Source organism: Lysobacter yananisis (assembly GCF_031199375.1).
Classification (GTDB): domain Bacteria; phylum Pseudomonadota; class Gammaproteobacteria; order Xanthomonadales; family Xanthomonadaceae; genus Lysobacter; species Lysobacter yananisis.
This window is the reverse complement of the sequence record NZ_CP133568.1, coordinates 449,903-500,000: the sequence shown is the minus strand read 5'-3', so window position 1 is coordinate 500,000 and position 50,098 is coordinate 449,903. Positions and strand designations below refer to the sequence as shown.

41 protein-coding genes, 2 rRNA genes and 1 other RNA gene (2 of these 44 cut by a window edge) are annotated in these 50,098 nt (G+C 69.6%); 17 read left to right on the top strand and 27 right to left on the bottom strand.

Going from position 1 to position 50,098, the window contains the following annotated elements:
- From RDV84_RS02170 to RDV84_RS02160, 3 genes are all read left to right on the top strand, one after another.
- Positions 1–1,610, top strand: a 23S ribosomal RNA gene (locus RDV84_RS02170) (it extends 1,254 nt beyond the left edge of the window).
- 168 nt (positions 1,611–1,778) lie between these two features.
- Positions 1,779–1,893: ribosomal RNA gene (gene rrf / locus RDV84_RS02165) — 5S ribosomal RNA — on the top strand.
- A 711-nt stretch (positions 1,894–2,604) separates the two neighbouring features.
- Positions 2,605–4,437, top strand: a complete 1,833-nt coding sequence (locus tag RDV84_RS02160) for an ABC transporter ATP-binding protein (protein ID WP_309153667.1) — start codon at positions 2,605–2,607, stop codon at positions 4,435–4,437.
- Between the two features lie 310 nt (positions 4,438–4,747).
- On the opposite strand, the gene RDV84_RS02155 is transcribed toward RDV84_RS02160, so the two are convergent.
- From RDV84_RS02155 to RDV84_RS02090, 14 genes are all read right to left on the bottom strand, one after another.
- Positions 4,748–6,253, bottom strand: coding sequence for a DNA polymerase Y family protein (locus RDV84_RS02155; protein ID WP_309152311.1), 1,506 nt, complete (start codon positions 6,251–6,253; stop codon positions 4,748–4,750).
- Between the two features lie 300 nt (positions 6,254–6,553).
- The gene (locus RDV84_RS02150) at positions 6,554–7,576 is read right to left on the bottom strand and encodes an ATP-binding protein (RefSeq protein WP_309152310.1); all 1,023 of its coding nucleotides are present in this window, start codon (positions 7,574–7,576) and stop codon (positions 6,554–6,556) included.
- Positions 7,577–7,962: 386 nt separating this feature from the next.
- Positions 7,963–8,625 carry a ribose-5-phosphate isomerase RpiA gene (gene rpiA, locus RDV84_RS02145; protein ID WP_057946366.1) on the bottom strand — a complete coding sequence of 221 codons (663 nt, stop codon included), beginning with the start codon at positions 8,623–8,625 and terminating at the stop codon, positions 7,963–7,965.
- 122 nt (positions 8,626–8,747) lie between these two features.
- Positions 8,748–9,218 carry an EVE domain-containing protein gene (locus RDV84_RS02140; RefSeq protein WP_057946367.1) on the bottom strand — a complete coding sequence of 157 codons (471 nt, stop codon included), beginning with the start codon at positions 9,216–9,218 and terminating at the stop codon, positions 8,748–8,750.
- Positions 9,219–9,273: 55 nt separating this feature from the next.
- Positions 9,274–9,867 (bottom strand): 5-formyltetrahydrofolate cyclo-ligase, encoded by a 594-nt coding sequence (locus RDV84_RS02135; RefSeq protein ID WP_250445162.1) that lies wholly within the window; start codon positions 9,865–9,867, stop codon positions 9,274–9,276.
- A 108-nt stretch (positions 9,868–9,975) separates the two neighbouring features.
- Positions 9,976–10,162: non-coding RNA, 6S RNA (gene ssrS / locus RDV84_RS02130), on the bottom strand.
- A 245-nt stretch (positions 10,163–10,407) separates the two neighbouring features.
- Entirely contained in the window at positions 10,408–10,713 is a 306-nt protein-coding gene (locus RDV84_RS02125; RefSeq protein ID WP_057946369.1) for a cell division protein ZapA, read from the bottom strand.
- Positions 10,714–10,766: 53 nt separating this feature from the next.
- Positions 10,767–10,988, bottom strand: a complete 222-nt coding sequence (locus RDV84_RS02120; protein ID WP_057946370.1) for a TIGR02449 family protein — start codon at positions 10,986–10,988, stop codon at positions 10,767–10,769.
- A 387-nt stretch (positions 10,989–11,375) separates the two neighbouring features.
- Complete coding sequence (locus RDV84_RS02115) at positions 11,376–12,449, bottom strand: class I SAM-dependent methyltransferase (protein ID WP_057946371.1); 1,074 nt, start codon at positions 12,447–12,449, stop codon at positions 11,376–11,378.
- Positions 12,450–12,506: 57 nt separating this feature from the next.
- On the bottom strand, positions 12,507–13,970 hold the full coding sequence (locus RDV84_RS02110) for a class-II fumarase/aspartase family protein (RefSeq protein WP_309152309.1): 1,464 nt from the start codon (positions 13,968–13,970) through the stop codon (positions 12,507–12,509).
- A 57-nt stretch (positions 13,971–14,027) separates the two neighbouring features.
- Entirely contained in the window at positions 14,028–15,410 is a 1,383-nt protein-coding gene (gene purB, locus RDV84_RS02105; RefSeq protein WP_309152308.1) for an adenylosuccinate lyase, read from the bottom strand.
- Between the two features lie 82 nt (positions 15,411–15,492).
- Entirely contained in the window at positions 15,493–16,512 is a 1,020-nt protein-coding gene (locus RDV84_RS02100) for an HOASN domain-containing protein (protein WP_309152307.1), read from the bottom strand.
- Between the two features lie 9 nt (positions 16,513–16,521).
- Positions 16,522–17,547, bottom strand: a complete 1,026-nt coding sequence (locus RDV84_RS02095) for an HOASN domain-containing protein (RefSeq protein ID WP_101943975.1) — start codon at positions 17,545–17,547, stop codon at positions 16,522–16,524.
- 249 nt (positions 17,548–17,796) lie between these two features.
- Positions 17,797–18,438, bottom strand: coding sequence for a MerR family DNA-binding protein (locus tag RDV84_RS02090; RefSeq protein ID WP_309152306.1), 642 nt, complete (start codon positions 18,436–18,438; stop codon positions 17,797–17,799).
- Between the two features lie 253 nt (positions 18,439–18,691).
- On the opposite strand from RDV84_RS02090, the gene RDV84_RS25740 reads away from it, so the two are divergent.
- The gene (locus RDV84_RS25740) at positions 18,692–18,901 is read left to right on the top strand and encodes a DUF6053 domain-containing protein (RefSeq protein ID WP_425606324.1); all 210 of its coding nucleotides are present in this window, start codon (positions 18,692–18,694) and stop codon (positions 18,899–18,901) included.
- On the opposite strand, the gene RDV84_RS02085 is transcribed toward RDV84_RS25740, so the two are convergent.
- A complete protein-coding gene (locus RDV84_RS02085) occupies positions 18,858–23,429 on the bottom strand; it encodes an EAL domain-containing protein (RefSeq protein WP_309152305.1) in 4,572 nt (1,523 codons plus the stop codon). The genes RDV84_RS25740 and RDV84_RS02085 overlap by 44 nt on opposite strands.
- 244 nt (positions 23,430–23,673) lie before the next feature.
- Here RDV84_RS02085 and RDV84_RS02080 point away from each other — a divergent pair, with 244 nt between their 5' ends.
- Together RDV84_RS02080 and RDV84_RS02075 are read left to right on the top strand one after the other, a co-directional pair.
- A complete protein-coding gene (locus tag RDV84_RS02080) occupies positions 23,674–24,222 on the top strand; it encodes a UPF0149 family protein (RefSeq protein ID WP_078998390.1) in 549 nt (182 codons plus the stop codon).
- 1 nt (position 24,223) lies between these two features.
- Positions 24,224–25,558, top strand: coding sequence for an aminopeptidase P N-terminal domain-containing protein (locus tag RDV84_RS02075; protein ID WP_309152304.1), 1,335 nt, complete (start codon positions 24,224–24,226; stop codon positions 25,556–25,558).
- Between the two features lie 266 nt (positions 25,559–25,824).
- Here RDV84_RS02075 and RDV84_RS02070 read toward each other — a convergent pair whose 3' ends face one another.
- Positions 25,825–26,721 (bottom strand): LysR family transcriptional regulator, encoded by an 897-nt coding sequence (locus RDV84_RS02070; RefSeq protein WP_309152303.1) that lies wholly within the window; start codon positions 26,719–26,721, stop codon positions 25,825–25,827.
- Positions 26,722–26,821: 100 nt separating this feature from the next.
- Here RDV84_RS02070 and RDV84_RS02065 point away from each other — a divergent pair, with 100 nt between their 5' ends.
- Positions 26,822–27,418, top strand: a complete 597-nt coding sequence (locus tag RDV84_RS02065; protein WP_078998393.1) for a short chain dehydrogenase — start codon at positions 26,822–26,824, stop codon at positions 27,416–27,418.
- Positions 27,419–27,509: 91 nt separating this feature from the next.
- Here the strand turns inward: RDV84_RS02065 and RDV84_RS02060 are convergent, their stop codons facing one another.
- Positions 27,510–27,950: a YybH family protein gene (locus tag RDV84_RS02060; protein ID WP_078998395.1), complete on the bottom strand. Its 441-nt coding sequence runs from the start codon at positions 27,948–27,950 to the stop codon at positions 27,510–27,512.
- Between the two features lie 25 nt (positions 27,951–27,975).
- Entirely contained in the window at positions 27,976–29,310 is a 1,335-nt protein-coding gene (gene pepQ, locus RDV84_RS02055; protein WP_250445106.1) for a Xaa-Pro dipeptidase, read from the bottom strand.
- Here pepQ and RDV84_RS25735 point away from each other — a divergent pair.
- Positions 29,309–29,647 (top strand): DUF6053 domain-containing protein, encoded by a 339-nt coding sequence (locus RDV84_RS25735; RefSeq protein ID WP_425606325.1) that lies wholly within the window; start codon positions 29,309–29,311, stop codon positions 29,645–29,647. The two genes, pepQ and RDV84_RS25735, sit on opposite strands and share 2 nt — an antisense overlap.
- On the opposite strand, the gene RDV84_RS02050 is transcribed toward RDV84_RS25735, so the two are convergent.
- The 7 genes from RDV84_RS02050 to rph form a co-directional block, all read right to left on the bottom strand.
- Complete coding sequence (locus RDV84_RS02050; protein WP_250445105.1) at positions 29,574–29,921, bottom strand: PilZ domain-containing protein; 348 nt, start codon at positions 29,919–29,921, stop codon at positions 29,574–29,576. The genes RDV84_RS25735 and RDV84_RS02050 overlap by 74 nt on opposite strands.
- Positions 29,918–32,251, bottom strand: a complete 2,334-nt coding sequence (locus tag RDV84_RS02045) for a DUF1631 family protein (RefSeq protein WP_309152302.1) — start codon at positions 32,249–32,251, stop codon at positions 29,918–29,920. Before RDV84_RS02045 ends, RDV84_RS02050 begins: the two co-directional genes overlap by 4 nt.
- A gap of 361 nt (positions 32,252–32,612) precedes the next feature.
- A complete protein-coding gene (gene hemW / locus RDV84_RS02040) occupies positions 32,613–33,815 on the bottom strand; it encodes a radical SAM family heme chaperone HemW (protein WP_078998407.1) in 1,203 nt (400 codons plus the stop codon).
- A 173-nt stretch (positions 33,816–33,988) separates the two neighbouring features.
- Positions 33,989–34,567 carry a hypothetical protein gene (locus RDV84_RS02035; RefSeq protein ID WP_139382037.1) on the bottom strand — a complete coding sequence of 193 codons (579 nt, stop codon included), beginning with the start codon at positions 34,565–34,567 and terminating at the stop codon, positions 33,989–33,991.
- Positions 34,564–35,160: an RdgB/HAM1 family non-canonical purine NTP pyrophosphatase gene (rdgB, locus tag RDV84_RS02030; RefSeq protein ID WP_057946384.1), complete on the bottom strand. Its 597-nt coding sequence runs from the start codon at positions 35,158–35,160 to the stop codon at positions 34,564–34,566. The genes RDV84_RS02035 and rdgB overlap by 4 nt, the downstream gene beginning before the upstream one ends.
- Positions 35,157–35,549, bottom strand: a complete 393-nt coding sequence (locus RDV84_RS02025) for a VOC family protein (RefSeq protein ID WP_057946385.1) — start codon at positions 35,547–35,549, stop codon at positions 35,157–35,159. The genes rdgB and RDV84_RS02025 overlap by 4 nt, the downstream gene beginning before the upstream one ends.
- A 395-nt stretch (positions 35,550–35,944) precedes the next feature.
- Positions 35,945–36,721 carry a ribonuclease PH gene (gene rph / locus RDV84_RS02020; RefSeq protein ID WP_078998412.1) on the bottom strand — a complete coding sequence of 259 codons (777 nt, stop codon included), beginning with the start codon at positions 36,719–36,721 and terminating at the stop codon, positions 35,945–35,947.
- A gap of 70 nt (positions 36,722–36,791) precedes the next feature.
- Here rph and RDV84_RS02015 point away from each other — a divergent pair, with 70 nt between their 5' ends.
- The 3 genes from RDV84_RS02015 to rpoZ all read left to right on the top strand — a co-directional run bounded on the left by RDV84_RS02015 (position 36,792) and on the right by rpoZ (position 38,925).
- Positions 36,792–37,652 (top strand): YicC/YloC family endoribonuclease, encoded by an 861-nt coding sequence (locus RDV84_RS02015; RefSeq protein ID WP_309152301.1) that lies wholly within the window; start codon positions 36,792–36,794, stop codon positions 37,650–37,652.
- Positions 37,653–37,761: 109 nt separating this feature from the next.
- On the top strand, positions 37,762–38,382 hold the full coding sequence (gene gmk / locus RDV84_RS02010; RefSeq protein ID WP_057946388.1) for a guanylate kinase: 621 nt from the start codon (positions 37,762–37,764) through the stop codon (positions 38,380–38,382).
- Between the two features lie 243 nt (positions 38,383–38,625).
- Positions 38,626–38,925, top strand: coding sequence for a DNA-directed RNA polymerase subunit omega (rpoZ, locus tag RDV84_RS02005; RefSeq protein ID WP_057946389.1), 300 nt, complete (start codon positions 38,626–38,628; stop codon positions 38,923–38,925).
- Here rpoZ and RDV84_RS25730 read toward each other — a convergent pair.
- Positions 38,814–39,194, bottom strand: a complete 381-nt coding sequence (locus RDV84_RS25730) for a DUF6053 domain-containing protein (RefSeq protein ID WP_425606326.1) — start codon at positions 39,192–39,194, stop codon at positions 38,814–38,816. The two genes, rpoZ and RDV84_RS25730, sit on opposite strands and share 112 nt — an antisense overlap.
- Before the next feature lie 159 nt (positions 39,195–39,353).
- Between RDV84_RS25730 and RDV84_RS02000 the strand changes: the two genes are divergently transcribed.
- The 3 genes from RDV84_RS02000 to RDV84_RS01990 all read left to right on the top strand — a co-directional run bounded on the left by RDV84_RS02000 (position 39,354) and on the right by RDV84_RS01990 (position 44,128).
- The gene (locus tag RDV84_RS02000; protein ID WP_057946390.1) at positions 39,354–41,534 is read left to right on the top strand and encodes a RelA/SpoT family protein; all 2,181 of its coding nucleotides are present in this window, start codon (positions 39,354–39,356) and stop codon (positions 41,532–41,534) included.
- A gap of 231 nt (positions 41,535–41,765) precedes the next feature.
- Complete coding sequence (locus RDV84_RS01995; protein ID WP_057946391.1) at positions 41,766–42,149, top strand: RidA family protein; 384 nt, start codon at positions 41,766–41,768, stop codon at positions 42,147–42,149.
- 917 nt (positions 42,150–43,066) lie between these two features.
- Positions 43,067–44,128 (top strand): IS30 family transposase, encoded by a 1,062-nt coding sequence (locus RDV84_RS01990; protein WP_309152300.1) that lies wholly within the window; start codon positions 43,067–43,069, stop codon positions 44,126–44,128.
- A gap of 331 nt (positions 44,129–44,459) precedes the next feature.
- Here RDV84_RS01990 and RDV84_RS01985 read toward each other — a convergent pair whose 3' ends face one another.
- A complete protein-coding gene (locus RDV84_RS01985) occupies positions 44,460–45,536 on the bottom strand; it encodes an AraC family transcriptional regulator (protein ID WP_309152299.1) in 1,077 nt (358 codons plus the stop codon).
- Between the two features lie 181 nt (positions 45,537–45,717).
- Here RDV84_RS01985 and RDV84_RS01980 point away from each other — a divergent pair, with 181 nt between their 5' ends.
- The 3 genes from RDV84_RS01980 to RDV84_RS01970 form a co-directional block, all read left to right on the top strand.
- Positions 45,718–46,956 (top strand): parallel beta-helix domain-containing protein, encoded by a 1,239-nt coding sequence (locus RDV84_RS01980; protein WP_101944112.1) that lies wholly within the window; start codon positions 45,718–45,720, stop codon positions 46,954–46,956.
- An 18-nt stretch (positions 46,957–46,974) separates the two neighbouring features.
- Positions 46,975–48,156, top strand: a complete 1,182-nt coding sequence (locus tag RDV84_RS01975) for an SO2930 family diheme c-type cytochrome (RefSeq protein ID WP_309152298.1) — start codon at positions 46,975–46,977, stop codon at positions 48,154–48,156.
- A 114-nt stretch (positions 48,157–48,270) separates the two neighbouring features.
- Positions 48,271–50,098 carry the 5' portion of a TonB-dependent receptor gene (locus tag RDV84_RS01970; RefSeq protein ID WP_309152297.1) on the top strand. The gene runs 602 nt beyond the window's last position, so the window shows 1,828 of its 2,430 coding nt (coding positions 1–1,828); it begins with the start codon at positions 48,271–48,273; its stop codon lies off the right edge, out of view.

The window sequence follows — 50,098 nt, the reverse complement described above, 5'->3', positions numbered from 1 at the left end:
TGCGGGTGAAAAGCCCGCACGCCGAAAGCCCAAGGTTTCCTTGCGCAACGTTAATCGACGCAGGGTGAGTCGGCCCCTAAGGCGAGGCAGAAATGCGTAGTCGATGGGAAGCAGGTTAATATTCCTGCACCTCGCGTAAGTGCGATGGAGGGACGGAGAAGGTTAGGCAGGCCAGGCGTTGGTTGTCCTGGTGAGAGAGTTGAGGCGGTCCCCTTAGGCAAATCCGGGGGGGCAACGTTGAGACTAAGGACCGGCCCATTAGGGCTAGGCTGCTGATATCACGCTTCCAGGAAAAGCTCCTAAGCTTCAGCTTACGCAGACCGTACCGTAAACCGACACAGGTGGGCAGGATGAGAATTCTCAGGCGCTTGAGAGAACTCGGGTGAAGGAACTAGGCAAAATAGCACCGTAACTTCGGGAGAAGGTGCGCCCTCCATGGTTAATAGCTGAGGGGGGCCGCAGTGACCAGGCCGCTGCGACTGTTTATCAAAAACACAGCACTCTGCAAACACGAAAGTGGACGTATAGGGTGTGACGCCTGCCCGGTGCTGGAAGGTTAATTGATGGGGTTAGCCGCAAGGCGAAGCTCTTGATCGAAGCCCCAGTAAACGGCGGCCGTAACTATAACGGTCCTAAGGTAGCGAAATTCCTTGTCGGGTAAGTTCCGACCTGCACGAATGGCGTAACGACAGCGGCGCTGTCTCCACCCGAGACTCAGTGAAATTGAAATCGCTGTGAAGATGCAGCGTTCCCGCGGCAAGACGGAAAGACCCCGTGAACCTTTACTATAGCTTTACATTGAACGTTGAGTTCGTCTGTGTAGGATAGGTGGGAGGCTATGAAACTGTGGCGCTAGCTGCAGTGGAGCCATCCTTGAAATACCACCCTGTCGTGCTTGACGTTCTAACCTGGGCCCGTTATCCGGGTCGGGGACCATGTATGGTGGGTAGTTTGACTGGGGCGGTCTCCTCCCAAAGTGTAACGGAGGAGCACGAAGGTACGCTCAGCGCGGTCGGACATCGCGCACTGTGTGCAAAGGCATAAGCGTGCTTGACTGCAAGATCGACGGATCAAGCAGGTACGAAAGTAGTCTTAGTGATCCGGTGGTTCTGTATGGAAGGGCCATCGCTCAACGGATAAAAGGTACTCCGGGGATAACAGGCTGATACCGCCCAAGAGTTCATATCGACGGCGGTGTTTGGCACCTCGATGTCGGCTCATCACATCCTGGGGCTGTAGTCGGTCCCAAGGGTATGGCTGTTCGCCATTTAAAGTGGTACGCGAGCTGGGTTCAGAACGTCGTGAGACAGTTCGGTCCCTATCTGTCGTGGGCGTTGGAGATTTGAGAGGGGCTGCTCCTAGTACGAGAGGACCGGAGTGGACGAACCTCTGGTGTTCCGGTTGTCACGCCAGTGGCACTGCCGGGTAGCTATGTTCGGAAGCGATAACCGCTGAAAGCATCTAAGCGGGAAGCGCGCCTCAAGATGAGATCTCCCGGGAGCTCGACTCCCCTAAAGGAACCATCAAGACTAGGTGGTTGATAGGCAGGGTGTGTAAGTGCGGCAACGCATTGAGCTAACCTGTACTAATGATCCGTGTGGCTTGACCATATAACCTCAAGTGGCCTTGGACTCGACGACGCGTCGACACTCCAAACCAACACTGACTCGCTACATTCCAATCTATTCGCCGACAACGGGCACCAGTCCGTTGAAAGCAAACCAACGTGAGCGTGAGCGCAACTCAATCGATCGAGACCTGCGACCCTCCACCCTCTCCCTGGTGATAATAGCTGTGTGGAACCACCCGATCCCATCCCGAACTCGGAAGTGAAACGCACATGCGCCGATGGTAGTGTGGCTTAAGCCATGCAAGAGTAGGTCATCGCCAGGGGCTTTTCCCAGAAGGCCGGATCCCAAGGATCCGGCCTTCTTCTTTTGCACGTCGAAAATAGAATCGACGGCATCGCCGCGAGAGCTTCTGCAGTACCAGCGCCTATATCCGACCACGGGGCCGTAGACCGCGTCGCACGTCGACTGCTACCGCAAGCGCTCGATCGCTACAAAAAGAAACGCGGACATTCAGCCGTGCTGCACACTCGGGCCGCCGACTGCGGTTAAACTCGCCGGGCTGCAGGTTACCGGCATCGCGCCGGTCGCAGCTTGCCGGCCATATCGCCCCCGACGGGGCTTGGCCGTGCCGCCGACGCCCGCCGCGCGATGACGCTCCGGGATCGGCTCCGTCGAAAGGAGAGGCGAAAGATGAAGTTCACAATTACCGGCAAGGTCCGTCACCGTTAAGTCGGTGTAACCAGCCCGGGATCCGCTCGTTCCGGATCCGCGCCGGGCTGCGTTTGGCTGACCGCTGTTCGTTCCAGGCCGCTGTGGCCCTGGATCGCGCGCGCCCGTCCGCCTCCCCCCACTCCCGTTACTCGTCCGGCGCCCATCGGGCGCCAAGTCGCTCGCATGCGTCGCGCGTACGCGCCGGTTCCGGCGCGTCGCGGTGTCGGCGCTGCGGCGGGAGTCGTTCCAGTTCCAGCACAGGCCGGGCCCGATCGGGCGCGCCTCGCATGGACAAGTTCAAACAAGGCACAACGCCATGATGATTTTTCGTTGGTTCGAATCGTTGATCGACCCGTTCCGTCCGGCGCCGGCCCAGATGCCGCCGCGTTCGGTCGCGGGGTTCTATTGGCACTTCATCCGCCAGGCCTGGCCGATCTTCGTGATCCTGACCGTGGTCGGTTTCTTCGTCGCCATCGTCGAGGTGGTGATGTTCGACTATCTCGGCAAAGTGGTCGACCTGGTCAACACCACGCCGGCTACGGAGCTGTTCGTCCGCCACGGCGACGAGCTGCTGTGGATGGCGCTGGTGATGCTGGTCGCGCGGCCGGTCTGCCTGGGGCTGCACGACCTGTTGCTCAACCAGACCGTGCATCCGAGCATGACCAATCTGGTGCGCTGGCAAACCCATCGCTACATGCTGCGGCAGAGCCTGAGCTTCTTCCAGAACGACTTCGCCGGCCGCGTGGCCAACCGGATCATGCAGACCGGTCCGTCGCTGCGCGAATCCACCACCCAAGCCTTCGATGCGATCTGGTACGTGGTCGTGTACTCGGCGTCGGCGATCTACCTGTTCGCCCAGGCCGACGTCTGGCTGGTGGCGCCGCTGGCGGTGTGGATCGTGTTGTTCATCGGTTTGATGCGCTACTTCGTGCCGCGGGTGAAGCTGCGTTCGTGGCGGGCCTCGGACGCGCGTTCCAAGCTGATGGGGCGCATCGTCGACGGCTACACCAACATCGCCACGCTGAAGCTGTTCGCGCACTCGCGGCGCGAGGAGGAATACGTGGCCGAAGCGATGGTCGAGCAGACCCAGCGCTCGCGCGACATGACCCGCATGACCACGTTGATGGGCGTCAGCATCACCATCCTCAACGGCTTGTTGATCGTCGGCACCACCGGCCTCGCGCTGTGGCTGTGGCACAAGGGCTCGATCACGGTCGGCGCGATCGCGCTGGCCACCGGCCTGGTGATCCGCATCCACAACATGTCGGGCTGGATCATGTGGACCGTGAACGGCATCTTCGAGGACATCGGCACGGTGCAGGACGGCATCGAGACGATCTCCAAGCCGTTGACCGTGGTCGATCGCGACGGCGCCAAGCCGCTGCAGGTGACCCAGGGCGAGGTGCGCTTCGAGAACGTGCACTTCCACTACGGCAAGGATGCCGGCCTGATCGCCGATCTCGACTTGCAGGTCAAGCCGGGCGAGAAGATCGGCCTGGTGGGTCCGTCGGGCGCGGGCAAGTCGACGCTGATGAACATCCTGCTGCGCCTGTACGACCTGGAGGGCGGCCGCATCGCGGTCGACGGCCAGGACATCGCAGGCGTCACCCAGGAAAGCCTGCGTTCGCAGATCGGCGTGGTCACCCAGGACACCTCGCTGTTGCATCGCTCGATCCGCGACAACCTGCTGTACGGACGGCCGGGCGCGAGCGACGAGGAGATGTTCGAAGCGGTGCGCAAGGCGCGTGCGGACGAGTTCATTCCGGAACTGGTCGACGGCGAGGGCCGAGTGGGCTACGAAGCCCTGGTCGGCGAGCGCGGGGTGAAACTGTCGGGCGGCCAGCGCCAGCGCGTGGCGATCGCGCGGGTGCTGTTGAAGAACGCGCCGATCCTGATCCTCGACGAGGCGACCTCGGCGCTGGACTCGGAGGCCGAGGCGGCGATCCAGGAAAGCCTGGAAACCCTGATGGCCGGCAAGACGGTGATCGCGATCGCGCACCGGCTCTCGACCATCGCGCGCATGGACCGGCTGGTGGTGATGGACAAGGGCCGCATCATCGAGACCGGGACGCACGAGCAGCTGATCGCGCGTGACGGGCTGTATGCGCGGCTGTGGAAGCGGCAGACCGGCGGCTTCGTCGGGGTGGAGGCGTAAGCCTCCACTGCGCCTGCGCGAAGCGGGTGCGCTGATCGGCCGCAAGCCCTCCTTCCCTTGTGGGAGGAGGGCTTTTTGTTTTGAGCGAGGCGAGCCGCGAGCGCGGCCTCCGGCTTGCGTCGTATGTGCGAGGTCGCGGTCGCGGCTTGCGCCGCTCCTACAGGAGGGCGCCGGTCGGAACGCGGAGCCGGTTGGAACAAGGCTCGGGCGGAATTAAGCCATCGGTCAGGGCGCGGAGTCCGTCAGAGCGGCGAGCGCGTCAGAACGCGGAGCCCATCGGAGCAACCAGTCCATCGGAACCAGCGGCCCGTCAGAACAAGGAGCCGGTAGTACCGCGGCCGCCATCGTCGGGCGAGCCCTGGCGCTTGCGCACCCAACCGCCGACGCCGGAAGGCTGGTGCGCCGGCGCCGGCGCCGGCGCCGGCGCCGCCGGCCGCGCGGCGCTGCGTTCGCGTTCCTGCCGGTGCGCGTTTTCGGCCATCGCCTTGAACTGGCGCTCGCGCTGCAGCCAGAGCTCGTCCAGGCTCGGATCGGCGACCAGGGCGGCGGCGCCGAGGTCGGCTTCGCTGGCTTCGTCGGGAATGTGCTGGAACGGGATGCGCATCGGCGCGGCGCCCTGGGCCAGCGCGTCCTGCATCGCGCCGAAGTACAGGCGGTTGTTGCCGTAGCGCCGGTTGACCTGGTCGAGCACGCGGGTGAGCGCATGGTTGCGCTCGCGTTCGGGAAACAGCGCGGCGCTGTCGCCGGCGTTGGGCAGCAGGTCGATCAGCGACACCGCCACCGACAGCGGCGGGAACCGTTCCACCCGCCAGCGCCCGCGGGCGGCGGCGCGCAGCAGCGGTTCCAGCGCATCGGCCATGAGCTTGAGCAAGGTCGGCGAGTCGTCCAGCGGCGCGAACGACAGGTCGCGGCTGTAGCGCTGTTCGCGGCCGACGAAGCGCACGTGCAGGCTCAGCCCGCGCGCCTTGCAGCCTTCCTGGCGCAGCCGCATCGCCGCTTTCGCCAGCAGCTTGAACAGCACCGAGCGTATGCCCTCGGCGCTGCGCATCTGCGGGTCGAGCACGTGCGAGTGGCCGACCGAGGCGACCGCGGCGCGTTGCCGCGTCGGCGGTTCGATGCCGCGCAATTGCGCCCAGAAGCGTTCGCCCTCGATACCGCCCCAGATCGCCTTGAGCCGTTCGCGCGGCGCGGCGGTGAGCTGCGCGACCGTGTCGATGCCGGCGCCGTTGAGCCGCTGCAGCATCGACGGGCCGATGCCGCACAGGTCCTGCAACTGCAGTCCATGCAGCGCCTGCGGCAGGTCGGTCGATTCGATCACGGTGAGGCCGTCGACCTTGTCGAGGTCGGACGCGGTCTTGGCCAGGAAGGTGTTCGGCGCGATGCCGACCGAACAGCGGATCGGGTCCAGCCCGCGCTCGATCAGCGTGCGCTTGATCCTGCGCGCGATCGCCACGGCGTTGTCGCGCTCGCGTTCGCGGCCGATCAGGCGGCAGGCGACTTCGTCGATCGACAGCGGCTTGCCGTCGATGGGGATGCAGTCCTGGATCGCGGCGATCAGGCGATGGTGCAGCTCGACGTAGCGCGCCGGCCGCGCCTGCACCAGGGCGATGTCGGGACAGCGCTCCAGCGCCTCGCGCACCGGCGTGCCGGTCTTGACGCCGTGGACCTTGGCCTCGCGGCTGGCGGCGATGCAGCAGGTGGTGGCCGCCATCACCGGCACCACGCCGACCGGGCGTCCGCGCAACTCCTCGCGGTCGAACTGCTCGACCGAGGCGAAGTAGGAATTGAAGTCGACGAACAGGCAACGCAGGGTCACGGCGGCGGGGCCATGCTGGGGACGTCAGTATCGCGCTGCGCGGCGGATGGCGCAGCGCGGCGGTTGTTCATCTTCCGTAGCGTCAGTCTCAGGTGACGAGATTCGTTGCCATTTCAACAGGTTGCAGGTTGTGCCGCGGTGGATGAATGGCGCGGCGTTGGGTACGGTGCCAGACGCGACCGCGACATCGCGCTTGCGTCGTATGTGCGGCTTCGCGGTCGCGGCCTGCGCCGCTCCTACACGCAGGAAATCGCGGTCAAGCCAGAGGCGGGCGGCCGCGATGGGCCGCCCGCGACGGGCTCACTTCAGTCGGTCGACGGCCTGATAGATCGCAGCGAGCGAGTGGCTGCGATTGCCGCTGCCGGCGACCGCGGCGATGGCGGCGTCGGCGTCCAGGCCGCGTTCGCCGGCCAGGCGCCGGATCAGCACCGCGGCCTCGTCGAGCCGCAGTTCGCGCACGTCGACGTGGGCGAAGCAACGGCCTGGCCGCACCAGCGCATCGTCGAGGTCACCGACATTCGGCAGGTTGGTCGAGAAGACGATCTTGCGGCCCTGCGCGCGCACCACGCCGTCGGCGATGGCGAGGAAGCGGTGCAGGTGTTCGTTGCCTTCGGCGCGCGGACGCAGCAGGTGATCGGCGTCTTCGACGACGAAGGCGTGGTCGTCGCCGGTGATGAATTTGACGTAGATCTCGTCGCACTCCAGCGCTTTCTTGTCGCCGGTGTACAGCGCCTGCGCGCTGCCTTCGTTGCGGCGCGAGATCTCGCCGAGGATGGCGCGGATCAACCGGGTCTTGCCGGTGCCGGGCCGGCCCTGCAGCACCAGCACGGTTTCCTTGGCGCGCAGGTAGCGGTCGATGAAGCCGGCGACGTCGCCGATTTCGGGGTAGGCCTCGTCGAGCAGCACGTCGTCGGCGAGCTCCTCGATGCTGGCGCTTTGCAATTCGCCGTTGCCGCTGAGGAAGTTCCAGTCGATGGAGAACATCGGCTCGCGGATCCGCACCGGTTCGATGCGCGCCTGCACGGTTTGCAGGACCGCTTCGGCGCGTTCGACCGAGTCGGCCCAGACGCCGAAATAAAACGAACAGTAATCGGCCTTGCTGCCGGCGCGGGCATCGACGAACACGCCTTCGCCGTCGAGCAGCAGGTTGCGGCCGCTGGGGCGGTGCGCGCTCAGGCCGAGCTGGGTCGCGAGGTCGTCGAACATGGCGTCGACGTGGGTGCGCGCGGCCAGGCGCAGCGAGCGGTGGATCGGGTAGCGGGCGACGCCGCGGTCGAGCGCGGCGGCGAGGCGGGTGTGAGGATCAGCGAGGACAGGTCCCAAAGCTGATGATTGAAGACAGCGCCGTAAGGCGAGTGGTCGGTACTCATGATGATGTGGGCGAGCCGCCCGGGTTGGGGGCGCGGCGTCCGTTGCCGCGACTGGAACGCGCCGGCCGGAGACGGCGGGCGCGCGCATTGTCCGGCCGCAGACGGCCGGAGGGAACCGGGTGTCCGTTCGGAAGCGACGAACGGAGCGGGTCGTGCAGCCGGCGGGAGGCGTTCGATCGACGCCGCCTCGGCGAGCGGCGCAACGCGCCCGCTTGTCCGGCGTAGGGCGGCGAAACCACACCGGCCATCCGGCCGCGAGCGATGACACCCGATCGTCAGCCCGGCCGCAGGCGGCCGGGCGCGATCCGATCCGCGGCCGACAGCGGCCGCAGCGGCAACTTACAGCACCACCGGCGGCTCGCCGCCGACGATGACCACATCCGCCTTGCGTCGCGCGAACAGGCCGACCGCGACCACGCCCGGGATCTGGTTGAGCGCGTTTTCCAGCTTGACCGGTTCGGCGATGGCCAGGTTGTGGATGTCGAGGATGACGTTGCCGTTGTCGGTGACCACGCCGTTGCCGGCCGCGTCCTGGCGCCACACCGGCTGGCCGCCGGTGATCGCCACGATCTGGCGCGCGACCAGGCTGCGCGCCATCGGGATCACTTCCACCGGCAGCGGGAACTTGCCGAGCACCTTGACCTGCTTGGACGGGTCGACGATGCAGACGAACTTGGCGCTGGCCTCGGCGATGATCTTCTCGCGGGTCAGCGCGGCGCCGCCGCCCTTGATCAGGCACTTGTTCGGATCGCACTCGTCGGCGCCGTCGACGTACAGCGACAACTGGCCGGCGCTGTTGAGGTCGAGCACCTCGATGCCGAGTTCGCGCAGCAGCGCCGTGCTCTGTTCCGAGCTGGACACCGCGCCCTTGATGCGCTCCTTGATCCGGCCCAGGGCCTGGATGAAATAGGCGACGGTGGAGCCGGTGCCGACGCCGACGATCATGCCGTCTTCGATGTAGTCGATGGCTTTTTCGGCTGCCAGGCGCTTGGTTTCGCTCATGTTCGTCCAGGGTGTGGTGGTTGGGTACGGGAACAGGGAATGGGCAAACAGGGCATCGGGAGACGCGGGAGCCGCTGTCGCGAATCTCCGTTGCCGTTGCCGATGCCCCGCTCCCGGCGACATCACTCCATCGCCAGCAACAGCTTCCATTGCGCCGCCGACACCGGCAGCACCGAGAGTCGGTTGCCGCGACGGGTCAGGGCGAAGTCCTCGCCGAGTTCGTCGGCGCGGGCCTTGATCTCGTCGAGCGCGATGGTGCGCGAGAGCTTGCGTTCGAACGCCACGTCCACCAACAGCCAGCGCGGGTCCTCGCGGGTGCTCTTGGGATCGTGGTAGTCGGACTTGGGATCGAACTGGGTCGGGTCCGGATACGCCTCGGCGGCGATGGTGGCGATGCCGACGATGCCGGGCACCGCGGTGTTGGAGTGATAGAACAGAACGCCGTCGCCCACCTTCATGCCGTCGCGCATGTAGTTGCGGGCCTGGTAGTTGCGCACGCCGTTCCATGGCTCGGTGCGTACGCGTTCAAGATCGTCGATGGAGAAGGTGTCCGGTTCGGACTTCATCAGCCAGTAGCGGCGTCGTGCGGTCATGCGGGGGGCTCGCAAGGTTCGGATGCGGGGGCAGTCGCATCGCGGTTGGGGGATCTCAGACGTACAGCGCGGAGCGGCAGTCCACGGTGCCGGCTTCGGTGCACACGGCGTCCAGCGCGACATCCCAGTCGGCGGCGTCGAGGCGCTCGACGCGCTGCAGTTCGAAGCCGGCGCCGACCAGCCAGGGCGGGGCGGGGCGGCGTTGGCGGAAGGCGAGGCTGCGATCGTACCAGCCGCCGCCCATGCCGAGCCGGTGGCCGCGGCCGTCGAATCCGACCAGCGGCAGCACGATCAGGCTCATCTGCTCGGGTTCGAGCAGCGATTCGGGCGCCAGCGCCGGCTCGGGGATGCCGAACCGGTTGGCGACCAAGGCGTCGCCCGGGCGCCACGGCGCGAAACGCAGGCGCTGGTCGGCGTGCAGCACCGGCAGGCAGTAGACGCAATCGCGCGGCAGGCGCAGCTGCCAGGCGTGCAGGGCGATTTCGCCGTCCATGGCCCAGTAGCCGGCGACGTAGCCCGACGGCGGCGCGAACGGCAGCGCGAGCAGTTGCGCGGCGAGCGCCTCGGCGCCGCCGATGCGGGCGGCGGCGGGCAGGTTGCGGCGGCGCGCGCGCAGTTCGCGGCGCAGGGTGGTGCGGTCGTCCGTCATGCGGTCGGGGGGCTCGGCATGGTGGGTGCGGGGCGAGGGCGGGCCCGCGTACATAAGGAAACGGGCGCGAAATCACCTGGGGTGACGTCGCGCCCGTTCCGGGAAAAGTAGTCCTCCGCCAATGGCGATGCTTGCGAAACGACCTTGAACCCGGGGTTCAAGTGGGAACGCTTGGACGCCTTCGGGCTTCCCGCTGCGAGGCGGACCTGCACTCCAGGCTTCCGGCGCGTCCCCGGTGTCGTCATTAAGGGACAAGGCGAATGTTTGCGCACGCCGTCGCGCACAGCAGAGGACGTGCGCGCAGTATAGCGCGCGCATGCCGGCAGGCGAATCCGCTCGTCGGCGATGGTTCATGCGTTCGTCGTCGCGCGGCATGAACGGGGCGCGGCGTGACGCGCGTCGCGCCGCGTCGCAGCGTGCGCGCGCGGTTTCCGTTAACGAGAACGAGGTCGCGATGTGCGCGTCGTGCCGGTTCGCGGCGCGCGATCGGCCGGGCGGCGCCGTCGTCGCGTTGCCGAGACGATGCGGCGGCGGATCGCTTCAGCGCGAGGCCGCGTCGAACAGGCTGTCGAGCTTGCGGTGCAGGTCGTCAAGGGTGCGCGCCAGCTCGCGTTCGCGGCCGCCGCTTTCGCCGCGCAGCTGTTGCAGTTCGTGGGCGAAGTTGAGCGCGGCCAGCACCGCGACGCGGTCGAGCGCGGCCATGCGGTTGCCGCCGCGGATCTCGCGCATCTTGCCGTCGAGCATGCGCGCGGCGGCGAGCAGGTCTTCGCGTTCGTTGGGCTCGCAGCCGACCGTGTACTCGCGGTCGAGCAGGCGGATGCTGACGGCTTCGCTCGTCGTACTCATGCGGGCAGGCTCATGGGCGAGTTCGGGGGACTGCGTGTGCGGCGGGGACGTGCTCAGGTGTGCTGCTCCAGCGACTTGAGCCGGGCGATCATGGCTTCGACGCGGGTGCGCGCCTGTTCGTTCTTGGCCAGCAGGGCCGAACGTTCGCCGACCAGTTGCTCCTGCTGCTGGCGCAGGCTGCGGTTCTCGTCGCTGAGCCGGCGCACGCGGTCGCCGAGTTCGTCGACCCGGGCGAGCACGGCTTGCAGTTCGGCGATCAGTTCGGCGCGATCCATCCCGGCACGATGGCAGGAGCGGGCGGGGGTGGTCAAGGCGGACGCGCGGCCGGTTGCGCCGCGGTTGCGGCAGCGGATGTCCGGCGCGGCGTGGCGCGCGGCACAGGGCAGGACCTGTCTGCCTGCCGTATTCAGCGACGATGCGGCTCGTCGCGAGCGGATTGCGGGGGGCGGCTCGCATCCGATCGGCCCCCACGCCGCGGCCGGCGTGGGGGCGGACCACCGCGCAGCCGGCGTGGCGAGGCCGGCCGCGCGGCGATCCTGTAACGCGAAGGCGCGAACCGGAACCGGGCCGTGGCCGGTCCCGGCGTCGCGGCCGGGCAGACTCGGGGCGAGCCCGGCGCGGACCGGACAGGCTCGGGACGGGCGCGCCCGTCCCCGCCCGGCTCAGGGCCGCAGTTCGAACAATGCCGGCAGCGGCGGCCGTTCCGACGGCACTTTGCGGAAACGGCCGAATCCGGCTTCGCTGGCCATGGCGCGGGCGCGCTTCTCGCCCATGAACGCGCCCAGCCCGGCGCCGTCGTGCGACAGCGAGCAGGTCATGCAGTACAGCGTGCTCTGCGGATACATGACCCGGCCGAACAGGTTCATGTTCTCGTGCAGTTCCTCCGACAGGTTGAGCTCGACCATCAGGTAGGTGCCGTCGTCGGCGGTCGCCGCGCGCAGGTCGCGCAGCATCTGCTGCGGGTCGGCGGCGTCGTGGATGACCACGAAGGTGGTCACGAAGTCGAACGTCTGCCCGACCAGGACGTCGGAATCGGCGACTTCGAAACTGACCCGGTCGGCGACGCCGGCCGCTACGGCATTCGCGCGCGCGCGTTCGATCGAAGGCAGGTGGAAGTCGCAGCCGACCACCCGCGACTTGGGATAGGCCAGGGCCATGGTGATCGCGGCCAGGCCGCTGCCGCAGCCGAAGTCCATGACCGTGCCGCCGGCGCGCAGCTTGTCCTCGACCCCGTCGAGCGAGGGAATCCAGCGCTGCACCAGATGGTGCTTGTACCAGGGCATGGTCATGCGCTCCATGCCTTGCCAGGTCTCCAGCGGGTAGGCCTCCTCCGGCGCGCCGCCGCCGTTGCGGAAGGCCTCGGCGATGCGCGGGGCCATGCTCACGAACGGCACGCTGAGCTGCAGGATGCCGCCGGCGAAGTAGGGCGAGTCCTCGTCGGCCAGCACCGGCGCGAACTCGTCGGGCAGGCGGTAGCGCCGCGCCTGCGGGTCGTAGTCGAGGTAGCCGCCGGTGACCATGCTGCCGAGCCACTCGCGCAGGTAGCGCGCGTTGAGGCCGGTGTCGCGCGCCAGTTCCTCCTGGGTCACCGCGCCCAGGCGCCACAGCGCCTTGAACAGGCCGACCTTGTCGCCGATGTAGAGCATCGCCCCGCGCAGGGTGTTGCCGTAGTCCTCCATGATCCGGGCCGAGAATTTCTCGACCTTGTCGGTGTCGATCGCGTTGCCGTCAGCCATTGCCGTGGTCCTCTCGAAGATGGGATCGCTTGAATGAAATGGAAGGCGCCGGCGCGCTCAGCGGCGGTGGCCGACTTCGCCGAGCACGCCGTCGACGATGGCCGCGGCCATGCCCAGGTGCGCCTGCGGTTCGAACAGCCGCGCCAGCCGGCCTTCGCCGACCGCGGCGAGCACGCGCGGATCGGCCTCGACCGCCTCGCGGATCGGCACGCGGTCGCGCTGGCAGGCCTGGGTCAGCTCGAAGATGATTTCGTAGGCGCTGCTCTTGCCGAGCTTGCCGGCCATCTCGAACACGAACGCTTCCATGCAGATCGAGTCGCTGAAGGCGCGCGCGTTGCGCTCCATCGCCGCGGCGTTGACGGTGAGGCCGGCGACGGTGTCGGTGAGCAGGCTGGTCGCCATCAGCGCGTAGTGCGAGACGTCGGCGACCGCGCACCATTCCAGGCGGGTGCCGCGGTAGTCGCGCTCGTGTTCCAGGATCATCGCGTCCAGCGCCAGCGCGACCTGGGCCTTGGCCAGCCGCGCCATCACCACCACCTGCTCGCAGCCCTCGGGATTGCGCTTGTGCGGCATGGTGCTGCTGCCGATCTGGTGCTCGTTCCAGCCGACCTCGACCTCGCCGATCTCCCAGCGGTTGAGGGTGCGGATCTCGTCGGCGGCGCGCGCCAGGGTCGCGGTCATCATCGCCAGGGTGCTGACGAATTCGGCGACGCGGTCGCGCGCCACGTGCCAGCCGGCCAGCGGCACGTCCAGGCCGAGCCGGCGCGCGAACGCTTCCAGCAGCGGCATCGCCTTGGGCCCGAACGCGGCCATGGTGCCGACGCCGCCGAACAGCTGCACCACCAGCACGCGCTGGCGCGCCTGGCGCAGGCGATCGCGGTGGCGCAGCAGTTCGTCGATCCAGCCGGCGACCTTGAGCCCGAAGGTGGTCGGCAGCGCCGGGATCGAATGGGTGCGCGCGACCATCACCGAGTTGCGGTGGCGGTCGGCCAGCGCCGACAGCCGCAGCAGCAGGCCGTCGAGCGCTTCGTCGAGGGTGTCGAGCACGTCGCGCAGTTCCAGCGATTGCGCGGTGTCCTGGATGTCCTGGGTGGTGGCGCCGTAGTGGACGAACTCGCGCGCGTCGGGGTTGCAGGCGTCCTGCAGCGCGTGCAGCAGCGGCATCAGCGAGTGGCCGGTGCGGGCCACGCCTTCGGCGATGCGTTCCAGGTCCATCGCCGGCAGCACCGCGCGGCGCTGGATCTCCAGCGCCGCCGCGCGCGGAATCATGCCGACGTCGGCCTGGGCCATGGCCAGTGCGGCTTCCACGTCGAGCCAGCGCTGCAGGCGGCAGCGGCTGCAGAAGATCGCGCGGGTGGCGGCGTGGGCGTAGCCGCCGCCGTGGGTCTTGGAATCGAGTACGTGGCTGTGCTCGTGCCGGCAATCGGCGAGCGCGTGGGTGTGGCCGTCGGCGCAATGGGCCGAGGCGGTGAACGCCGCGGGCGGCGGCAGCGGGATTTGGACCAGGGTCTGGGGTTCCATCGCATTCCTTCCGTTCTCGGTGGCGGGGTGGAAACGCTTGCGGTTGCGATGTTGCGTTCAGTGCCCGGACGCGGTTGCGCCCGGTGTGTCATGCGCGCCGTCGCCGGCGACCAGGTCGACCATGTCGGCGGCCAGTCCTACGTAGGTCACCGGATCGAGCAGGTCCTCCAGCGCCTGCGCAGCGAACGCGCCGCGGATGCGCGCGTCGCCGAGCAGCGCGTCGCGGAACGGCAGTTCGCCGTGGCGCGCGTGCATGGAGGCTTCGTGGACCAGTTCGTGCGCGGTCTGCTTGCCGACGCACTCGCCCAGCGCCAGCATCACCCGCTCCGACAGCAGCCGGCCGCCGAGCAGGTCGAGGTTGCTGCGCATGCGTTCGACCCGGATCTCCAGGCCGGCCGCGAGCACTTCGTCCATGCGCGCCAGCAGCGCGCCGGCGTAGACGAAGATTTCCGGCAGCGCCGCCCATTCGATCCGCCACGCGGTGCCGTCGCGTTCGTGCTGGTGGAACGCGGCGTCGGTGAGCGCCAGCATCTGCGCGCGGATCATCCGCGACAGCGCGCTGATCAGGTCGATGGTCGAGGGGTTCTGCTTGTGCGGCATGGTGCTGCTGCCGATCTTGCCGGCCGGCGCGCCCTCGCGGACTTCGTCGATCTCGGTGCGCTGCAGGTGGTAGACCTCGTTGGCGATGCGCCCGATCGTGACCGCGACCTGCACCAGCAGCCCGGCGACGTCGAGGATGCGGTCGCGCGCGCAGTGCCAGCTGGTGCGCGGCGCGCCCAGGCCGAGCCGGGCCAGGGTGCGCCGTTGCAGTTCGAAGCCGTGCGCGCCGAACGCGGCCATGGTGCCGACGGCGCCGGTGAGGTTGCCGACCATGACCCGTTCGTGCGCTTCGTCGAAGCGCTGCAGGTGGCGGTCGATCTCGTCGATCCACACCGCGACCTTATAGCCGAACGTGGTCGGCAGCGCCTGCTGGCCGTGGGTGCGCGCGACCATCGGCGTGCTGCGGTGGGCGCGCGCCAGCGCCAGCAGGTGTTCGCGGATCGAACGCAGCCGCGCCAGGGTCAGCGCCCAGGCCTGCCTGATCTGCAGCACCAGGCCGGTGTCGAGGATGTCCTGGGTGGTCACGCCGTAATGCACGTACTCGCCCCAGCCGCCGCCGCAGCGTTCGGCCAGGGCGCGGATGGTCGGCACCAGGATGTGGCCGGTGCGGCGGTTTTCCTGGCCCAGCGCGACCAGGTCGAACTGTTCGGCGCAGGCGGCGCGGTCGATTTCCCGCGCCGCCTGCGCCGGGATCAGCCCCATCTCGGCCTGGGTCAGCGCCAGCGCGCGCTCGACTTCCAGCCACTGGCGCAGTTGGTTGCGGTCGCAGAACACCGCGGCGAACTCCGGCGCGGAGTAGACGCCGCCGTAGAGGCGCGATTCGGTGACGTGGCTGGGCATGGCGGCGGGCTCGGCTGGCTGGCTTGTAAGGGGCTGGCTCGTGAGGGGCTGGCTCGTGAGGGGCTGGCGGGTGGCGGCGGGCTTACTGCACGGCGCGCATCTCGTCCCAGACCGCGTCGTAGTACGCGCGCTCGACCCGGAAGTGCTGCGCCAGCGAGGTCAGGAACGACTTCTGGAAGGCGTGGTCGGGCAGGCGCTTGGCGATCAGCGACCACTCGCGCTTGGCCCGCGGCGGCACCAGGCTGACGTGGATGCGGTAGTACTCGGCCTCGTCCTCGCTGAGGCCGGCCTTGAGCAGCGCCTTGTACAGCTTCTCGTGGTTGCCCGGCACGACGATCTCGGTGATGTAGAACACCGCCAGGCCCCAGCCCACGTCCGGGTTGCGGAAGCTGCGCACGCGGTTGTTGAGGTAGGCGATCTCTTCCGGCAGGGTGCTGACCGCCTGGAAATCGGCGTCCAGGCCGATCGCGCGCAGCAGCTTGGCGAGCAGGCGCGGGTGCGAGCCTTGTTCGCTCTCTTCGCCGAGTTCGCCGTAGAGATAGCGGCCCAGCGCGGCGGCTTCGTCGACGTCGACCAGGTTGACCAGCAAGTCGGCGGCGTCGCGGTACAGGCGGAAGGTGCGGAACCACTGTCGGCGCAGGAACACCTGCAGCTGCGCGCGGCTGGCGCGGCCTTCGAAGATGTATTCCGACATCGGGTGCTTCTCGCGCGAGCGCGCCGCGACTTCCTGCTCGATGCGGGCGAGGAACTCGGCTTCCGACAGCGCGTGCGGCACGTCGGCCGCGGGGATGTGGCGCTCCTCGACGCGGTAGCCCTCGTTGGACAGCCAGCGCCGGGTCAGCGCGGTGCCGGTGTCGTCGCTGAGCGAGAGGATGTACAGCAGCTTCTGGTATTCGTGGTGCGCGTCGCGGTCGCCCTTGAGCGCGGTTTCGGCCAGTTCCGACAGGGTCTTGCCGGCGGTCTGCAGGTGCGCGTACGGCGCCTCGGGATGCAGGGCGCGGGCCAGGATGCGGGCGCGGTTGCTCTGCAGCGAGTCGAGCTGGGGCAGCGAATGATTCGGGGCGACGCTGGCGGGCATGGTGGCGTTCATGACTGCGTTCATGGCGTGGGCTCAGTGGAAGGAGGGGCCTTGCATCTGGCGCCACAGCAGATCGAAGTAGGCGCGGTTGATGTCGAAGTGGCGGGCCAGCGACTGCATGAAGGTGCGCTGGAAGGTTTCGCTTTGCGCGTACTTGGCGATCAGCTCCCACATCTCCTCGGTGTCGATCTCGTCCTGGGTGCCGTGCAGGCGGTGGAACTCGCTCGGTCCCTCGGGCACGCCCATGCGCTGCAGCAGCTCGTAGATGCGCAGGTGGTTGACGCAGCTGACCGATTCGACCGCGTACAGCAGCGACAGGCCCCAGGCCACGTCGGTGTGGCGCACGCAGCGGATGCGGTTGTTGAGGTAGGCCTTTTCCAGCGGGTGCAGCGCGGCGAAATCGATCCGCAGCGGGATCTCGAAGTGGGTCATCAGGTGCGAGAGCAGCGCCGGATGCGAGCGATCGGGCGTTTCCGCGCCGGCTTCGCCGTAGAGGTTGCGGTAGAACACCGAGGCGTCGCGGATGTCCTCGAAGCGGAACGCCAGCTCGGCCAGCAGGCTGTAGAAGTTGTACGAGCGGATCCAGTGGTGCTCGAGGAAGAAGCGGACGTCCCGCTCGGAGGGTTGGCCCTGGAACAGGTATTGCGACATCGGGTGGCGCACGCGGGTGCGCGATTCGATTTCGGCGTCGATGGCGGCGCGGAACTGTTCCACCGGCACCGGCTGGAAGTCGGGCAGCGCGGGGGCGAATTCGTCCTCGACCCGATAGACCTGGCTGGCGAGCCAGCGCCGGGTCGGTTCGCTGGCCGGATCGGCCGGCAGGTGCAGGTCGAGCAGGATCGACTGGTACTGCGCGTAGGCCTCGGAGTCGCCGGCCAGGCCGCGGCGGGTCAGCGCCAGCAGTTCGTCGGCGGCGAGCGCGAGTTGCGCGTAGGACGCGTCCGGGCGCAAGGCCTGGATGAGCGAGTCGGGCGCCGCGGCCAGGGCCGAGTGCGGCGCGGACGGCGGTTGCGGTACGGCGGCGTGGGTGTCGTCGAGGATCATGCGGGTGGCGCTCATGTGTTCCCCTTTGGGCTGGCGGATGGATGGTTCGGCTGGCGGATGGAAGGCTGCGCGGTCTGTCGCGGATACGCAGGCGGACGCGCAGGCGGACGCGCCGCGACCGATGCGGTCGCGACCTGGGCGAGTCTTTGCAACGTCGAAACGGTTGAAGCCCCGAACGGCGCGTCGGCCGCCGCGATGCGGCGCGGCCCCGGCGCTACGGCCGCCCGGCGTGGGCGAGCGGCCGTCCCCTTGTCGCCCGGAGTCTCAGCGCGCGGCCGGCGCGCCGGATTCCAGGAACTGCTGGCGGCATTGCGCCGAGCAGAAGTAGTAGCCCACGCCCGACTGCTCGGCGTGGTGTTGCGTGGTTTCGATGTTCACCTGCATGCCGCAGATCGGATCGACCGCGCTGGCGGCGTCCTGCGTCTCGCAGGTGCGCGCGGCCGAACAACAGCTGCGCTGCGGGGCTGTGGTGCCATCGGACGGTTTCTCCAATGGATGCGGACCGCTCATGTGCTTCTCTCCCTCCAAGGCGTTGACTATCGGACAACATTCGACCGCACCGCGGCCGGGACACGAATCGAGCAGCATTTGCAGCAGGTCGCGGATGTGCACGAGCTCGGCGAGCTTGGCCTCGACGTCGGCGAGCTTCTGCGTGGTCGCCGCCTTGACCCCGGCCATGTCGCTGCCGCGGCTGCCGAGCAGGGCCAGCAGTTCGCGGATCTCGGCGAGGGTGAAGCCCAGGCTCTTGGCGCGGCGGACGAACTGCAGCCGCGCCACGTCCTTGGTTTCGAAGCGCCGATAGCCCGACAGCTGCCGCATCGGCAGCGGCAGCAGGCCCTGCCGTTCGTAGTAGCGCACGGTGTCGATGCCGACCCCGACGCGTTGCGCGAACTCCCCGATCTTCAACTCCCACCTCCGTGTCGTAAGGCGCCCGGTGCGTCGCCAGTGTTCGGTCTGGACCATAGTCCAGGGTCAAGCCTTTCCGCGGGTGTGAGGTCCGGATGAATATTGACCGGATTGGCTAATCCGAAATGTTCGGTCGATCTGCCGTTGCCGGACGCGAATCCATGGGGGTTGTGCGGCATTGCGCCGCGTTCGCGGCGTGACCGCGGTCGCGTTCGCACATAGACCCTCAGGGAAGGTCGCAGGACGCGCGGCGATGCGGCGCTTGCGGGAGCGCTGTCATGGCAGGGCTGTTGTGGGAGGGCCTTCAGGCCCGATGCCTTCCGGTCAGTTCGCCGCGATAGGAAACGAGAGCATCGGGCCTGAAGGCCCTCCCACAAGAGCTAAGGCATCGGGCCCCGCAGGCCCGCCGCCGAAGGCGCTCAGAATGCGGCGCGCACGTTCTGCGGCGGCTGCCATTGCTTGATGAAGGCCAGGCAGGCGTCGGCTTCCAGCGGCTTGGCCAGCCAGTAGCCCTGGATCTCGTCGCAGCCGTGCGCGCGCAGGAATTCCATCTGCTCTTCGAGTTCGACGCCCTCGGCGACCACGTTCAGGCCCAGCGAGTGGGCCATGGTGATGACGGTGGTGGTGATGGCTTCGTCGTCGGGATCGCGGGTCAGGTCGCTGATGAACTCTTTGTCGATCTTCAATGTGTTGATCGGCAGGCGCTTGAGATACGCGAGCGACGAATAGCCGGTGCCGAAGTCGTCCACCGCCAGCGCCACGCCGAGTTCGCGCAGCGCCTGCATGGTGTTGGAGGTGTGCGCGGCGTTGGACATGACCACGCTTTCGGTCAGTTCCAGCTCCAGCCGCCACGGCGGGATGCCGCTCTCGCTGAGCGCGCGGGCGACCATCTTCGGCAGGTCGCCGCGCAGCAGTTGGATCGCCGAGACGTTGACCGACACCGACAGCTGGTCGAGCCCGTGCTGGCGCCACTGGCGCAGGCGGCTGCAGGCCTCGCGCATCGCCCACTCGCCGATCTCCAGGATCAGCCCGCTTTCCTCGGCCAGCGGGATGAACTGGGTCGGCGGGATGTTGCCGTATTCGGCGCTGTGCCAGCGCAGCAGCGCTTCCACGCCGGTGATGCGCGCTTCCGGCAGCGACAGCCGCGGCTGGAACACCAGCCGCAGTTCGTTGCGGTCGAGCACCTTGCGCAGCGCCGCGGAAATCGTCGCGCGCTGGCGGATCTCGATGTCCATCGCCTCGGTGTAACGCATGAAGGTGCGCCGGCCGGCGGCCTTGGCCTGGTACATCGCGGTGTCGGCGTGCTTGAGCAGGTCGGTCGGCACCTGGGCGTGGTCGGGATAGACGCTGATGCCGATCGACGGCGAGATCGCCACGTCGTGGCGTTCGTCGAAGTCCAGCGGCGCTTCGAACGCCTTGATGATGCGCCGGGCCACGTCCTCGGCCTGCTCGGGCGTGTCCAGGTTTTCCAGCACCACGGTGAATTCGTCGCCGCCCAGGCGCGCCACGGTGTGTTCGGCGCCGACGGTTTCCTGCAGCCGCACCGCGGCCGCGCGCAGGATGCGGTCGCCGGCGGCGTGGCCGAGCGAATCGTTGATGTCCTTGAACCGGTCCAGGTCGAGGAACAGCAGGGCGATGCGGTGGCCGTGGCGGCGCGCACGCACGATCGCCCGCGACAGCCGCTCCGACAGCAGCGTGCGGTTGGGCAGGCTGGTCAGGGTGTCGTAGTTGGCGAGATAGCGCAGTTCCTGCTCGGCGCGTTTCTGGTCGGTGATGTCGGTCAGCACCGCGACGTAGTGGCCGCGCTGGCCGCTGCTGTCGAGCACGATGGACGCCTGCAGCCAGCACAGGAATTCGTTGCCGTCCTTGCGTTGCTGCCAGATCTCGCCGGACCAGCGGCCGCTGCGCTGCAGCTCGTCGCGCATGTCCGAGTAGAACTCCGGATCGTGCTGGCGGCTGTCGAGCAGGCCGGTGGTCTGGCCGATGACCTCGCCCTCGGGATAGCCGGTCATGCGCGAGAACGCGGGGTTGATCGAGACGAACACGAAGTCGCGGTCGAACACCGCGACCGCCTCGGCCATCGAGCGCAGCACTTCGCTGGCGATGCGGCGTTCGCGCTCGGCGCTGCGCACCGCGGTGACGTCGCGGCCGGTGCCGGCCACGCGCACCGGATGGCCTTCGCCGTCGCGCTCGACCACCCGGCCGCGCGCCCGCACCCAGCCCCAGTCGCCCTTGGGCGTGCGCATGCGGTGCTCGGACAGGAACAGCGCGGCGTCGCCCTTGAGGTGCTTGCGCAGCAGCTCGGCGACCCGCGGCAGGTCGTCGGGGTGGATCTCGTGATCGTCGGCGATGTCGGCCTGCACGCCGATCTCGGGCGATTGCGCGTTGTGGTCGTCCACGCGCATGCGGTGCAGCTCGCGGCGCTTGAGGTCGTAGTCCCAGAACTGTTCGCCGGACGCCCACAGCGCCAGTTTCAGGCGTTCTTCGCGTTCGCGGATCTGGGTGAAGTAGCCGCGTTCGCGCTGGCGCGCGCGGTGCCAGCGCCAGCCGAAGCTCAGCAGCAGGCCGAGCGCGGCCAGCGCCAGGGCGGCGATCGCCAGCGGGTGCCGCCACAGCGGCGGATCCACGCCGACCGGAATGGTCAGCTCCTGGGTGTTCCAGACCCCGTCGCGGTTGGTCGACTGGGCGCGGAACAGGTAGCGCCCCGGCGGCAGGCGGGTGTAGGTGATGTCCTGGCGCGGGCCGTTGTCGATCCAGTCGCGGTCGAACCCGTCCATGCGGTAGCGATAGCGGATGCCGCTGTTGGGGCCGAAGTCGAGCGCGCCGATGCGCAGGCGCAGGATGCCGGCGCCGTCGGGGATTTCGAGCTTGGACGACTGCCACAGCGCGCTGGAGCCGGCGCTGGTGTCCGAGCCGATCCAGGCGCCGAGCAGGCGCACCGGCGGGGTGTAGCGCGAGTCGGCGATGCGCGCCGGATCGAACAGGTTGAGCCCGCGCACGCCGCCAAAGGCCAGGCGCCCGTCGGCCAGCGCGGCGACCGCGCCGGCGTTGAATTCCAGGTCCTGCAGGCCGTCGGCCAGGCCGTAGCGGCGCACCAGCGAGGCGCCCGGGTCGAAGCGCAGGATGCCGGTGTCGGTGCCCAGCCACAGGCGGCCGTCGGGACGCTCGGCGATGGTGAACACCACCGGCACCGGATGGTCGCCGAGCACTTCGGCCAGCGGGTGCTCGAAGCGGATGCGGCCGTCGCCGAATTCCACCACCCGGCTCAGCCCGGCCGGGGTGCCGACCCAGATCGAGCCGTCGGCGGACTGGTGCAGCGCGCGCACCACGTTGCCTGGCAGGCTGTCGGCCTGGTCGGTGACGTGGCGGTAATGGCGCAGGTAGCCGGTCTTGGGATCGAGCAGGTCCAGGCCGTCGCCGGTGCCGAACCAGATGCGTCCGTGGCGGTCCTCCAGGATCGCGTTGACGCGCGGATGGCTCAGGCCCTTGGGGTCGCCCTCGCGGTAGGCGTAGCGCACCAGCACGCCGCTGTCGGGCAGGTAATGCAGCGCGCCGATGTCGTCGCTGCCCAGCCACAGGCTGCCGTCGCGGGCGAAGCGCAGGCTGCGCAGGGCGGCGTCCTTGTAGCCGCGCAGGTCGACCGGCTCGATCCGGCCGGTGCCCGGGTCCAGCCGCAGCAGGCCACCGGAAGTGGCCAGCCACAGCCGGCCCGGCGGCACCGGTTTGGGCGCGTCACTGGCGGTCGCCGTGGCCGCGTCGGCATCGGCGGGCCCGGTTTCGGGCTGGCGCGCGATCGCCGCCACCTGGCGGGCGTTCGCCGGCAGCAGCGAGGTCATGTCCTGGAAGCGGTCGCCGGACAGGTCGTAGCGGCGCAGGTGGGCGTTGTCGGTGCCGATCCAGATCGCGCCGCTGTCGTCCTGGGCCAGGGCGCGGATGCTGGCGTCGGCGGCGGCGCGGTCCGGGCGCGCGTCTTCCAGGTCGAGCACATAGCTGAAACGGGTGCCGCGCGGATCGGCCACGGCCACGCCGCGGAAGATGCCGCCGGCCCACAGCAGGCCGCCGTGGTCGATCATCAGCGCATCGACGGTGTTTTCCGGCAGGCTGGCCTCGACTCCGGGCTCGGCGTGGACGCGCTGGCTGTGGCCGGTCTGCGGGTCGTAACGGTACAGGCCGGTGCCGAAACCGGCGATCCACAGGCGGTGGTCGGGCGCCTCGGCCAGGGCGCGCGCGTCGCGCAGGCCGGCCAGGGCTTCGTCCTCGATCTTGACCAGCACGCCGGTGCGGCCGTCGAGCCGGTACAGGCCGTCGCCGCCGCCGGCCCAGAGCACGCCGCGGTGATCGATCAGCACGCTGCGCAGCGCGATCGCCGCGCCGATGCGCTCGACCCGGCCGTCGACGCGGATGCGGTGCAGGCCGGCGGCGCTGGCGAACCAGGCGCTGCCGTCGCGGCCCTCGGCCAGGCCCTGCCACGGCGCCGGGCGGGTGGCTTCGCCGGGCAGCGCCAACAACAACTCGCGGGTGCCGGTCTGCGGGTCCAACCGTTCCAACCCGGCAAGGGTGCCGATCAGCACCTGCTCGCGCCACGGCAGCAGCGACACCACCTGGCGTCCGGCCTGCGACTCGGGCGCGCCGTAGCGGTGGATGCTGCCGCTGGCCAGGTCCAGCCGCGCCAGGTATTCCGAGTGCGTGCCGACCCACAGCGCGCGCTGGCCGTCGAGCGCCAGCGCGGTGACGTAGCTGTCGGGCAGGCTGGCCGGGTCGCGCGGATCGTGGCGGTAGGCGAGGTAGCGCTGGCCGTCGTAGCGGTGCAAACCGCCCTGGGTGCCGACCCAGACGAAACCGTGCGCGTCCTGGGCGAACGCGGTGACCGAGTTCTGGCTCAGGCCCAGCTCGCTGCCCAGGCGCGAGAAGTAGAAATCGCGGGTCGCCGCCGCCACGCGCTGCGGCCACGCCGCCGCGCACGACAGCAGGGCGATCAGGACGGCGGTCAACAGGGCGGCGGGGGACGAGGGACGCACGGACACCGTGGCGCAGGCACGCAAGAGCCGCAGTGTAGGCAGGCGCCGATGGCGGCAACAAGCACTTGCGCGCCCCGGTCGCGCTGCGCCGGCGCAACCGCGCGCGAAACCGTGCGCTGGCGCGGCTGCGGCCGGGCCGGTGTGTAGGCCGCGTGAGGGCCGGCGCGGCAAGCCGCGCGCGCGCTAAACTGCCCGCAATCCCCTTGATGGCGTGCCCGTGCCCGCGAATTCTCTTCCCCTGTTGTCCGAGGTCGAGGCCGAAAGCCTGGCCCTGACCCTCAGCACTTCGGCCGCCGAACTGCACGGCGCGCTGTGCGGCTGGCTCGCCGGCGGCGGCGCCGACGTGCGCGAATGGCCGGCGCGCGTGCTCGCCGACCCGTCCGCCGCGACCCCGGCCGCCGGCGGCGCGCTCGACCGCCTGCGCGCGGCCACGGTCGCGCAGATCGGCGACGCCGAGTTCGGCTTCGAACTGCTGCTGCCCGACGCCCAGGCCTCGCTGAGCGAACGCAGCGGCGCGCTGTTCGACTGGTGCCGCGGCTTCCTCGGCGGCTTCGGCCTGGCCGCGGGCGCGGCGCCGAACCTGTCGGAGGAAAGCCGCGAGGCGCTCGGCGACCTGGCCAAGTTCGCCGCCACCGCGCCGCAGGAAGAGGGCGACGAGGAAGACGAGGAAGCGCTGGCGGAACTGGAGGAATTCGTCCGCGTCGCCGCGCTCGGCCTGCACGGCGACGTGGCCCTGGCCGCGCGCCACCGCCAGCGGCTGAACTGAAATGCTGGCGGCGCTGACCATGCCGGCCAAGGCGCACGCGCGCCGGCGCCGGCAGCTGATGGAAATGGCCGGCCCCGACGCGATCGTGATCGTGCCGTCCGCGCACGAACTGATCCGCAGCCGCGACACCCATTACCCGTTCCGCCAGGACTCCGACCTGAGCTACCTCAGCGGTTTCCCCGAGCCCGAGTCGGTGCTGGTGCTGGTGCCCGGCCGCGTCCACGGCGAGGTGCTGCTGTTCTGCCGCGAGCGCGACCGCGAGCGCGAAGCCTGGGACGGGCCGCGCTACGGCCCGGAGGACGCGGTCGAGGCGTTCGGCCTGGACGACGCGTATCCGATCACCGACCTCGACGACATCCTGCCCGGGCTGCTGGAAGGCCGCTCGCGCGTGTACTACCACTTCGGCCGCGACGCCGAGTTCGACCTCAAGCTGATCGGCTGGCTCAACCGGGTGCGGGCGATGGTGCGCCAGGGCGCGCAGCCGCCGCACGAATTCCTGGAGCTTGGGCACCTGCTCGACGAGCTGCGGTTGTTCAAGGACCGCGACGAACTGCGCTTCATGCAGCGCGCCGCCGACATCAGCGTGCTCGCCCACGAGGCGGCGATGCGCGCGGCGCGGCCGGGCGTGCACGAGTACGAACTGCAGGCCGAGATCGAATGCGTATTCCGCCGGCATGAGGCCGAGTCCGCTTACGGCAGCATCGTCGGCGCCGGCGCCAACGCCTGCGTGCTGCACTACCGCGCCAACAACGCCCAGGCCCGCGACGGCGACCTGATCCTGATCGACGCCGGCGCCGAGTATCGCGGCTACGCGGCCGACATCACCCGCACCTTCCCGGTCAGCGGCCGCTTCAGCGCCGAACAGCGCGCGCTGCACGACCTGGTCGGCGCGGCCCAGGCCGCGGCGCTGGCGCAGGCGCGGCCGGGCGTGGCGTACGAAGCCGGGCACCTGGCCGCGGTCGAGACCCTGACCGAAGGACTGCTGCGGCTGGGCCTGCTCAAGGGCAGCCTGGAGCGCAACCTCGCCGAGGGCGGCTACAAGCGCTTCTACCGGCACAAGACCGGGCATTGGCTGGGCATGGACGTGCACGACGTCGGCGAATACCGCATCGACGGCGAGTCGCGCCTGCTCGAACCGGGCATGGTGTTCACCATCGAACCGGGCCTGTACGTCTCGCCCGACGACAGCACCGTGGAGCCGCGCTGGCGCGGCATCGGCATCCGCACCGAGGACGACGTGGCGATCACCAAGGAAGGCCACGAAGTGCTGACCGCGCGGCTGGCGCGCAGCGCCGATGAGATCGAGGCGCTGATGGCGCAGCGGCGGGCGGCGTAGGCCCGAGGCGGCGCGGACGTTCAACGGTCCGCGCGCAGCCCGCCGTCGTCATGCCCGCGGATGCGGGCATCCAGGGCTTCATCGCGACATGGCTCTGAAGTCTTTGGATCCCCGCTTTCGCGGGGATGACGGCTTAAGAGAGCCGCAACGCAGCGACTGTAGGAGCGGCGCGAGCCGCGACCGCGCCACCTCGCTCGCGACGAAGGTTTCGTCGTAATTGCGTTGTCGCGGTCGCGGCTCGCGCCGCTCCTACCGTCGGATTTCGATCATTCCCGCGGGCCCAACGTCTCCATCACCAGCTCGATGAACCGGCTCAGCTTCGGCAGCGGCCGGCGGTCGCGCGGGTACAGCAGGTGCACCGGCCGCGGCGGCGGCAGGTCGTCTTCGAACAGCGGCACCAGCCGGCCGGCGGCGATGTCTTCGGCCAGCAGCACTTCCGGTTGCAGCACGATCCCGCAGCCGTCCAGCGCCGCGCGCCGCAGCGCTTCGCCGTGGTTGGAAGCGAAGCGTCCGTGCAGGCGCAGCGCTTCGCCGCCGAGGCTGGCGAAACGCCAGCCGGCGTTGGGATGCCACAGCAGGTGGTTGAGGCAGCTGTGCCCGATCAGTTCGGCCGGGCTCGCCGGGGTGCCGCGCTCGCGCAGGTAGGACGGCGCCGCGCACACCATCATCCGGTACGGCCGCAGCGGCCGCGCGACCAGATGGTCGGAATCGGGCAGCGGGCCGATCCGGATCGCGGCGTCGTAGCCCTCGGCGATCAGGTCGGCGGCGCGGTCTTCCAGGGCGAGGTCGATGCTGACGTCCGGATAGGCGCGCAGGTAGGCGGTCGCCAGCGGCGCGATCGCGACCGTGCCCAGGGTCAGCGGCGCGCTGACCCGCAGATGCCCGCGCGGGCGCGCGCCGTCGCCGAGGCGCTCGGTCACGGTCTCGGCGCGGCGCACCTGCTCCAGCACCTGCCGCGCCTCGGCCAGGAACGCGGCGCCGGCCTCGGTCAGGCGCTGCTTGCGGGTGTCGCGCTGCAGCAGCCGCGCGCCCAGGCGCTCTTCCAACTGACGCACGTGCTTGCCGACCATCACCGCCGACAGCCGCTGCGCCTGCGCGGCGGCGGCGAAGCTGCCGGTGTCGGCGACCGAGACGAACACCGCCATCGCGCGCAGCAGGTCCATGGCTAACCCAGGGTTAGGGGAGCGCGAAATGCTAGCGCATTCACCGTGCACGCCACGGCGCGCAGACTGGACGCCTGTTTCCCCTCCCTGGAACGTCCCCATGAAGATCCTGCTCGTCGGCGCCAGCGGCACCCTCGGCCGCGCCATCGCCCAGACCCTGTCCCACCACGAGGTCCTCGCCGCTGGCCGCAGCAGCGCGCAGTACCCGGTCGACATCACCGACGACGCCAGCGTCGAGGCGCTGCTGCGCAAGACCGGCAAGCTCGACGCCATCGTCTCCGCTGCCGGCGCGCTGCACTTCGGCCCGCTGAGCGAAATGAAGCCGGCCGACTTCGCCATCGGCCTCAACGACAAGCTGCTCGGCCAGGTGCGGCTGGCGCTGCTGGGCCAGCATCACCTCTCCGATGGCGGCTCGATCACCCTGACCACCGGCATTGTCTCGGCCGAGCCGATCCGCGCGGGCGCCAACGCCAGCGCGGTCAACCGCGCGATCGAGGGTTTCGTCGCCGGCGCCGCCTGCGAACTGCCGCGCGGCCTGCGCATCAACGCGGTCAGCCCGAGCGTGCTGAGCGAATCGATGGACGCCTACGGCGCGTTCTTCCCCGGCTTCGAGCCGGTGCCGGCCGCGCGCGCGGCGCTGGCCTACCGGCGCAGCGTCGAGGGCGTGCAGAGCGGGCGGACGTTCGAGGTCTGGTGAGGCGGATGGAGGTAAGCAGGGCAGGAAGGCCGCGCGGCCTTCCTGCGCTCGCTCGAACCGAGGGCTCTGAGTCCCGAAGGCCCTTCCACGCTCAGTCGGCCCCGTCGCGCTTCAGCATCGCCTTGCCGCTGGCATGGTCGACCGGCGCGGAGGTGTGCTCGTGCACGATCTTCCAGCTCTCGCCGCGCCGCGCCAGCGCCGCGCTGATGCGGTTGTCGAGCGAGCGCAGGCGCGAGCCGTCGGCGGCGTACGCGGTGTAGGTCAGCAGCGCGTGGCCGTAGGCCAGTTCCGCGCCGGCCTGGGACTGCGCGTGGGCATGGGTCACCACGACGGTGTCCTCGCCGAGCGAGCCGAACCATTCCTGCGCCATCGCCCGCCACGCCGGCAGGCCGCGCAGTTCCCAGCGGCCCCACAGGTCGAACACGTGCACGTCTTCGTCGTACAGCGCGGCGAAGGCGTCGACGTCCTTGGCCTTCACCGCCGCGGCGTAGGCGTCGAGCGCGGCGAGGAAGGGATCGTGGCGGTCGTGCATGGCGGCGCTCCGGTGCGGGCGGCGCTCAGGCCGCGGCGGCGAACTCTTCGCGGGTCAGGTTGACCGGCGCATCGTCGGTGCAGACCACGTCGTCCTCGATGCGGATGCCGCCGAACGGACGGAACGCGTCGATGCGCGCCCAATCCACTGCGGCGGCGTGCTCGCCGCGCTTGAGGCCGTCGAGCAGCAGGTCGACGAAGTACAGGCCCGGCTCGATCGTCACCGCCATGCCCGGCTCCAGGGTGCGGGTCAGGCGCAGGTACGGGTGCCCGGCCGGCTTGTCGATGCGGCCGCCGCGGTCGCTGGCGGCGAAGCCGGCGACCTCGTGCACCTGCAGGCCGATGCCGTGGCCGATGCCGTGCGGGAAGAACACGTTGCTGACGCCGTTGGCGACCGCCGCTTCGGGCGAGACCCTGAGCACGCCGAAATCCTTGAGGATCCCGGCCAGCGCCAGGTGCGCGTCCAGATGCAACTGCTTGTAGTCGAAGCCGGCGCGCACCTGCGCGCACATGCGTTGCTGGGCCGCGTCGACCGCGTCGATCAGCGCCTGGAATTCGCCGTTCGCGTCGGCGGCGTAAGTGCGGGTGATGTCGCAGGCGTAGCCGGCATGGCTGGCGCCGGCGTCGATCAGGAAGCTGCGCGACTGCGCCGGCGCTTCGCGGCCGAGTTCCATGTAGTGCAGCACCGCGCCGTTTTCGTTGAGCGCGACGATGTTGCCGTAGGGCAGCTCGTTGGCGTCCTGGCGCGCGGCGGCGCAGTAGGCCAGGTGGATGTCGAACTCGCTGGCGCCGGCGCGGAACGCGGCCTCGGCGGCGCGGTGCGCGCGCACGCCCTTGCGCGTGGCTTCGCGCATCATCGCCACTTCGTACGGCGTCTTGAACGCGCGGTGGTACTCCAGGTAATCGATCACCGGCGGCGGATTGTTCGGCGCGAACCCGCCGAGCGCGCTTTGCGGCTCGCCGAGGATCGCGCAGCGCGCCGGGTCCTGGGGCAGGTGCGCCAGCGCGTCGGACGGCTCGCGGATCACGATCACCTCGAAGTGCTCGACCCACGGCCCGCTCGGCGCCTGCGGCACCACGTGCCAGTAATCGAAGGGCTGCAGGTAGACCAGCTTGGGCTTGGCGCCCGGAGTGAACACCAGCCAGCTGCCGGGGTTGCGCACCAGCGGCACCCAGGCCTTGAACTGCGGGTTGACCGCGTAGGGATAGTCGCGATCGTCGAAGACCTGATAGTGCAGGGTGCCGCTGGGCACGACCAGGTGATCGAAACCGCCGCGCTCCAACGCTTGCGCCGCACGGCGCTGTTGCTCGGCGAAGTGCTGCGCGTAGAGGTCGGCGGGGGAGGCGGCGGGAGCGTTCATGGCGTCGGGCGGATGGCGGGCCACAGGGCCGGGGACCGCCATTTTGCCGCATCCGCGCGCGGCGGGGCTTGCGCGGGCGGGGGATTGGCCGGGGGCGTTCGCGGCGATCCGGCCGAAAAGCGTCGGGCCTGAAGGCCCTCCCACAAAAGCCGCGCCGGCCTCGAGCCAGGGCCGCTGCGGGAAGGGCTTCAGGGCCGATGCTTTGGCTGTTGTGGGAGGGGCTTCAGCCCCGATGCTTTCCGCTCAGGTCGCCGTGCACTCGCCTACTCGAAGCTGCCGCCCGGCGAATCCAGCCACTGCCGCAGCTGCACCATCCCGTCCTCGGGCATGGCGATGAAGCGGAAGCCCGCCCAGGTCTGCCCGGGCATGCTGGCGCGGTCCTGCCACAGCAGGTGCGCGCCGACTTCGATCGGCGCCTGCCGCGGCGCGTCGCGCAGGTCGAAGCGCAGCTGATACAGCGCGTCGTCGGCCAGCGGCATGCTGGCGATCAGCATCATGCCGGTCTCCGACAGGTTGCCCAGGTGGCCGACCACTTGTTCGGTCATGGTGTCGATCACCTGCACGGTTTCGACGATGCGGCGCCGGCGCGCGCGGCGGAACTCGTCGTTCATGCCGGCCGCTCCGGCGGCTCGTCGCGGCCGCGGCCGCCGAAGCCGCGCAACGCGTCCAGCGCGGCGTGCCAGGCGCGGTCGACCAGGCGGTTGCGTTCCTGCTCGACGATCCGCGCCTGCCCGCGCGCCAGCATCCGCGCCAGCGCGTCGAGCGAGTGCTCGGCCACGCGCTGGCCGCGATGATTGACGAACAGGGCGTTGTCGGTGACCGGGCTGAACCACGACAGCCGCCGCCGCACCGCGTCGCCCTGCTGGTTCTGCACGAACTCGAACCAGGTGCCGAACGGCAGCGCGCGCAGGCGTTCGAAGCAGGCCTGCTCGCGTTCGTCGCGCGGCGGCAGCGGCGTGCGCGGCGCGGTCGCGGCGGCGGCCGCGCCGTCCTCGCCCAGGCGGCTGCGCTGGCGCAGTTTCATCGCCAGTTCGGTGCGCGAGGCCGCGTCCTCGCCGGTGGCAGGGCCGACGGTGAGCTGGCGCGCGATCGCGCGGGCGTCGTCGCCGTGGTAGCCGACCAGGGTCAGCGCGTGCTCGATGTCGCCGTCCAGGCCGTGCAGCCGCGCGCCGCCGCCGCCCTGGTTGGCGGCCACGATCTGGCCGGTGATCTGCAACTGCCGTTGCCAGGCTTCGGAGTCTTCGCCGTGGCGCAGCTGGGTCAGGGTCAGCACGTCGGTCCAGGCCTGGCTCAGCAGGGTCTGGACGAAGCGCGGCAGGCGCTGGCCGGCGCCGGTTCCCTGTTCGACCAGATCGGACAGCGCCTGTTGCGCGCGGCGCTTGGCCAGTTCGAGCTTTTCCTTGCCGCGCGCGGCCTCGACGTGGCGGCGCTCGGCCACCTCGGCCTTGCGCGCCAGCGCGTGCAGGTGCTCCTGCAGGCGCTGGTTGGCCGAATCGAACGCCTGCGCCGAGCCGCGCTGCTCGACCACGTGCTCGACCGCCTGGCGCAGCGGTTCGTGCAGTTGCGGGTCGGCCTCTTCGGCCGGGGTCCAGCGCGCGCCGGCCTCGGCCACGGTGTTGAGCAGTTGCAGCGCCGGGTGGCCGTCGGCGGCCAGCAGCGAGCGGTCGCGCAAGGCGGCGTGCAGCAACGGCGTCTGCAGGCGGTTGAGCAGGTTGGAGATCACCGCGTCGCCGCGCAGGCGCTGGTCGATCTCGTCGAACAGCAGGCCCAGCAGTTCGAACACGTCGCCGTCCTCGCGCGACAGCGCGGCTTCGGCGCCGGCGGCGCGGCGTTGGGCGAGCAGGGCCTGGCGCAGGTCGGCGATCTTGCGCAGCGGCTGGGCGCCGCGGCCGGCGGCCTCGTCCAGGCCGGCGATGAGTTCGATCAGTTCGCCGGTGGCCAGGGCCGGCGGCGCGGGCGGCGCGTCGGCCTGCGGCGGGCGCGGGCGCAGTTTCTCGACCAGGTCGCGGCGCTCGGACAGCCAGCGCTGCAGGGTGGCGAAGTCGAGCGCGTCGGCGGCCGGCGCGGCGGCCGCCGCGGTCCAGGCGGTGTGCGGACGCGGACCGGCGGCGGGGGCCGGCGCGGCGCCGGGTTCGCGCGCGGTCTCGGCCGCGGTGTCGGTGTCGGTGTCGGTGTCGGCTTCGGCGCGCGGCGCCGGCGCCGGTTTGTCCTGCGCGCTCGGCCGCGCGCGCAGCGGCACGAACGACAGGCTCGGCAGCACGTTGTCGCGCGCCAGCAGCAGGTTCATCGATTCGACCAGGGCGCTGTAGCCCAGCATCACTTGCTGGTCGAACACGCGGTACAGGTCCAGCCGCGATTCCAGCGGGATCTGCAGCGGCTGGCAGGCCTGGGCGAAGCGGCGGATGAGCCGGTGCGGACCGACCGGCAGGCGTTCGCTGTCGAACGCCGGCGCTCCGGCCAGCACGCCGAAGCGCTGGCCCAGCAGCAACAGGCCGAGCCCGGCGCGCGATTCGTGGCGGCTGGCGAGGCTGCGCAGGACGGTGGCTTCGTCGATCTCGCTGTCTTCGACCAACCGAAGTTCCCGAAACTCAGGCGCCGCAGACGCAGCCGGGCGCGACGTCCCTTCCGCCGCCGCCTCCCGCACCCGCGACAGCTCCGCCTCCAGCCCCACTAGATAGCGCGGAATCAGATCCGAGCGCCGCAGCCGCACCAGCCGCAGCGTTTCCAGATAGCCCGACTGCAGCCCCGGATTGCGCGCCTGGTCGGCCTGGCGGAACAGTTGTTGCTCGAATTCGGCCAGCATCCGCTCCATCTGCGGCGCGATCTCGTCGCTGACCAGCGCGTAGAGCTGCTCCAACAGCCGGCGCACGCGGCGCGGCAAGGCGGCCGTGGCCAGGGTGGCCCGAGGCGAGGCGTCCAGGGGGTCGAACGTGGCGGGCATGTGCATTCGGTACTGACGACCGGGAAATATAACCACGCCTCCCCGGCGCCCGCCCAGCCCGGCGGAGCGGGCGCGGCGGACCGCCGACAGGAGGCGACCATTGGCACAAACGCATAGTCCCCGACGCGGCGGCCAGCAGCGAGTCTCAGTGCCGCGATGTGTCTGGGCCGTGATGCCGGCGGCACGGCTTGCGGCCGGCGCTGCACGCCGGTGACGGCCGGCTCAGGCGGTGAGCGTTTCTTCTAAGGCCGACGCGTCCAGGGCGGGCGCGCTGAGCGTGATCGCGCGTAAGCCAAGCTCGCTCAAGCGGGCCTGCCCAGGACCGCCGCATTCAACGCAGCCGCACTTAAAGCAGCCGCACTCAAAGCAGCCGCGCCGCGCCCGTGTCGTCCGTGGCGGCATCCTCATCCAGGAACAGCGCCACCACATCGTTGGTGAAACGCCGGCCCAGCTCGGTCGGCCGGACCCGGTCGCCGTCGCGCTCCAGCCAGCCCGCGGCCATGGCCTCGGCCAACTGCGCGGCGATCGCGTCGCGGCCCAGGCCGGTGGAGGCCTCGAAGGAGTCCAGCGAGAACCCCTCGACCAGCCGCAGCGCATTGAGCATGTACTCGAACGGCCGCCGCGCCGGCGCGATCCGCTCGTCGCCGCCGATCGCCGCCGCGGTGCCGGCCTGGGCCAGGTAGGCGGTGGGATGCTTGAGCTTCCAGCGCCGCGCGATCGCCTGTTCGGCGCCGAGGCTGATCTTGCCGTGGGCGCCGGCGCCGATCCCGAGGTAGTCGCCGTAGCGCCAGTAATTGAGGTTGTGCTTGCACTGCCGCCCGGGCCGGGCGTAGGCGCTGACCTCGTACTGGCCGTAGCCGCGCTGCGCGAGCAGGGCCTGGCAGCGTTCCTGGATGTCCCAGGCGTTGTCCTCGTCGGGAATGTCCTGCGGCGGGCGCGCCGCGAACACGGTGTTGGGCTCCAGGGTCAGCTGGTAATGCGAGATGTGCGCCGGCTCCAGCGCGAACGCGCGCTCCAGGTCGTACTCGGCCATCGCCAGGGTCTGGCCGGGCAGGGCGTACATCAGGTCGAGGTTGAAATTGTCGAAGCCGGCGTCGCGGGCCAGTTTCACCGCCGCCTCGGCCTCGGCGCTGCCGTGGATCCGGCCCAGCCGCTGCAGGCAGCCGTCGTCGAAGCTCTGGATGCCGAAGCTCAACCGGTTGACCCCGGCCGCCTTGTACAGCTCGAAGCGGCCGTGTTCGGCGGTGCCCGGGTTGGTCTCCAGGGTGATCTCGCAGCCCGGGGCGAAGCGCAGGCGCGCGCTGGCCGCCTGCAGGAAGCGGTCGATCGCCTCCGGCGGGAACAGGCTCGGGGTGCCGCCGCCGAAGAACACGCTGTGCACGGTGCGGCCCCAGACCAGCGGCAGGTCGTGCTCGAGGTCGGCGACCAGCGCATCGACATAGGCCGCGAACGGCGGCGCGCCGCGGGCTTCGTGCGAGTTGAAGTCGCAGTACGGGCATTTGCGCACGCACCAGGGCAGGTGCACGTACAGCGACAGCGGCGGGGGAACGAGGGCGACGCTCAAGAGGCGGGCGCGGGCGGCAAAGGCCCGGGAATCGGTCGGGGGAAGGCGCGCAGTTTAGCCCGCCCGGGCAGGGGCGGCGCGGGTACGGCGGGAAAGCCGGGCGAGCGCGGCGCGGCGAAGCGGCCGCTACCGGTTCGCTGGCGGTGTCCCCGGCCGGAGGCGGCTCCCCGGCCTCAGCGCTCCAGCGACGACGCCCCGTACCGCCGCGCCGCCAGCAGCGCGCGCAGATTGGTATCCAGGGCCACGTCCGGCCGCGCCTGCACCACCTGGCGGATGATCGAGGCCAGCGGCTCGGCGCGGCCGTCGCCGGACATGTCGCCGTCGAACAGGGTCACCGTGGTCCAGCGCCGGTGCGCGGCCGGGGCCAGGCGCAGCTCCAGGGTCGAGGTCAGGCGCAGGCGCCCGTCCTTGGCCCGGTGCAGGGACATGGCCTGCACTTCCTCCGGCGCGAAGCTGCGGCTGCGGTGCAGGCTGGTGATGTTGGCGTAGCGGATCGCGCCGTCGCCGGCGGCGCCCAGGCTGACCCGCTGCACCGCCGCCGCGGCGACCAGCCCGACCAGCGCGGCCAGCAGCCACAACGCGAACCGGAACTCGCTGGCGAAATCGGTGGCGCCGGTCTGCAGCCCGTCCTGGCGGATCCACACCGCGATCGGCAGGGCCAGCAGGTACAGCACCGCGACCGTGGCCACGGTGTGGCCGCCGGTGCGGAATGCGCGGCGATGCGGGGCGTCGGCGCGCAGCATGCGGTTCACCGGGCCAGCTCCGGCAGGCGTTCGCGCAGCGCGGCCAGGGCGCGGGCGCGGTGGCTGACCCGGTTCTTGAGCGCGTCGTCGATCTCGCCGGCAGAAATGTTGTGTTCGGTGTCCAGGAACACCGGCTGGTAGCCGAAGCCGCGGCTGCCCTGGCGCCGGTGCAGGATGCGCCCGTTCCAGACGCCCTCGGCGATGATCGGACGCGGGTCGCCGGCGTGGCGCAGGGCCACGATCACCGCATAGAAATGCGCGCCGCGGCGCTCGTCGGGTACGTCCTTGAGCGCGGCCAGCAGCTTGTCGATGTTGCCTTCGTTGTCGCCGTGGCGGCCGCTGTAGCGCGCCGAATACAGGCCCGGGGCGCCGCCGAGCGCGTCCACGCAGATGCCCGAATCGTCGGCCAGCGCCGGCAGGCCCGTGACCGCACTCGCGTGCCGGGCCTTCAGCAGCGCGTTCTCGACGAACGTGCTGCCGGTTTCCTCGATGTCCTCGACCCCCAGGTCCGATTGCGCCACCAGTTCGATGCCGGTGGCGCCGAGCAGGTCGCGCAGCTCCACCAGCTTTCCGGCGTTGCTGCTGGCCAGCACCAGTTTCATGCTTTCAATTCCAGCAAATCCCAGCGATTACCGTACAGATCTTCGAATACGGCGACCGTGCCGTAGGTCTCGACGCGCGGAGATTCCAGGAAGCGCACGCCCTGGGCGCGCATCGCGGCGTGGTCGCGATGGAAGTCGTCGGTGTGCAGGAAGAAGCCGACCCGGCCGCCGGTCTGGTCGCCGATGCGCGCGCGCTGGTTTTCGTCGGCGGCTTGCGCCAGCAGCAGCGCGGTCTGCGCGCCGGCGGCCGGCGCCACCCGCACCCAGCGCTTGCCGCCGCCGAGGTCGATGTCTTCGAGCAGGGCGAAGCCGAGCGCGCGGGTGTAGTAATCGATGGCGCGGTCGTAGTCGTCCACGACCAGGGTGATGCTGCCGATGCTGCGATTCATGCGTAAGCCTTGCGAACAGGGAAAAACGTTGCGGTCGTAGTCGAAGCCGCGCCGGGTCGGGCCGCCGCCCAGGCACACAACGCGCAGGCGGCGCGAACGGGGCTGCCGCGCGCGCGACCGCCGTGCCGATCGCGCCGCGCGCGGGCGCGACGCCGTCGGGGCGATTGAACGCGACCGGCGCCGGAAAGTTCAGCGCCCAACGCGCGAACTGCGATGCAGTGCGCGCAAGCCGGGCGGCGCGGATGCGGAGTTTTGCCGTGGTTGGCGCCAATGCGAACGGGCGGGAGGAAAGAAATAACGAGCGAAGAGGACCGATCCCCCATCGTCCGCCGCGTCTTTCCTGCCCGCCCGCGAGTGGCGCCGTCGATGTCGTTGCGGCGCGCGCGCGCCGCGGCTCAGCCGGCCAGCGCCTGGCGCTGCTTCTCCACCAGTTCGCCGATGCCGGCCTGGGCCAACGCCAGCAGCGCATCGAGTTCCTCGCGCCGGAACGCGTGGCCCTCGGCGGTGCCCTGCAGTTCGATGAAGCCGCCGCCGTCGTTCATGACCACGTTCATGTCGGTGTCGCAGTCGCTGTCCTCGGCGTAGTCCAGGTCCAGCACCGGGGTGCCGCGGTAGATGCCGACCGACACCGCCGCGACCGCGCCGAAGATCGGGTCGCGGTTGATCTCGCGCCGCGCCTGCAGCCAGCGCACCGCGTCGACCAGGGCCACGTAGGCGCCGGTGATCGCCGCGGTGCGGGTGCCGCCGTCGGCCTGCAGCACGTCGCAGTCCAGGGTGATGGTGCGTTCGCCGAGCGCCTTGCGGTCGATGCAGGCGCGCAGGGCGCGGCCGATCAGGCGCTGGATCTCCAGGGTCCGCCCGCCCTGCTTGCCGCGCGCGGCCTCGCGGTCGCTGCGGGTGTGGGTCGCGCGCGGCAGCATGCCGTACTCGGCGGTGACCCAGCCCTCGCCCTTGCCGCGCAGGAACGCCGGCACCTTGTTGTCGACGCTGGCGGTGCACAGCACCCGGGTCTGGCCGAAGCTGACCAGGACCGAACCTTCGGCGTGGCGGGTGTAGCCGCGCTCGATGGTCACCTCGCGCAACTGGTCGGCCAGGCGGCCGCTGGGACGCGCGACCGGGCCGGATTGGGGGCCGGCCGAGGCCTGGGCGGGGGCGGCGATGGGACCGGTCATGGCGCGGCGTTACCGTTTTGAGGGCCGGCGAGTTTACCATTCACCCCCCGTAAGGCTCGGAAACCTGCGAATGATCCGCAGCATGACCGCCTTCGCCAGCGGCGAACGCGCGACACCCTGGGGCACGCTCGGCTGCGAGCTGCGCTCGGTCAACCACCGCTTCCTCGAGCTGGGCGTGCGCCTGGCCGACGAGCTGCGGGTGCTGGAACCGGCCCTGCGCGAACGCATCGCCGCCCGCGTCGGCCGCGGCAAGCTCGACCTGACCCTGCGCCTGCGCGCGCCGGAAGGCGGCGACGCGCTGCAGCTCAACCCGAGCCGCCTGCGCGAGCTCAGCGACCTGGCCATCGACCTGTCCGCGCGCTTCCCGGCGCTGCGCACCGAGTTCACCGAGCTGCTGCAGTTCCCCGGCGTGTTGCAGGCGCAGGCCACCGATCCCACCGCGCTGCAGGCCGAAGCGCTGGCGCTGCTGGACGACGTGCTCGACGAATTCGTCGCCTCGCGCGAACGCGAGGGCGGCAAGCTCGCCGCGGCGATCGGCGAGCGCGTGGACGGCATCGAGCGCATCGCCGGCGAAGTCCGCGCGATGATGCCGGCGATCCGCGCCGGCCAGCGCGCCAAGCTGGAAACCCGTCTGGCCGACCTGGCCCAGCCGGCCGACAACGGCCGCCTGGAGCAGGAACTGGTGCTGTGGCTGCAGAAGCTCGACGTCGAGGAAGAGCTCGACCGCCTCAACGCCCACGTCGCCGAGGCCCGCCGCGTGCTCAAGCTGCGCGAAGCGGTCGGCCGGCGCCTGGACTTCCTGCTGCAGGAGTTCAACCGCGAGGCCAACACCCTGGGCTCCAAGTCGGTCGACGCGCGCAGCTCGGCCGCCGCGGTCGAGCTCAAGGTGCTGATCGACCAGGCGCGCGAGCAGATCCAGAACATCGAGTAAAGAGCGAAGAGGAGCGAGGAGCGAGCGCAAGCCGCTTTCGCTCACTTCTCATTCCTCTCTTCTCACTTCTCGCTCTTGCTACATCTCCAAGCGGACATTCCACCGACCCATGCGCGGAACCCTCTACATCGTCGCCGCTCCCTCCGGAGCCGGAAAATCCAGCATCGTCAACGCGGTGCTCGCGCGCGACCCGAACATCCGCCTGTCGATCTCGTTCACTTCGCGCAAGCCGCGTCCGGGCGAGCGCCATGCCGAGCACTACCACTTCGTCAGCGAGCAGGAGTTCGAGGCGATGGTCGCCGAGGGCGACTTCTTCGAGCACGCGCGCGTGCACGGCGACTGGAAAGGCTCGGCGCGGCAGTCGGTGGAGCCGTTCTTGTCGGCCGGCAAGGACGTGCTGCTGGAGATCGACTGGCAGGGCGCGCGCCAGGTGCGCAAGAAAGTGCCCGACGCGGTCAGCGTGTTCATCCTGCCGCCGTCGCGGCAGGCGCTGGAATCGCGCATGCGCTCGCGCGGGCAGGACACCGAGGAAGTGATCGGCCAGCGCCTGGCCGCCGCGCGCGATGAGATGTCGCACTACGGCGAGTTCGACTACGTCATCGTCAACGAGATCTTCGACACCGCGGTGGACGAGATGTGCGCGATCTTCACCGCCAGCCGGCTGCGGCGCGAGGCGCAGGTGGCGCGGCATTCGCGCCTGATCACGGCGCTGCTGGTCGACGAGGGCTGAGGCCCGCCCGGTCGCGATGAGGCTGGAAGCCCGCCTGTAGGAGCGACGCGAGTCGCGACCGCGGGGTTCCGGTCTTGCGCCGAATGTGGGGTGTCGCGGTCGCGGCTTGCGCCGCTCCTACAGGGGCTATCGGGTTGATTCGTAAGGGTTAATTGCCCGAAACCTTGCGTTTCGGGGCGCTTGCGCCTAGACTTCCCGGTCCCCATCCGTTTGCAAGACGGCCGACCCGGCCGCAGGAGCCCCATGGCCCGCATCACCGTCGAAGATTGCCTGGAAGTGGTCCCCAACCGCTTCGAACTCGTCATGCTGGCCGCCAAGCGCGCCCGCCAGCTGGCCAACGGCGTCGAGCCGCAGCTCGACAACAGCGAAGCCAACGACAAGCCGACCGTGCTGGCGCTGCGCGAAATCGCCGCGCGCCAGGTCAACCCGGACTACATCGACGCGGTCGAGAAGGCCGAGCGCGAGCGCAAGGAACGCGAAGCCCTGGAATGGGCCGCGGCCGAAGTGGTGGCCGACGACGACCTGTCCAAGGGCGACGACTGAGTCCCCCGGCCCGCCGCCGCGCGGGCCGCCCGCAGCCTCGCCCGACCGGGCGCAGGCCGCGACCGAGAAACGGCTCCGCTTCGCGGGGCCGTTTTCTTTTTGGGCCCGTCCGTTGTTGGCCCGCTTTCGAACCCGCCCGCCGTTGCCGGCTGCCGCCGGGCTGATGTGGGAGGGGCTTCAGCCCCGGCGCTCTGGTGTCCGATCTCGGCGATCTGAGCGGAAAGCATCGGGGCTGAAGCCCCTCCCACAACAGCGGGCGGCCCCTGCATCCAGCGCGGATCCGGCCGTCGAGCCCACGTTTTCCTGAACGCCGCCGCCGCCCGCCGCCGCGTCCCGCGCCCGATTGCTTGCGCCCCATCTCACCGCCGCCACATCCAGAACATGACGATGCGTTGCCACTTGCCGTACCGCGCGCGTAAATTTCCGTTATGACCCCTGCCGAGCCCGCGCTGAAGACCTATCCCGCCGCTCCCGAAGACACGGAGCTGCCGGACTACGTGCGCGAGCTGGAACTGGCCGCGCACTACCTGCCCGAGCCCCAGCGCCAGCAACTGCGCCGGGCCTGGGCGGTCGGCGCCGCCGCGCACGCCGGGCAGACCCGCAAGTCCGGCGAGCCCTACATCACCCATCCGGTGGCGGTGGCCAAGGTCCTGGCCGAGCAGGGCCTGGACATCGAGACCCTGGTCGCGGCGATCCTGCACGACACCATCGAGGACACCCCGGTCACGCGCGAGTGCCTGGCCACCGAGTTCGGCGCGACCGTGGCCGAACTGGTCGACGGCGTCACCAAGCTCGACAAGCTGCAGTTCCGCGACCGCCAGGAGGCCGCCGCCGAGAGCTTCCGCAAGATGCTGCTGGCGATGGCGCGCGACCTGCGGGTGATCCTGATCAAGCTCGCCGACCGCCTGCACAACATGCGCACCCTCGGCGCGCAGAGCGCCGAGGCGCGACAACGCATCGCCCTGGAAACGCTGGAGATCTACGCCCCGATCGCCCAGCGCCTGGGCATGAACCTGATCAAGGCCGAACTGCAGGACCTCGGCTTCCGCGCCATGCACCCCTGGCGCCACGCGGTGATCGAAAAGCGCATCCGCACCCAGCCGGTGGTGCGGCGCGAATCGCTGGTGCAGATCGAGGCGCACCTGGCCCAGAGGCTGGCGAAAGAGAAGCTGCCGCACCGGCTGATCAGCCGGGTGAAGTCGCCGTGGAGCATCTACACCAAGATGCACAACGAGCATAAGAGCTTCAACCAGGTCATGGACGTGTTCGGTTTCCGCGTCGTGGTCAAGAACGTGCCCGACTGCTACCACGCGCTGGGCGTGGTGCATTCGGCGTACAAGCCGCTGGACGGGCGCTTCCGCGATTTCATCGCGATCCCCAAGGCCAACGGCTACCAGTCGCTGCACACCGTGCTGTTCGGCCCCTACGGCTCGCCGGTGGAAGTGCAGATCCGCACCGAGGACATGGACCTGGTCGCCGAGCGCGGCATCGCCGCGCACTGGTCGTACAAGCACGGCGGCGAAGGCCCCAACAGCGCGCAGTCGCGCGCGCACAGCTGGATCGCCAACCTGGTCGAGTCGCAGCGCGCGACCGGCTCGTCGCTGGAGTTCCTGGAGAACGTGAAGGTCGACCTGTTCCCGGACGAGGTCTACCTGTTCACGCCGAAGGGCGACATTCTTTCGCTGCCGCGCAATTCCACCGCGCTGGACTTCGCCTACGCGGTCCACACCGACGTCGGCAACCGCGCGGTCGCCGCCCGCGTGGACGGCAAGCTGGTGCCGCTGCGGACCAAGCTGGCCAGCGGCCAGCGGGTCGAGATCATCACCGCCAAGTCGTCCTCGCCCAAGCCGCAGTGGCTGGAGTTCGTGGTCTCGGGCAAGGCCCGCACCTCGATCCGCCAGCAGCTCAAGCAGCTCGAACACGAGGACGCGGTGCAGCTCGGCCACCGCATGCTCGACCGCGCGCTGGAATCGCTGGAGACCTCGCTCGACCGCACCCCGGCGCTGCGCCTGGAGGCCTACCTCGGCGAGAACCGCTATCCGCGCCTGGAGGCGTTGCTGGCCGACATCGCGCTGGGCAACCGCATGCCCAACCAGGTCGCGCTGGCGCTGGCGCGCGAGGCGCCGGGCAAGTCGCGCGGGCGCGCCATCGACCGGCCGCGCCTGCCCGAGGACAAGATCCTCATCACCGGCTCCGAGCGCGGCGTGATCAGCTTCGCCAACTGCTGCCTGCCGTTGCCGGGCGACGAGATCATGGGCTACCACACCGCCGGCCGCGGCATCGTGGTGCACCGGCTGGATTGCCCGAACGTCGCCGACTACCGCAAGTCGCCCGATCGCTGGGTGGCGATCGGCTGGGACCGGCAGGTCTCCGGCGACTTCGCCGCCGCGCTGCGGATCGAAGTCGACAACCGCCCCGGCTCGCTGGCCCAGGTCGCGGCGGCGATCGCCGAAGCCGAATCCAACATCGACCGCGTCGAGTACCTGGAACGCGACGCCAATATCGCGGTGATGCGCTTCGCCATCGAAGTGCACGACCGCCGCCACCTCGCCGACGTGATGCGGCGGGTGCGGCGCCTGCCGGTGGTGTTGGGCGTGCAGCGGATGTGAGCCGCCGGCGGCGGCCGTCGGCCGTCGGCCGTCGCGGGAATGAAGGACGCGCGCAAAAGCGGACTGGGAGGCGCGTGGGGTTCGCGGTCCCGGCGCGGCGGCATACTGGCGGGCATCGAGTGTCAGCCGGCGAACTGCTTGCGCCGCGCAACGGTTTGCGGCGCGCGATCCAGCCGCTACGATGCTCGCGTTCCCTGTCGCCATATCCCCTTCATTTCCGGCTGCCAACCCATGTCCCGCGAAATCATCCAGACCGACAAAGCCCCCGCCGCCATCGGCCCGTACTCGCAAGCCGTGCGCGTGGGCGACACCGTCTACCTTTCCGGCCAGATCGCGCTCGACCCGTCGAGCGGGCTGGTGGTGGAGGGCGACATCGAAGCGCAGGCGCACCGCGCGTTCCAGAACCTCAAGGCGGTGTGCGAAGCCGCCGGCGGCTCGCTCGCCGACATCGCCCGACTGGGCCTGTACCTGACCGACCTGGGCGCGTTCGGCAAGGTCAACTCGGTGATGGGCGAGTACTTCAACCCGCCGTATCCGGCGCGCTCGACCGTGGAAGTCTCGGCGCTGCCGCGCGGGGTCGCGTTCGAAGTCGATGCGGTGATGGTGTTGCGCTGAGGTTGTCGCCCAGCCGCGATGCACGCGAAAGGCCGCCCCGACCGGGGCGGCCTTTTCGCATTATGGAATGCGGTTGCACTTGCTTCCTGCATGAGCGGCGCAAGCCGCGATCGCGACAATTGGACTGCGGCGGACGTTCGCTGCTGTCGAGAGAAAAGCCGAGAACGACACCAGCGCGGGTTGCGGCAACGTCCGTCGTCATCGGCCTGTCGCGGTCGCGGCTTGCGCCGCTCCTGCAGGAGCTTCTGCCAGCAAGATCGCCGCCGCCCACCGTCATTCCGGCGAAAGCCGGAATCCATTTTGATCTTGCTGTTGCTCGTGCTCGTTCACGAGCCCGACGCAGTCGTCCCGCAGCCCCGGAGGGCGTGCGCATGGATGCGCACGCGCGCCATGGGGCAGGATGCCCCTTATGGCGCGGCCCCGCGCCCCCTTTCGAGCCATAGTGGCTCTTGATCCGAAAAAGAACAGGCCTTTTCTTTGGTTACTTTCTTTGTGGCTTCAGACAAAGAAAGTGACCCGGCCGCTTGCGGACGGAAGCTGTTGATGTTCGCTTGTCGTCACAAGTACGCACACGTAAAGACGAATCCCACCGCGGCACGCCCCTGTAGGAGCGGCGCAAGCCGCGACCGCGCCATCGCGGCGATTGCGAAAGTCTCGTCGTAGTTTCATTGTCGCGGTCGCGGCTTGCGCCGCTCCTACAGTCGGGTGCGCGACCCCACGTCCGTCATTCCGGCGAAAGCCGGAACCCATGTTGACGTTGCTGTTACTTCCGCCGTTATCGATGTGTCGCGCGACGACAAGCCACCATCAAGAGCTTTCGTCCGCAAGCGGCCGAGCTACTTTCTTTTGTCAGCGCGACAAAAGAAAGTAGCGCTGGTCTCTAACCTCAAGTGCATCACCTCAGTGAGGCACTGTGAATGGGCCAGCAGTATTCACATCTGAGCGCAGAAGAGCGCGGGGCCATCATGGTCTTGATCGCCCAAGGGGCGAGCGGACGGCAAATCGCCCAGACGTTGGGTCGGGCGCAAAGCACCATCGCTCGCGAGTTGCGCCGTAATGGGTTTCGGTCCCATTCGGGGCCGCCGCTGCGCGGACGCCCCCGTTTCGACCCTGGCTACGATGCGACCCGGGCGGGCCGGCGGGCCCAACGGCTGCGTCGGCGGGCGCGGGTGCGCCGCAAGCTGCGACGCGACACCGTGCTGTGGCGACGCGTGCGCTATTGGCTGGAACGGTGCTGGTCGCCGCAACAGATTGCCGACAAACTGCGCGATCTGTACCCGGACCGGCCCTGGCTGCGCGTGTCGCACGAAACGATCTATACCGCGATTTATGCGATGCCGCGCGGCGAATTGCGCCGCCAGGTGACCCGTCTGCTGCGGCAGGGGCGCAAGTCCGGCCGCCGCACGCGCCAGGAAGGCGACGCCCGCGGCCATCTGCCGGATCTACCCAACATCCGCCTGCGGCCGCCGGCCGCGCATGAGCGCCTGATGCCGGGGCATTGGGAGGGCGACCTGATCGTGGGCGCGCACAATCGCTCGGCGATTGGGGTATTGGTCTGCCGCCGCACCTTGTACGTCAAGCTGGTCAAGCTCGCCGACGCGACCGCGCACACGGTGCTGGAGGCCTTCAGCTCGGCGTTCGAAGGTGTGCCGGAAAGTTTGAAGAAGACCTTGACCTACGACCAGGGCAAGGAAATGGCATCGCATCGGCAGTTGAGCGAACGCACTGGTTTAGCGATCTACTTCGCCGACCCCCATAGCCCGTGGCAACGCGGAACCTGCGAAAACACCAACGGCTTGTTGCGGCAATACTTTCCCAAGGGCACCGATCTGTCGGTGCATTCTGCGCAGCGCCTCAAAGAGGTGGCGTGGGAAATGAACAACCGCCCCCGTCGTAGCCTGGGCAGGCGCTCGCCCGTCGAGGTGCTCTATGAGGAACTCAAAAACCCGCGGGCGCAGGGTGATGCACTTGGACATTGACTCCGCCAGCCAAAGAAAAACGCTTGTTTAAGGTCAAAAGCCACTAGGTCCAGTACCTTTCGCGGGGATGCGCCGTAAGGGGCATCCATGCCCCTACGGCGCACGCGCGCATCCATGCGCGCGCCCTCCGGGTCTGCGGGACATGGGCCTCAAGCGAAGTGGCGGGGGCAGCAAGGGCAACAACAGCAGCAACAGCAGCAACAGCAACAGCAACAGGTTTCAGATTCAGGTCTTCGCCAGACTGGCTAAAAGCTGTGCTTGCGCCGCAGCCGGATTCGCGCGGCCGCAGCTTGCCCAGCGCCTACAGGAACGATGCCTGCCACCGCGCGCCCTACCTGCGCTCGCGCGCCATCTCCGTCCACAACCGCTCGCGCAGCGCCCGCGGAGTCTCCCCGGTCAACCGCTTGAACGCGCGCCGGAAATCGCGCGGATCCTTGTAGCCGATCGCCGCGCCGACGCTGGCGATGCTCGGCCCGCGCTCGCGCAGCAGCGCGTAGGCGCGGTCGATGCGCAGGCGGTCGTGGATCTCGTGGAAGCTGGTGCCTTCGCCGGTCAGTTGCCGCCGCAGCGTGCGTTCGCTGACGTGCATCTGCGCGGCGATGTCGGTGAGCTTGGGGTCCTGCGGCAACTGCGCGCGCAGCAGGCGCTCGACCGCGGCGGTGGCTTCGCCGGGCACCGCGCCGGACGGCATCTGCGCCTCGCACAGCGCCAGCACCTGTTTCGAGGCGATCGGGTTGTGGGTCGGCAACGGCGCGGCCAGCCAGTCCGCGTCCAGCACCAGCCGGTCTTGCGGCTGGTCGAAGGCCAGCGGGCAGCCGAACACGTCGTCGTACTTGGCCCGGTATTCCGGCTCGGGATAGCTGAACTCCAGGCGCTGTGGCCGCAGCTTGTCGCCGACCAGGCCGCGCGCCAGGGCCAGGCAGCTGCTGAAGAATTCCTCGGCGACGAAGCGGTGGATCGACGGGAAGGCGATGGTCATCTGCCCGGCCAGCGCCAGGGTGCCGGATTCCGACGCGCTCTCGACGAAGCGCATCAGGCTGCCGACCACCGGGGTGAAGCGCAGGCCGATCTGCAGCGCTTCGCCGAAGGTCGCCGCGGTGGTCATCGCCAGCCCGAGCAGGCCGAAGTTGCCGACGTGCTGGGTCCGGCCGATGTCCAGGCCGATGCTCGGCGGCAGCACCTTGAGCGCGCGCTCGATCACCACCGCGGTCGGGCGGTCGGGCAGGCGCACGCCGGGGTCGCTGACCTGGGCCCGGCTCAGCCCGGTGCCGGCGAACCAGTCGTCGCTGGGCGCGCCGATCCGGTCCGCGGTTTCCAGCAGACCCCACAGCAGGTTCGGCGACATCAGCGCGACGTCGCCCTTGGCATCGCCCTTGTCGATGCCGTCTTGGTCGGATGGCTGGCGCATCGCCCCTCACGATACTCGGCCGCACGGTTGACCGCGAATGCCCCCCTAGTGTGCCGCAATCGCCCTCACGCGCGCTCGCGACTGCGTCGGAGACTCGTCACTTAGCCACCGCCGGCATGCCGCGCCGCAACACGCGCGACGCGGCGCCGCCACCGCCTCGGGGAACCTCATGAAGCCGTCGATGAACCCGCCTTGCCTGCCGCTGCGCGCCTGCCTTCTCGCCGCGGCCGTCGCCGCCGTCGCCGCCTGCGGCCCCGAGCAGGCGCAGCACACGCCGACCCCCGAGGTCGCCGCCGGCGACGCCGCGTTCGCCGAAACCCTGCGCACCAAGCTGATCGATGCCAAGCCCGGCGATGTGATCGAGGTCCCGCCCGGGCGCTACAGCTTCGACCGCAGCCTGACCCTGCGCGTGGACGGGGTGACCCTCCGCGGCGCCGGCCCGGACAAGTCGGTGCTCAGCTTCAAGGGCCAGAAGGCCGGCGCCGAAGGGTTGCTGGTCAACGCCAGCAACTTCCTGATCGAGAACATCGCCATCGAGGACAGCAAGGGCGACGGGCTCAAGGTCAACGAAGGCGAGCACATCACCATCCGCAACGTGCGGGTCGAGTGGACCGGCGGGCCGAGCACCAAGAACGGCGGCTACGGGCTGTATCCGGTCAAGACCCGCAACGTGCTGATCGAGAACTCGGTGGCGATCGGGGCGTCCGACGCGGGCATCTACGTCGGCCAGTCGCGCGACGTGATCGTGCGCAACAGCCGCGCCGAGTTCAACGTCGCCGGCATCGAGATCGAGAACACGGTCAACGCCGACGTCTACGACAACACCGCCACCAACAACACCGGCGGCATCCTGGTGTTCAACATGCCGGCGCTGTCGCAGCAGGGCGGGGCGATCCGGGTCTACAAGAACAAGGTGTTCAAGAACAACACCGCCAACTTCGGCGCCAAGGGCACGCCGGTGGCGAGCGTGCCGGCCGGCAGCGGCGTGGTGGTCAACTCCAACGACGACGTCGAGATCTTCGACAACGACATCAGCGACAACGCCACCACCAACATCATCGTCTCCAGCGTCTATTCCACCGGCTACAAGGACGACAAGGCCTCCAGCGAGTTCGACCCGTATCCCGAGCGCATCAACATCTACGGCAACCGCTTGAAGGGCGGCGGCGATTCGCCCGACGGCTTCGACCTGAAGGCGCTCAAGACCGCGCTGTTCGGCTTGAGCGGTCATCTGCCGGACGTGCTGTGGGACGGCTACGCCAACACCCAGCGCAAGGAAGGGCCGCAGATCTGCATCCGCGACGTGTCCGGCGTGGTCAACGCCGACGGCCCCGGCGGCTACAAGAACCCGAGCCAGGACACCAAGCCCTACGCGTGCGAGTTGCCGAAGCTGCCGGCCATCGACCTCAAGCGCGGTTGACCGATGTCCGCATTGTCGATGCGTTGCGCCGTTGTCGCCGTGTTGTTGTCGTTGCTGGTCGCAGGGTGCGGCAAGCCGCAGGAGGCTTCGCCCACCGCCCAAGCCGTCGCGCCCGCCGCGCCCGCCGCCGACGCGCCGTGGGCGCCGGTGCGGTTCTTCGCCGACGGCCAGCCCGAGAGCCTGGCCGACTGGAACCTGCTGCGCGTGGCCGGCGGCCGCCTGCAGCTCAACCGCGAGGTGTTGCCGTACGACCTCAACACCGCGCTGTTCTCCGACTACGCGCACAAGCTGCGCACGGTGTGGATGCCGAAGGGGCAAGCCGCGAACTACGCCGCGGATGAAGAGTTCGATTTCCCGGTCGGCACCGTCTTCAGCAAGACCTTCTACTACCCGCGCGGCGAAGGCGAGGCGGTGCTGCGCAGCTACGACGAAGGCCCCGACCTGCGCGGCGGCGGCCTGGAGATGAGCAAGGTGCGGCTGATCGAAACCCGCCTGCTGCTGCGTCGCCAGGACGGCTGGGTGGCGCTGCCGTACGTGTGGAACCGCGAGCAGACCGGCGCGAAGCTGATGCGCGGCGGCGAACTGGTGTCGCTGGAACTGGTCGCCGCCGACGGCGGCCGCGAGAGCGCCGATTACGCCGTGCCCGACCAGAACCAGTGCGCCGGTTGCCACGGCACCGACATGAAGTCCAAGGCGCTGCATCCGATCGGTCCCAAGGCGCGGCATCTCAACCGCGACTTCGCCTACCCCGACGACGGCCTGCAGAACCAGATCGCGCGCTGGACCCGGGCCGGCTACCTGCAAGGCGCGCCCGCGCCGCAACAGGCGCCGCGCGACGCGAACTGGCGCGACCCGGCCGCGCCGCTGGACGCGCGCGCCCGCGCCTACCTCGACATCAACTGCGGCCACTGCCACAGCCCCAAGGGCCCGGGCAACACCTCGGGACTGTGGTTGAACGCGGCGACGCAGGAGCCGCTGCGACTGGGCCGGTGCAAGCTGCCGATCGCGGCCGGCCACGGCACCGGCGACCATCGCTACGGCGTGGTGCCGGGCAAGCCGGACGAATCGATCCTGGTCTACCGCATGCGCAGCGACGATCCCTCGGTGATGATGCCCGAGCTCGGCCGCAGCGTGGTGCACGAAGAGGGAGTGCAGTTGATCCGCGACTGGATCGCCGCGCAACAGGGGCAGTGCGGCTGATCGGGAGCGATGGCAGAGAACGCTGGGAGCAATACCGAAAACACAAGGCGCGTCGGACGAACGCGCCGGCATCAACCGACGAACGCAAGAACGAACGAGAGGGGAGAGCTTTCGATGTCGTTGCGCAAACACCGCCTGGTCATCGCGACCAATACCGTGCTGTCCGCCGTGTGCGGCGGCGTCCTCGCCGTGGCCGCGCCGGCCGCCTTCGCCCAGGAGCCGGCCGCCGCGCCCAAGGAACTGGACAAGATCACCGTCACCGCGCAGAGCCGCGAGCAGGAACTGCAGGACGTGCCGATCGCCCTGCAGGTGGTCACCAACCAATTGATCGACGACGTCGCCGCGCAGGACCTGGGCGACCTCGACAGCTTCGTGCCCGGGCTGGTGGTCGACAGCCTGCAGCCGACCCAGCCGGGGTTCGAACTGCGCGGCATCAGCACCGACGACTTCGGCATCGGCACCGACCCGGCCGTGGGCGTGTACGTGGACGGCGTCTACGCCGGCCGCGGCGGCGGCGTGCTGCTGCCGTTCACCGACGTCGAACGCATCGAGGTGCTCAAGGGCCCGCAGGGCACGCTGTTCGGCCGCAACACCGCCGCCGGCGCGATCTCGATCATCACCCGCAAGCCCGACACCCGCGCCACCGAGGTCAAGGCCAAGCTGCGCGTCGGCAACTACGGCAAGCAGTACGTCGACGGCATGCTCAACCTGCCGGTCAGCGAGGACTCGGCGTTCCGCTTCAACGCGCTGGTCAACCACGCCGACGGCTGGATTCAGGACGCCGAAACCGGCCGCGACCTCAACCCGGAGAACAACTGGGCCACCCGCGCCGCGTTCAAGACCCGCTTCGGCGAGCGCACCAGCGCGCTGATCAGCTGGGACCACGAAAGCCTGGACCAGCTCGGCCAGGCCACCACCGGCATCGTCGCGCTGCCGCCGGCGCCGGGCCTGGCGCCGCTGCCGGTGGACGAACGCGCCTACCTCGACCCACGCAAGATCGGCACCGTCAGCGACGCCGAAGGCAACGAGGAATCGCGCCGCTTCGACGGCGTGACCCTGATCGTCGATCACGGCACCGACTGGGGCGGCTTCACCTCGACCACCTCGTGGCGCGACTACGACTCGGTCAACCGGGTCGAGGAAGACGGCACCAACCGCCGCTACCTCTACGTCGACTCGACCAACACCGAGAGCAACCGCAGCTTCTACCAGGAGTTCAAGTTCAACGGCAGCACCGACAAGCTCGACTGGGTCGCCGGCGCCAGCTATTTCGACGAAAGCGCGCGCCAGACCAGCGAGGTCAACGCGACCACCGACTCGGTCGACACCATCGTCCACAACCTGGGCATGGCGCCGACCCAGTCGGGTTATCTGTTCGGCGAAGTCGATGCCGGCCTGGCCCAGCTCGGCATCCCGATCCGCCTGCTCGGCCACAATTGGAACGAGACCTTCCGCAACACCCTGGACACCCGTGCCTACGCGGTGTTCGGCGACGTGATCTGGCACGTCAGCGACAAGCTCAACCTCACCGTCGGCCTGCGCTACACCCGCGACGAGAAGAAATTCAGCTGGCTCAACAACCCGCGTTCCTCGCCCGGGCTCGATGCCGCGCTCGACCAGCTCGACGCGCTCGGCGCGTTCCAGGTGATCGGCATCCCGCGCGACTTCTTCGTCTTCGACGTCGCCTTCATCGACCCGCCGGCGATGCTCAACAAGGGCGTCCTGCGCCGCACCTCCAACAGCTGGAGCGACCTCAGCCCGCGCTTCGTCGTGGATTACCACATCAGCGACGAGACCATGGTGTTCGCCTCGCTGGCCAAGGGCTACAAGGCCGGCGGCTTCAACTCGCTGCAGATCGGCAGCAGCTTCGAGAACGAGGACGTCTGGAACTTCGAGACCGGCATCAAGACCGCGTTCCCGCAGCAGCGCATGCAGCTCAACG

Coding starts and splice junctions, on each gene's coding strand:
- RDV84_RS02060 (WP_078998395.1), bottom strand. CDS start 27,950: ATGCACGACCGCCACGATCCCTTCCTCGCCGCGCTCGACGCCTACGCC.
- RDV84_RS01990 (WP_309152300.1), top strand. CDS start 43,067: ATGGGCCAGCAGTATTCACATCTGAGCGCAGAAGAGCGCGGGGCCATC.
- RDV84_RS02065 (WP_078998393.1), top strand. CDS start 26,822: ATGAAGATCCTGCTCGTCGGCGCCAGCGGCACCCTCGGCCGCGCCATC.
- RDV84_RS01975 (WP_309152298.1), top strand. CDS start 46,975: ATGCGTTGCGCCGTTGTCGCCGTGTTGTTGTCGTTGCTGGTCGCAGGG.
- RDV84_RS02135 (WP_250445162.1), bottom strand. CDS start 9,867: ATGACGGACGACCGCACCACCCTGCGCCGCGAACTGCGCGCGCGCCGC.
- RDV84_RS01980 (WP_101944112.1), top strand. CDS start 45,718: ATGAACCCGCCTTGCCTGCCGCTGCGCGCCTGCCTTCTCGCCGCGGCC.
- RDV84_RS02140 (WP_057946367.1), bottom strand. CDS start 9,218: ATGACCGCACGACGCCGCTACTGGCTGATGAAGTCCGAACCGGACACC.
- RDV84_RS02115 (WP_057946371.1), bottom strand. CDS start 12,449: ATGGCTGACGGCAACGCGATCGACACCGACAAGGTCGAGAAATTCTCG.
- RDV84_RS01985 (WP_309152299.1), bottom strand. CDS start 45,536: ATGCGCCAGCCATCCGACCAAGACGGCATCGACAAGGGCGATGCCAAG.
- RDV84_RS02050 (WP_250445105.1), bottom strand. CDS start 29,921: ATGAACGACGAGTTCCGCCGCGCGCGCCGGCGCCGCATCGTCGAAACC.
- rpoZ (WP_057946389.1), top strand. CDS start 38,626: ATGGCCCGCATCACCGTCGAAGATTGCCTGGAAGTGGTCCCCAACCGC.
- RDV84_RS02045 (WP_309152302.1), bottom strand. CDS start 32,251: ATGCCCGCCACGTTCGACCCCCTGGACGCCTCGCCTCGGGCCACCCTG.
- RDV84_RS02025 (WP_057946385.1), bottom strand. CDS start 35,549: ATGAATCGCAGCATCGGCAGCATCACCCTGGTCGTGGACGACTACGAC.
- RDV84_RS02120 (WP_057946370.1), bottom strand. CDS start 10,988: ATGGATCGCGCCGAACTGATCGCCGAACTGCAAGCCGTGCTCGCCCGG.
- RDV84_RS02100 (WP_309152307.1), bottom strand. CDS start 16,512: ATGAACGCAGTCATGAACGCCACCATGCCCGCCAGCGTCGCCCCGAAT.
- RDV84_RS25735 (WP_425606325.1), top strand. CDS start 29,309: ATGGCGTCGGGCGGATGGCGGGCCACAGGGCCGGGGACCGCCATTTTG.
- rdgB (WP_057946384.1), bottom strand. CDS start 35,160: ATGAAACTGGTGCTGGCCAGCAGCAACGCCGGAAAGCTGGTGGAGCTG.
- RDV84_RS02075 (WP_309152304.1), top strand. CDS start 24,224: ATGCTGGCGGCGCTGACCATGCCGGCCAAGGCGCACGCGCGCCGGCGC.
- RDV84_RS02070 (WP_309152303.1), bottom strand. CDS start 26,721: ATGGACCTGCTGCGCGCGATGGCGGTGTTCGTCTCGGTCGCCGACACC.
- RDV84_RS02000 (WP_057946390.1), top strand. CDS start 39,354: ATGACCCCTGCCGAGCCCGCGCTGAAGACCTATCCCGCCGCTCCCGAA.
- RDV84_RS25730 (WP_425606326.1), bottom strand. CDS start 39,194: ATGCAGGGGCCGCCCGCTGTTGTGGGAGGGGCTTCAGCCCCGATGCTT.
- gmk (WP_057946388.1), top strand. CDS start 37,762: ATGCGCGGAACCCTCTACATCGTCGCCGCTCCCTCCGGAGCCGGAAAA.
- RDV84_RS25740 (WP_425606324.1), top strand. CDS start 18,692: ATGCGGCGCTTGCGGGAGCGCTGTCATGGCAGGGCTGTTGTGGGAGGG.
- purB (WP_309152308.1), bottom strand. CDS start 15,410: ATGCCCAGCCACGTCACCGAATCGCGCCTCTACGGCGGCGTCTACTCC.
- RDV84_RS01995 (WP_057946391.1), top strand. CDS start 41,766: ATGTCCCGCGAAATCATCCAGACCGACAAAGCCCCCGCCGCCATCGGC.
- RDV84_RS02015 (WP_309152301.1), top strand. CDS start 36,792: ATGATCCGCAGCATGACCGCCTTCGCCAGCGGCGAACGCGCGACACCC.
- RDV84_RS02125 (WP_057946369.1), bottom strand. CDS start 10,713: ATGAGTACGACGAGCGAAGCCGTCAGCATCCGCCTGCTCGACCGCGAG.
- pepQ (WP_250445106.1), bottom strand. CDS start 29,310: ATGAACGCTCCCGCCGCCTCCCCCGCCGACCTCTACGCGCAGCACTTC.
- RDV84_RS02110 (WP_309152309.1), bottom strand. CDS start 13,970: ATGGAACCCCAGACCCTGGTCCAAATCCCGCTGCCGCCGCCCGCGGCG.
- rph (WP_078998412.1), bottom strand. CDS start 36,721: ATGACCGGTCCCATCGCCGCCCCCGCCCAGGCCTCGGCCGGCCCCCAA.
- rpiA (WP_057946366.1), bottom strand. CDS start 8,625: ATGAGCGAAACCAAGCGCCTGGCAGCCGAAAAAGCCATCGACTACATC.
- RDV84_RS02095 (WP_101943975.1), bottom strand. CDS start 17,547: ATGAGCGCCACCCGCATGATCCTCGACGACACCCACGCCGCCGTACCG.